Source organism: Amycolatopsis sp. NPDC051373 (assembly GCF_040689465.1).
GTDB lineage: Bacteria > Actinomycetota > Actinomycetes > Mycobacteriales > Pseudonocardiaceae > Amycolatopsis.
Genome location: NZ_JBFBAE010000029.1, coordinates 1 through 56,049, shown reverse-complemented (window position 1 = coordinate 56,049; position 56,049 = coordinate 1). Strand labels below are relative to the sequence as shown.

54 protein-coding genes and 1 tRNA gene (1 of these 55 only partly in view) are annotated in these 56,049 nt (G+C 70.4%); 33 read left to right on the top strand and 22 right to left on the bottom strand.

Annotated elements, in window-relative coordinates:
- Positions 1 to 336, top strand: the 3' portion of a protein-coding gene (locus AB0383_RS39685; RefSeq protein WP_364185642.1) for a DNA-binding protein. Its footprint begins 246 nt before the window's first position; 336 of the gene's 582 nt are visible here — the last part of the coding sequence; its start codon lies beyond the left edge, outside the window; it ends in the stop codon at positions 334 to 336.
- A 50-nt stretch (positions 337 to 386) separates the two neighbouring features.
- Positions 387 to 1,043, top strand: a complete 657-nt coding sequence (locus tag AB0383_RS39680; RefSeq protein WP_220242013.1) for an RES family NAD+ phosphorylase — start codon at positions 387 to 389, stop codon at positions 1,041 to 1,043.
- Positions 1,044 to 1,047: 4 nt separating this feature from the next.
- On the opposite strand, the gene AB0383_RS39675 is transcribed toward AB0383_RS39680, so the two are convergent.
- Together AB0383_RS39675 and AB0383_RS39670 are read right to left on the bottom strand one after the other, a co-directional pair.
- Positions 1,048 to 3,006, bottom strand: a complete 1,959-nt coding sequence (locus AB0383_RS39675) for a S9 family peptidase (RefSeq protein ID WP_366190032.1) — start codon at positions 3,004 to 3,006, stop codon at positions 1,048 to 1,050.
- Positions 3,007 to 3,044: 38 nt separating this feature from the next.
- On the bottom strand, positions 3,045 to 4,010 hold the full coding sequence (locus AB0383_RS39670; RefSeq protein WP_364185638.1) for a TerC family protein: 966 nt from the start codon (positions 4,008 to 4,010) through the stop codon (positions 3,045 to 3,047).
- 333 nt (positions 4,011 to 4,343) lie between these two features.
- On the opposite strand from AB0383_RS39670, the gene AB0383_RS39665 reads away from it, so the two are divergent.
- The 5 genes from AB0383_RS39665 to AB0383_RS39645 all read left to right on the top strand — a co-directional run bounded on the left by AB0383_RS39665 (position 4,344) and on the right by AB0383_RS39645 (position 10,999).
- The gene (locus tag AB0383_RS39665) at positions 4,344 to 7,235 is read left to right on the top strand and encodes an alpha/beta fold hydrolase (protein WP_366190031.1); all 2,892 of its coding nucleotides are present in this window, start codon (positions 4,344 to 4,346) and stop codon (positions 7,233 to 7,235) included.
- The gene (locus AB0383_RS39660) at positions 7,232 to 8,170 is read left to right on the top strand and encodes an ABC transporter permease subunit (RefSeq protein WP_364185634.1); all 939 of its coding nucleotides are present in this window, start codon (positions 7,232 to 7,234) and stop codon (positions 8,168 to 8,170) included. The genes AB0383_RS39665 and AB0383_RS39660 overlap by 4 nt, the downstream gene beginning before the upstream one ends.
- Before the next feature lie 56 nt (positions 8,171 to 8,226).
- Positions 8,227 to 8,979 (top strand): enoyl-CoA hydratase/isomerase family protein, encoded by a 753-nt coding sequence (locus tag AB0383_RS39655; protein ID WP_364185632.1) that lies wholly within the window; start codon positions 8,227 to 8,229, stop codon positions 8,977 to 8,979.
- A 108-nt stretch (positions 8,980 to 9,087) separates the two neighbouring features.
- Entirely contained in the window at positions 9,088 to 10,491 is a 1,404-nt protein-coding gene (locus AB0383_RS39650) for a S28 family serine protease (RefSeq protein WP_366190030.1), read from the top strand.
- A gap of 112 nt (positions 10,492 to 10,603) precedes the next feature.
- A complete protein-coding gene (locus AB0383_RS39645) occupies positions 10,604 to 10,999 on the top strand; it encodes a VOC family protein (RefSeq protein WP_220242020.1) in 396 nt (131 codons plus the stop codon).
- 145 nt (positions 11,000 to 11,144) lie between these two features.
- Here AB0383_RS39645 and AB0383_RS39640 read toward each other — a convergent pair whose 3' ends face one another.
- From AB0383_RS39640 to AB0383_RS39630, 3 genes are all read right to left on the bottom strand, one after another.
- On the bottom strand, positions 11,145 to 11,504 hold the full coding sequence (locus AB0383_RS39640; RefSeq protein WP_366190029.1) for an MmcQ/YjbR family DNA-binding protein: 360 nt from the start codon (positions 11,502 to 11,504) through the stop codon (positions 11,145 to 11,147).
- A 490-nt stretch (positions 11,505 to 11,994) separates the two neighbouring features.
- Complete coding sequence (uvrB, locus tag AB0383_RS39635; protein ID WP_364185626.1) at positions 11,995 to 14,154, bottom strand: excinuclease ABC subunit UvrB; 2,160 nt, start codon at positions 14,152 to 14,154, stop codon at positions 11,995 to 11,997.
- An 81-nt stretch (positions 14,155 to 14,235) separates the two neighbouring features.
- On the bottom strand, positions 14,236 to 15,492 hold the full coding sequence (locus AB0383_RS39630; RefSeq protein ID WP_366190028.1) for a DUF5685 family protein: 1,257 nt from the start codon (positions 15,490 to 15,492) through the stop codon (positions 14,236 to 14,238).
- A gap of 153 nt (positions 15,493 to 15,645) precedes the next feature.
- Here AB0383_RS39630 and AB0383_RS39625 point away from each other — a divergent pair, with 153 nt between their 5' ends.
- The 8 genes from AB0383_RS39625 to AB0383_RS39590 all read left to right on the top strand — a co-directional run bounded on the left by AB0383_RS39625 (position 15,646) and on the right by AB0383_RS39590 (position 23,661).
- Positions 15,646 to 16,164, top strand: coding sequence for a DUF402 domain-containing protein (locus tag AB0383_RS39625; protein ID WP_364185624.1), 519 nt, complete (start codon positions 15,646 to 15,648; stop codon positions 16,162 to 16,164).
- A gap of 141 nt (positions 16,165 to 16,305) precedes the next feature.
- Positions 16,306 to 17,211, top strand: a complete 906-nt coding sequence (locus AB0383_RS39620; protein ID WP_366190027.1) for an ABC transporter ATP-binding protein — start codon at positions 16,306 to 16,308, stop codon at positions 17,209 to 17,211.
- Positions 17,212 to 17,237: 26 nt separating this feature from the next.
- Positions 17,238 to 17,963: an ABC transporter permease gene (locus AB0383_RS39615; protein ID WP_366190026.1), complete on the top strand. Its 726-nt coding sequence runs from the start codon at positions 17,238 to 17,240 to the stop codon at positions 17,961 to 17,963.
- A gap of 2 nt (positions 17,964 to 17,965) precedes the next feature.
- Positions 17,966 to 19,477 (top strand): glycosyltransferase family 39 protein, encoded by a 1,512-nt coding sequence (locus tag AB0383_RS39610; protein ID WP_366190025.1) that lies wholly within the window; start codon positions 17,966 to 17,968, stop codon positions 19,475 to 19,477.
- Positions 19,478 to 19,571: 94 nt separating this feature from the next.
- Entirely contained in the window at positions 19,572 to 21,098 is a 1,527-nt protein-coding gene (locus AB0383_RS39605; RefSeq protein WP_366190024.1) for a glycosyltransferase family 39 protein, read from the top strand.
- Positions 21,095 to 22,441 (top strand): sensor histidine kinase, encoded by a 1,347-nt coding sequence (locus AB0383_RS39600; RefSeq protein WP_366190023.1) that lies wholly within the window; start codon positions 21,095 to 21,097, stop codon positions 22,439 to 22,441. The genes AB0383_RS39605 and AB0383_RS39600 overlap by 4 nt, the downstream gene beginning before the upstream one ends.
- A complete protein-coding gene (locus AB0383_RS39595) occupies positions 22,438 to 23,064 on the top strand; it encodes a response regulator transcription factor (protein ID WP_366190022.1) in 627 nt (208 codons plus the stop codon). The genes AB0383_RS39600 and AB0383_RS39595 overlap by 4 nt, the downstream gene beginning before the upstream one ends.
- A 21-nt stretch (positions 23,065 to 23,085) precedes the next feature.
- The gene (locus tag AB0383_RS39590) at positions 23,086 to 23,661 is read left to right on the top strand and encodes an HD domain-containing protein (protein WP_366190021.1); all 576 of its coding nucleotides are present in this window, start codon (positions 23,086 to 23,088) and stop codon (positions 23,659 to 23,661) included.
- 3 nt (positions 23,662 to 23,664) lie between these two features.
- Here AB0383_RS39590 and thrS read toward each other — a convergent pair whose 3' ends face one another.
- Positions 23,665 to 24,939 (bottom strand): threonine--tRNA ligase, encoded by a 1,275-nt coding sequence (gene thrS / locus AB0383_RS39585; RefSeq protein ID WP_366190020.1) that lies wholly within the window; start codon positions 24,937 to 24,939, stop codon positions 23,665 to 23,667.
- Positions 24,940 to 25,058: 119 nt separating this feature from the next.
- A complete protein-coding gene (gene coaE / locus AB0383_RS39580) occupies positions 25,059 to 26,246 on the bottom strand; it encodes a dephospho-CoA kinase (protein ID WP_366190019.1) in 1,188 nt (395 codons plus the stop codon).
- A 215-nt stretch (positions 26,247 to 26,461) separates the two neighbouring features.
- Between coaE and AB0383_RS39575 the strand changes: the two genes are divergently transcribed.
- Positions 26,462 to 26,677, top strand: a complete 216-nt coding sequence (locus AB0383_RS39575; RefSeq protein ID WP_285965965.1) for a hypothetical protein — start codon at positions 26,462 to 26,464, stop codon at positions 26,675 to 26,677.
- Positions 26,678 to 26,769: 92 nt separating this feature from the next.
- Complete coding sequence (locus AB0383_RS39570; protein ID WP_366190018.1) at positions 26,770 to 26,976, top strand: helix-turn-helix domain-containing protein; 207 nt, start codon at positions 26,770 to 26,772, stop codon at positions 26,974 to 26,976.
- Positions 26,977 to 27,081: 105 nt separating this feature from the next.
- On the opposite strand, the gene AB0383_RS39565 is transcribed toward AB0383_RS39570, so the two are convergent.
- Together AB0383_RS39565 and AB0383_RS39560 are read right to left on the bottom strand one after the other, a co-directional pair.
- A complete protein-coding gene (locus AB0383_RS39565; protein ID WP_220242034.1) occupies positions 27,082 to 28,071 on the bottom strand; it encodes a DJ-1/PfpI family protein in 990 nt (329 codons plus the stop codon).
- Between the two features lie 18 nt (positions 28,072 to 28,089).
- The gene (locus tag AB0383_RS39560; RefSeq protein ID WP_364185602.1) at positions 28,090 to 28,530 is read right to left on the bottom strand and encodes an OsmC family protein; all 441 of its coding nucleotides are present in this window, start codon (positions 28,528 to 28,530) and stop codon (positions 28,090 to 28,092) included.
- A 225-nt stretch (positions 28,531 to 28,755) separates the two neighbouring features.
- Here AB0383_RS39560 and AB0383_RS39555 point away from each other — a divergent pair, with 225 nt between their 5' ends.
- Positions 28,756 to 29,388 (top strand): TetR/AcrR family transcriptional regulator, encoded by a 633-nt coding sequence (locus tag AB0383_RS39555; protein WP_364185600.1) that lies wholly within the window; start codon positions 28,756 to 28,758, stop codon positions 29,386 to 29,388.
- 171 nt (positions 29,389 to 29,559) lie between these two features.
- Here AB0383_RS39555 and rpsA read toward each other — a convergent pair whose 3' ends face one another.
- Positions 29,560 to 31,065 carry a 30S ribosomal protein S1 gene (rpsA, locus tag AB0383_RS39550; RefSeq protein WP_364185598.1) on the bottom strand — a complete coding sequence of 502 codons (1,506 nt, stop codon included), beginning with the start codon at positions 31,063 to 31,065 and terminating at the stop codon, positions 29,560 to 29,562.
- Between the two features lie 302 nt (positions 31,066 to 31,367).
- Here rpsA and AB0383_RS39545 point away from each other — a divergent pair, with 302 nt between their 5' ends.
- From AB0383_RS39545 to AB0383_RS39520, 6 genes are all read left to right on the top strand, one after another.
- Positions 31,368 to 32,231 (top strand): class I SAM-dependent methyltransferase, encoded by an 864-nt coding sequence (locus AB0383_RS39545; protein ID WP_364185596.1) that lies wholly within the window; start codon positions 31,368 to 31,370, stop codon positions 32,229 to 32,231.
- A gap of 19 nt (positions 32,232 to 32,250) precedes the next feature.
- Positions 32,251 to 33,174 carry a GNAT family N-acetyltransferase gene (locus AB0383_RS39540; RefSeq protein ID WP_364185594.1) on the top strand — a complete coding sequence of 308 codons (924 nt, stop codon included), beginning with the start codon at positions 32,251 to 32,253 and terminating at the stop codon, positions 33,172 to 33,174.
- Between the two features lie 142 nt (positions 33,175 to 33,316).
- On the top strand, positions 33,317 to 34,048 hold the full coding sequence (locus AB0383_RS39535; protein ID WP_366190017.1) for an ABC transporter ATP-binding protein: 732 nt from the start codon (positions 33,317 to 33,319) through the stop codon (positions 34,046 to 34,048).
- A gap of 26 nt (positions 34,049 to 34,074) precedes the next feature.
- The gene (locus AB0383_RS39530; RefSeq protein WP_364185769.1) at positions 34,075 to 35,970 is read left to right on the top strand and encodes a YhgE/Pip domain-containing protein; all 1,896 of its coding nucleotides are present in this window, start codon (positions 34,075 to 34,077) and stop codon (positions 35,968 to 35,970) included.
- Positions 35,967 to 36,539 carry a TetR/AcrR family transcriptional regulator gene (locus tag AB0383_RS39525; RefSeq protein WP_220242041.1) on the top strand — a complete coding sequence of 191 codons (573 nt, stop codon included), beginning with the start codon at positions 35,967 to 35,969 and terminating at the stop codon, positions 36,537 to 36,539. Before AB0383_RS39530 ends, AB0383_RS39525 begins: the two co-directional genes overlap by 4 nt.
- Before the next feature lie 287 nt (positions 36,540 to 36,826).
- Complete coding sequence (locus tag AB0383_RS39520) at positions 36,827 to 37,654, top strand: DUF72 domain-containing protein (RefSeq protein WP_364185767.1); 828 nt, start codon at positions 36,827 to 36,829, stop codon at positions 37,652 to 37,654.
- A gap of 353 nt (positions 37,655 to 38,007) precedes the next feature.
- Here AB0383_RS39520 and AB0383_RS39515 read toward each other — a convergent pair whose 3' ends face one another.
- The 3 genes from AB0383_RS39515 to polA form a co-directional block, all read right to left on the bottom strand.
- Positions 38,008 to 38,460 carry a MarR family transcriptional regulator gene (locus tag AB0383_RS39515; protein WP_366190016.1) on the bottom strand — a complete coding sequence of 151 codons (453 nt, stop codon included), beginning with the start codon at positions 38,458 to 38,460 and terminating at the stop codon, positions 38,008 to 38,010.
- A 58-nt stretch (positions 38,461 to 38,518) separates the two neighbouring features.
- Positions 38,519 to 39,073, bottom strand: coding sequence for an EF-hand domain-containing protein (locus AB0383_RS39510; protein WP_364185588.1), 555 nt, complete (start codon positions 39,071 to 39,073; stop codon positions 38,519 to 38,521).
- A gap of 195 nt (positions 39,074 to 39,268) precedes the next feature.
- Positions 39,269 to 42,010, bottom strand: coding sequence for a DNA polymerase I (polA, locus tag AB0383_RS39505; RefSeq protein WP_364185586.1), 2,742 nt, complete (start codon positions 42,008 to 42,010; stop codon positions 39,269 to 39,271).
- Between the two features lie 62 nt (positions 42,011 to 42,072).
- Between polA and AB0383_RS39500 the strand changes: the two genes are divergently transcribed.
- Entirely contained in the window at positions 42,073 to 42,510 is a 438-nt protein-coding gene (locus AB0383_RS39500; RefSeq protein WP_364185584.1) for a hotdog fold thioesterase, read from the top strand.
- Positions 42,511 to 42,579: 69 nt separating this feature from the next.
- Here AB0383_RS39500 and AB0383_RS39495 read toward each other — a convergent pair whose 3' ends face one another.
- The 6 genes from AB0383_RS39495 to AB0383_RS39470 form a co-directional block, all read right to left on the bottom strand.
- Positions 42,580 to 43,293: an ABC transporter ATP-binding protein gene (locus AB0383_RS39495; protein ID WP_364185582.1), complete on the bottom strand. Its 714-nt coding sequence runs from the start codon at positions 43,291 to 43,293 to the stop codon at positions 42,580 to 42,582.
- Positions 43,280 to 44,209, bottom strand: coding sequence for an ABC transporter ATP-binding protein (locus AB0383_RS39490; protein WP_364185580.1), 930 nt, complete (start codon positions 44,207 to 44,209; stop codon positions 43,280 to 43,282). Before AB0383_RS39490 ends, AB0383_RS39495 begins: the two co-directional genes overlap by 14 nt.
- Positions 44,206 to 45,354 carry a branched-chain amino acid ABC transporter permease gene (locus AB0383_RS39485; RefSeq protein ID WP_366190014.1) on the bottom strand — a complete coding sequence of 383 codons (1,149 nt, stop codon included), beginning with the start codon at positions 45,352 to 45,354 and terminating at the stop codon, positions 44,206 to 44,208. The genes AB0383_RS39490 and AB0383_RS39485 overlap by 4 nt, the downstream gene beginning before the upstream one ends.
- Positions 45,351 to 46,361 carry a branched-chain amino acid ABC transporter permease gene (locus AB0383_RS39480; RefSeq protein ID WP_364185576.1) on the bottom strand — a complete coding sequence of 337 codons (1,011 nt, stop codon included), beginning with the start codon at positions 46,359 to 46,361 and terminating at the stop codon, positions 45,351 to 45,353. The genes AB0383_RS39485 and AB0383_RS39480 overlap by 4 nt, the downstream gene beginning before the upstream one ends.
- 93 nt (positions 46,362 to 46,454) lie before the next feature.
- Complete coding sequence (locus tag AB0383_RS39475) at positions 46,455 to 47,633, bottom strand: branched-chain amino acid ABC transporter substrate-binding protein (protein WP_364185765.1); 1,179 nt, start codon at positions 47,631 to 47,633, stop codon at positions 46,455 to 46,457.
- A gap of 449 nt (positions 47,634 to 48,082) precedes the next feature.
- On the bottom strand, positions 48,083 to 48,694 hold the full coding sequence (locus AB0383_RS39470; RefSeq protein ID WP_220242049.1) for a response regulator: 612 nt from the start codon (positions 48,692 to 48,694) through the stop codon (positions 48,083 to 48,085).
- Positions 48,695 to 48,866: 172 nt separating this feature from the next.
- On the opposite strand from AB0383_RS39470, the gene AB0383_RS39465 reads away from it, so the two are divergent.
- The 4 genes from AB0383_RS39465 to pip all read left to right on the top strand — a co-directional run bounded on the left by AB0383_RS39465 (position 48,867) and on the right by pip (position 51,092).
- A tRNA-Leu gene (locus tag AB0383_RS39465) sits at positions 48,867 to 48,943 on the top strand.
- 301 nt (positions 48,944 to 49,244) lie between these two features.
- Positions 49,245 to 49,415: a hypothetical protein gene (locus AB0383_RS39460; protein ID WP_364185574.1), complete on the top strand. Its 171-nt coding sequence runs from the start codon at positions 49,245 to 49,247 to the stop codon at positions 49,413 to 49,415.
- 7 nt (positions 49,416 to 49,422) lie between these two features.
- Positions 49,423 to 49,890, top strand: a complete 468-nt coding sequence (locus tag AB0383_RS39455; RefSeq protein WP_364185573.1) for a GNAT family N-acetyltransferase — start codon at positions 49,423 to 49,425, stop codon at positions 49,888 to 49,890.
- 221 nt (positions 49,891 to 50,111) lie between these two features.
- The gene (gene pip, locus AB0383_RS39450; RefSeq protein WP_364185571.1) at positions 50,112 to 51,092 is read left to right on the top strand and encodes a prolyl aminopeptidase; all 981 of its coding nucleotides are present in this window, start codon (positions 50,112 to 50,114) and stop codon (positions 51,090 to 51,092) included.
- A 204-nt stretch (positions 51,093 to 51,296) separates the two neighbouring features.
- Here the strand turns inward: pip and AB0383_RS39445 are convergent, their stop codons facing one another.
- Positions 51,297 to 52,739, bottom strand: coding sequence for an integrase (locus AB0383_RS39445; protein ID WP_364185763.1), 1,443 nt, complete (start codon positions 52,737 to 52,739; stop codon positions 51,297 to 51,299).
- Entirely contained in the window at positions 52,739 to 52,912 is a 174-nt protein-coding gene (locus AB0383_RS39440; RefSeq protein WP_364185761.1) for a helix-turn-helix domain-containing protein, read from the bottom strand. The genes AB0383_RS39445 and AB0383_RS39440 overlap by 1 nt, the downstream gene beginning before the upstream one ends.
- A 585-nt stretch (positions 52,913 to 53,497) precedes the next feature.
- Between AB0383_RS39440 and AB0383_RS39435 the strand changes: the two genes are divergently transcribed.
- Both AB0383_RS39435 and AB0383_RS39430 read left to right on the top strand, forming a co-directional pair.
- Positions 53,498 to 53,833: a helix-turn-helix domain-containing protein gene (locus tag AB0383_RS39435; protein ID WP_364185569.1), complete on the top strand. Its 336-nt coding sequence runs from the start codon at positions 53,498 to 53,500 to the stop codon at positions 53,831 to 53,833.
- 14 nt (positions 53,834 to 53,847) lie between these two features.
- Complete coding sequence (locus AB0383_RS39430; protein WP_364185567.1) at positions 53,848 to 54,678, top strand: hypothetical protein; 831 nt, start codon at positions 53,848 to 53,850, stop codon at positions 54,676 to 54,678.
- Between the two features lie 4 nt (positions 54,679 to 54,682).
- Here the strand turns inward: AB0383_RS39430 and AB0383_RS39425 are convergent, their stop codons facing one another.
- Positions 54,683 to 55,054: a hypothetical protein gene (locus tag AB0383_RS39425; protein WP_364185565.1), complete on the bottom strand. Its 372-nt coding sequence runs from the start codon at positions 55,052 to 55,054 to the stop codon at positions 54,683 to 54,685.
- Between the two features lie 37 nt (positions 55,055 to 55,091).
- On the opposite strand from AB0383_RS39425, the gene AB0383_RS39420 reads away from it, so the two are divergent.
- Both AB0383_RS39420 and AB0383_RS39415 read left to right on the top strand, forming a co-directional pair.
- The gene (locus AB0383_RS39420; RefSeq protein ID WP_364185563.1) at positions 55,092 to 55,637 is read left to right on the top strand and encodes a transposase; all 546 of its coding nucleotides are present in this window, start codon (positions 55,092 to 55,094) and stop codon (positions 55,635 to 55,637) included.
- A gap of 91 nt (positions 55,638 to 55,728) precedes the next feature.
- A complete protein-coding gene (locus tag AB0383_RS39415; RefSeq protein WP_364185561.1) occupies positions 55,729 to 55,959 on the top strand; it encodes a hypothetical protein in 231 nt (76 codons plus the stop codon).
- Positions 55,960 to 56,049 lie beyond the last annotated feature (90 nt).

Below are 56,049 nucleotides of genomic sequence, written 5' to 3'. Positions count from 1 at the left end.
GCGCTCACCGTCACCCAGGCCGCGAAGGCGCTGAAGATCGACGACAGCCGCATCCGCCACCGCCTCAAGGAAGGCCGGCTCACGGGCTGGAAGGACCAGGGCTGGCGGCTGCCGTCGTGGCAGTTCAACGGCTCCGGCGTGCTGCCCGGCCTCGAGGCGGTGCTGCGCGCGATCCCCGAGGACCAGCCCGCGCTCGTCGTCGCCGCGTTCATGAACACCCCGCAGGACGACCTGGTGATCAGCGACCGGCCCGCGACCCCGCGCCAGTGGCTCCTCTCGGGTGGTGATCCCGAGCAGGTCGCGCGCCTCGTCGCCACGCTCGGCTCGCCGTTCTAGGCTGACCCGACGCCCAAGATCACCGACACAGGACGGACGACCCCCGACGCATGGCCCGGCTCCCTCTGCCGCCCGCGCGATCCGTGCTGGTCAAGGAGCTGGACCGCGCCCACGACGTGGTGGCGGTGCAGCCCGAGACCAGGCTGGTCCGCATCTTCACCGCGCACGGCAACCACCCGCAGCAGTGGAACTCGTTCCGCTACACCGGCCCGCTCCCGCACGGCCGGTTCGACCAGCAGCCACCCGGCCGCGGCGGCCAGCCCGTGACCGACCCCGGCAACGGCGTGCTGTACTTCGGCCTGACCGTGCGCACGAGCGTCGCCGAGGTGTTCCAGACAAGCTCGACGGTCGACCGCAAGACGCGCGGGCCGCGGCTCGTGGTCGTGCGCCCGATGCGCCCGTTGCGACTGCTCGACCTCACCGGGCTGTGGCCCACGCGCGTGGGCGCGTCGCAGGAGATCTCCAGCGGGCCGAAGAAGATCACCCAGGCCTGGGCGCGCGCGATCCGCAGCGCGCTGCCCGACCTCGACGGTCTCTGGTACCGCTCGTCGATGGACTCCGGCGACCCGGCCGTGTGCCTGTGGGACCCGCCGGCGGGCGCCGCGCTGCCGATCGCCCCGGATGTCCTGCTGCCGCTGGACCACCCGGGGCTCGACGTCCCGCTCGGCCGGGTCTGCGAAGAGCTGAACTACACGCTCCTCAACTGAGCACTCAGCCCAGGTGGCGCGACCACCACTCCAGTACCGCGTCGAAGCGCTGCACGCGGTGGCGCGGGCGCCCCGCGCGCGACAGCTCGTGGCCTTCGCCCGGGAACAGCAGGAACTCCGCGTCGGCACCCGCGCGGCGCAGCGCCACGAACATGCGCTGCGCCTGCTCCAGCGGGCAACGCCAGTCCTGCTCGGAGTGCACGACCGCGAACGGGATGGTGATGTCGGCCGCGTAGGTCAGCGGGCTGCGGTCGCGCAGCACCTCCGGGTCGGTGCCGATGTAGGAGTCGACGAAGAAGTAGCCGATGTCGGAGCTGCCGACCATCGAGTCCCACGCGTTCACCGCGCGCTCGCTCCACGCCGCCTTGAACCGCTCCGGGTGGTGCGAGGCGACCCAGCTGGTCATGAACCCGCCGTACGAACCGCCCATGATGCCGACGCGTGAGGAGTCGAGGTCGGGCCGCTCCAGCGCCTTGTCCAGCAGCGCGAGCACGTCGTCGACGTCGACCGTGCCGAACCCGAAGGTGATCGCGCGGCCGTGGCCCTGCCCGTAGCCCGCCGAACCGCGCGGGTTGCCGAGCACCACGGCGTAGCCGGCCGCGGCATAGACCTGGGCCTCGTCGAACACGGCCCAGTCCTGCTGCGCGAACGGCCCGCCGTGCACGACCCGCAGCACCGGGTGCGGGCCCTCGCCCTCGGGCAGCACGAGCCAGCCGTGCACGGGGTGGCCGTCGGGCGAGGTCGTGGTGAGCTCCTCGACGGGGCGCAACCCCTTGTCCCGCAACGGCTTTGAGTAGTCGGTGAGTACGCGCGGGCCGCCGGCGTCGAGCACGACCACATCGCCCGAGGTCTCCGGTGTGGCGACCACGGCGACGATCGTGTCTCCGTCGGCCGCGAACCCGCGGACCACCACGTGGCCGTCGTGCAGCACGCGCAGGTCGGCCAGCACGGCCGCCTCGGCGGAAGCCGGGACCGCGCGCAGCTCCACGGCGCCGCGGTTGCGCACGGCCACGAGCACCTCGCCGTTCACGGGAATGGCGGGCCCGGAGCCGCTCTCCACGTCGACGGTCTCGATGTCGGTCAGCCGCCGCGCCTTCGCGGGACCGCCGGTGCCGATCGTGGCGGCGTACAGGCCGGTGTTGCAGGCCTCGCGGTGGCCGTCCTCGTAGGACAGACCGTAGAAGTACAGCGTGCCGTCGGACGCGAACACGGGCTGGTCCGCGGAACCGTGGCACGACACGACGATCTCGGGCTCGCCGCCGGCGGCCGGGAACGCCACCAGGTCGCTGTAGTGCGTCTCCACGCGGTCCCAGTCCTGCGGCACCACCACGACCACGCGCTCGCCGTCGGGCGTCCACGCGGGGCCGTCGACGTCGTAGGTGACCGGCGAGATCGGCTCGAGCTCGGGCGGCGCGGTCGAGTCCAGAGCGGCGACGGCGTCGAACACGAACAGCCGCTTCGCGCGGTCGCGCAGGAACCCGATGTCGTCGATGCGGTAGTCGAACCGCGTGATCCGGCGCGGCGCCTCGGCGGGCGGCTCCGACTTCTCGCCGTCGGCGTCCTCGGTGCCGTAGCGGCCCGCCTCCGGCACGCGCGCGGTGAACGCGAGCCGCCGCGAGTTCGGCGCCCACACCGGCGCGTCGGCGCCCAGGTGCAGCGACGTCAGCCGCTTGGCCTCGCCGCCCGCGGCCGGCATCACGTGCACCTGCGCGCTGCCGTCCGCGCCTTCGCCGTCGCCGGCCCGCAGGAACGCGACCCAGCGCCCGTCGGGCGAGATCGCCGGGGCCGCGTCGTGCGGGCCTTGGGTCCAAGCGGTATCCCCTCCCCCGAGTCCCACCCGCCGCAGCGCGCTGTGGTTGGCGTTGGACTCGAGGTCGGGGTGCTTGACCGCGGTCAGAAGCAGGTCACCCCGGAGTACGGGGCGGCCGGGGACGACGAGGGCTTCGATGTCGGCTGGTCGCATGCCGACGACCGTACCGGATCATTAGCAAAGCGAAAGACTTATTCCGTCGGTACGCGCGCCCGTTCGTCCTTCTTCGCCTTGGCGAGGCTCGCCACGGTGGTGATCGCCAGCACGACCACGATCACGCCGAGGGACATCCAGTTGTTGATGTCCAGCCAGTCGGGCGCCACGTGGTACTCGTGCAGCGCGTGCACCACGAGCTTCGCGCCGATGAAAGCGAGGATCACTGCGAGGCCGTAGGACAGGTACACCAGCTTCTCGACGAGCCCGCCGAGCAGGAAGTACAGCTGACGCAGGCCCATCAGCGCGAACGCGTTGGCGGTGAACACCAGGAACGCCTCCTGGGTGATCCCGAAGATGGCCGGGATCGAGTCCACCGCGAACAGCAGGTCGGCCGAGCCGATGGCGACGATCACCACGAGCATCGGCGTGATCATCCGCTTGCCGTCGACCTTGACCGTGTACTTGTGGCCGTGGAAGTCGTCGGTGACCGGGAAGATCTTGCGGACCCAGCGGGTCACGGCGTTCTCGTGGTACTCCTCTTCCTCGTCCTTCTTGCGCAGCATGCTGATCGCGGTCCAGATCAGCACCGCGCCGAAGAGGAAGAACACCCACACGAACTGCGCGATCAGCGCCGCGCCCACCGCGATGAACACACTGCGCATCGCGAGCGCGAGCAGGATGCCCACGAGCAGCACGCGGTGCTGGTGGATGGCCGGCACCTTGAACGACGCCATGATGATCATGAAGATGAACAGGTTGTCGACGCTCAGCGAGTACTCGGTGATGTACCCGGTGAAGAATTCGACGCCCGGGTCGTGCCCGGCGAAGACCCAGACCCCGATGCCGAACACGACGGCACAGGCGATGTAGAAGATCACCCAGCGCGCGGCCTCGGCCGGTTTGATCGCGTGGGGCTTGTGGTCGACGATCACCAGATCGAGTGCGATCAGGGCCAGCAGGCCACCGACCGTCGCGATCCACAACCACAAGGGAACAGTCATCACAACACATACCTCCGGATAGCGCGTAGCAGCAACTAACCGGAGGTCTCTTCCGCCGGTTCCTTTCTACCGGCCGACGGTGCCGGGGGCCACGCCACTGTGTATGACGAGGCGACCGTGCTGACGACACCGCCGCGAAGGAATACTCCCCTCACAGTCCGTCCAGTTTGCCGGTTACGGCGCGCGAACGCCAGCGGAGGTTGCCCTCGTCACCGAACCGGCGGTGTTACCTCCGTCACCGAACCGAAGATCACCTGTGCTCGCGTGAAAAAGATGTCTGATCCGTGTGAGCCCCGCGCGCGGCTCTCAGCGAAGCTCAAATAACGTCAGCACGTGCCCCGAATCCCGTTGCCGCGCACGCGCGGTGCCCGGCTGACCGCGCTGGCCGCGGTCGTGGTGGTCGTCGCCGCCGTCGTGGCCGTCTGGACCACGAGCGGCTCGCAGCCCTCGCCCGTCCGGACCCAGGACGCCTTCCTGCAGATGCCGGCCGCGCCCGGCTCGGCCGAGCAGGTCCGCATCGACACCACCACCTACTACCCCGAGAAGACGCCCGCCCCCGCCGTGCTCCTGGCCCACGGTTTCGGCGGCGACAAGTCCAGCGTGGACCCCCAGGCCCGCGAGCTGGCCGAGCGCGGGTTCGTCGTGCTGACCTGGTCGGCGCGCGGTTTCGGCCGCAGCACGGGCAAGATCGGCCTCAACGACCCCGACGCGGAGGTCGCCGACGCGAGCCGGCTCATCGACCACCTCGTCGCGACCCACGACGTCGCCACCCGCGCGGGCGGCGCGCCGGAGATCGCCGTCACCGGCGCGTCCTACGGCGGCGCGCTGTCGCTGTTGCTCGCCGGCACCGACAAGCGCGTGGCCGCCGTCGCCCCGGTGATCACCTACAACGACCTGGCCCAGGGCCTGATCCCCAACGCCGGCGCCACCGCGCCGCCCGCGGCGAAGACCCCGGCGGCGGGCGAGTTCGCGCCCGACGGCGTGTTCAAGAAGAGCTGGGCGGGCATCTTCTTCTCCTCCGGTTCGGGCGCGCCGAGTGCGGGTGCGTCCTCCTCGGCCGAGGCTCCCGAGGCCGGGCAGGAGACCGACGACAACGGCGGCTCGGTCGGCGGCACCGGAGGCACCGGCGGCGGCACCGATCCGCAGGCGGCCACCGCCCCGGTCGCCGGACAGGCCCAGCCGCGTCAGGCGCCGGCCGCGGACCCGTGCGGCCGGTTCACCGCCCAGGTCTGCCAGGCGTACACGGAGCTGGCGACCACCGGGAAGGTGAGCGCGCAGACCGTCGCGCTGCTGCACCGCGTCTCGCCCGTGTCCGTGACGGACAAGATCACCGTGCCGACGCTGCTCGTGCAGGGTGAGAGCGACACGCTGTTCGGTCTGGACCAGTCCGACGCCACCGCGCGGCAGATCGCCGCGGCGGGCGGCAAGGTCCGCACCATCTGGTACACCGGCGGCCACGACGGCGGCGTCCCCGGCCCGCAGCTGCGGGCGAAGATCGGCGACTTCCTGTGGTCGGCGCTGACGGGCGACGGCGACCCGGGCACCGGCTTCAGCTACGACGTGCAGGGCACGCTGCGGGCCAACGGCGCGCCGTCCGTGCGGACGGTCAGCGCCGACGCGTACCCGGGCCTCGCCGGCACGGGCACCGAACGCCGCCAGGTCGCGCTCGCCGGTCCGCCGCAGCCCGCCGTGCGGCCCGCGGGCGCCAACCCCGCTGCCGTGAGCGGCATCCCCGGTCTCAACGGGCTGGCGGCGGGTTCGTCGCGGCTCGCACCGTTGTTCAGCACCGACCCGCCGGGTCAGGCCGCGCAGTTCCGCAGCGCGCCGTTCGACAGCCAGGTCCTGATCGCGGGTTCCAGCACCGTGCGGCTGCGGGTCGCGACCGACCCGGCACACCCGCTGCCGGAGGCGGTGCTGTTCGCCAAGCTCTACGACGTCGGCCCCGACGGCACCCGCGTGCTGCCGGCCAACGCCGTCGCGCCGTTCCGCGTGGCGAATCTGCCCGCGAACGGCACCCCGGTGGACGTGACGGTGACGCTGCCGGGCATCGTGCGCCCGATCGAGGCCGCGCACTCGCTGCGTCTCGTGGTCGGCACCACGGACCAGTCGTTCTCGACGCCGACCGCGCCGGGCGTGTTCCGCATCGCGCTGGCGTCGGGTTCGTCGCTCGCCGTGCCGGTCGTGCCCGGGACGTCGGTGGGCACGCCGGCGCCGAAGGGCCAGCTGATCGGCATCGGCGTGACTCTGCTCGTGGGCATCGTCGCGATGGTGTTCGCCGCGATCCGCCGCCGGCGCGCGCACGACGTCGACCCCGACCTGGCCGGCACGCCGCTCGTGATCACGGGGCTGCGCAAGCAGTACGCGGGCGGGTTCGTGGCCGTGAAGGACCTGTCCTTCCGCGTGGAACCGGGCCAGGTGCTCGGTCTGCTCGGCCCGAACGGCGCCGGCAAGACGACGACGCTGCGCATGCTGATGGGCCTGATCACGCCGACCGCGGGCGAGATCCGCGTCTTCGGCCACAAGATCTCGCCCGGCGCGCCCGTGCTGTCGCGCATCGGATCCTTCGTGGAGGGATCCGGGTTCCTGCCGCACCTGTCGGGCAAGGCGAACCTCGAGCTGTACTGGGCGGCGACTGGCCGGCCCGCCGAGAAGGCCCACTTCTCGCAAGCGCTCGAGATCGCAGGCCTGGGCGACGCGGTGAACCGCCGCGTGAAGAACTACAGCCAGGGCATGCGCCAGCGCCTCGCCATCGCGCAGGCGATGCTCGGCCTGCCGGAACTCATGGTGCTCGACGAACCCACCAACGGGCTCGACCCGCCCCAGATCCACCAGATGCGCGAGGTCCTGCAGCGCTACGCCGCCACCGGGCGCACGGTCGTCGTCTCGAGCCATCTGCTGGCCGAGGTCGAGCAGACGTGTTCGCACGTGGTCGTGATGCACCGCGGGACGCTCGTGGCCTCGGGCGAGGTCGGCGAGCTGGCGGCCGCGAGCGGCGAGGCGACGTTCCGCGTCGGCGACCCGGCGGCGGCCGCGGCGGCGCTCAAGGGCATCGGCGGCGTCACCGACATCGACGTCGAGGGTGACCTCGTGCACGTGAACCTCGACGGGATGCCGCGCGCCGAGGCCGTGGCGGCACTCGTGCGCGCGGGTGTCGCGGTGGAGCAGGCCGGGCCTCGGCGCCGGCTGGAAGACGCGTTCCTGCAGCTGGTCGGAGACAACTCATGAGCAACACCAACGGTTCGGGCGGGGTCCACACCGACCCCGCCGCCCTGCGGGAGCTGAGCGAGCTGGCGACGGCCGAGCAGACGGAGGTCGGCCCGGACGGTGCCGTCGCCGGCTACCGCGCCGAGCGCACGCTGCGCCTGCGCGTGGAGCTGAAGCGGCAGTTCAAGCGGCGGCGCACCCAGCTGGTGCTGGGGTTCGTGGCGATCCTGCCGTTCATCCTCGTGATCGCGTTCGAGGTCGGGCAGTCGAACCCGAACCGCCGCTCGGGCGGGTTCGTGGACCTCGCGACGGCGAGCGCCCCGAACTTCGTGGTGCTCGCGCTGTTCGTGTCCGGCACGTTCCTGCTGCCGATGATCGTGGCGCTGTTCTTCGGCGACACGATCGCGAGCGAGTCGTCGTGGTCGAGCCTGAAGTACCTGCTGGCGATCCCGGTGCCGCGGCACCGCCTGCTGCGGCAGAAGGCGATCGTGTCGGGCCTGCTGTCCGCCGCGGCGCTGGTGCTGCTGCCGCTGGTGTCGCTGCTGGTGGGCGTGATCTGGTACGGCGCGGGTGACGCGATCAGCCCTACGGGCGACGCGGTCACCTTCGGCGACAGCATGATCGCGCTCGTGCTGTCCACTGTGTACATCATCGTGCAGCTGGCGTGGGTGGCCGGGCTGGCGCTGCTGCTGAGCGTCTCCACCGACGCCCCGCTGGGCGCGGTGGGCGGCACGGTGCTGGTGGCGATCCTGTCGCAGATCCTCGACCAGATCACCGCGCTCGAGGGGCTGCGCAACTACCTGCCCACGCACTTCTCGTTCGCCTGGATCGACCTGATCTCGACCGACATCGACTGGTCGGACATGGCGAGCGGCGTGCTGTCGTCGCTCATCTACACCACGATCTTCCTGCTGCTGGCCGGTCGCCGGTTCGCGACGAGGGATATCACGAGCTGACGGCCGGCGTCCGGCCGCCCCGCGCGGGCGGCCGGACGCCGGTAACGTCTCCTCGCGTGACCATCCACCTCGCAGTCGAAGACGGCGTCGCCGTGCTCACGCTCGAGCACGGCCGCGGCAACACCCTCGACACCGCCACCTGCCGGGAGCTCGTGCTCCAACTCGAGGAGGCGGCCGACGGCGCGAAGGCCGCGGTGCTGACCGGATCGGGCGACATCTTCTCCGCGGGCGTCGACTTGCTCAGCATCGACGCCGGCGGCGCGAGCTACGTCGGCGAGTTCCTGCCCGAGCTCTCCGACGCGCTGCTGGCGGTCTTCGGCTTCCCGCACCCGCTCGTGGCCGCGGTCAACGGCCACGCGATCGCGGGCGGGATGGTGCTGGCCGCGGGGTGCGACCACCGCGTGGCCGCCGCCGGCCCCGGGCGCATCGGCGTGACCGAACTGCTCGTGGGCGTGCCTTTCCCGCTGGCCGCGACGGAGATCCTGCGCTGCGCGTACGGCACGAACCCGCTCGCCGCGCTCATGTACAGCGGCGCCACGCTGACCATCGACGACGCCCTCGCCCGCGGCCTGGTCGACGAGGTGGCGGCCCCGGAAGAGGTGCTCGGCCGCGCGCGTGAGCTCGCCGCCCGCCTCGGCGAACTGCCGGCCGAGGCGTTCGCTCACACCAAGGCGCAGCTGCGCCAGCCCTACCACGAGCGGATCGCCGAGAACCGCGCCGCCGACGACGTGCACGTGGACCGGATGTGGCGGTCGGAGCGGTCGCTGGCGAACGTCAAGTCCTATGTGGACCGTGTGCTGAAGCGCTAGTTCCGACCCTACGGAAGTCGGCGCCCGACCGGATGGCGCGCCTTGCCGGGCGCGGCCGGGTCTGTGAGGATCCGGAAGTTGATCTCGGGGCCGTCGAGGGGGAACCACGTGCGCAGGCTGCTCACCGTCTTGTCCACCGCTGTGCTGGCTGCCGTGGGGCTCACGCCGGTCGCGAGCGCGGCCGGCGACGACGACATCACGGCCGCGCTGGCCACGATTCCGGGCCTCACGGTCGTGAAGGAGGACCCAGCGCCGACGGGCTACCGGTTCTTCGAGCTGACGTTCACACAGCCGGCCGACCACCGCCACCCGGACGGGCCGAAGTTCGACCAGCGGTACACGCTCCTGCACCGCGACTTCTCCGCGCCGACGGTCGCGTTCACCAGCGGGTACAACGTGTCCCTGGCCCCGAACCGCTCGGAGCCGACGCGGATCGTCGACGGCAACCAGCTTTCGATGGAGTACCGCTATTTCACGCCTTCCCGGCCGCAGCCGGCGAATTGGTCGCGCGACCTCACGATCTGGCAGGCCGCGGCCGACGAGCACGCCGCCGTGCAGGCGTTCAAGAAGATCTACCCGGGCAAGTGGCTCGCGACGGGCGGGAGCAAGGGCGGGATGACCGCCACGTACTTCCGGCGGTTCTTCCCGGACGACGTGAACGGCACGATCCCCTACGTCGCGCCCAACGACGTGATCGACCCGATCGACAAGTACAACCGCTTCCTCGCGAATGTCGGCGACCCCGCGTGCCGCGCTTCGCTCAAGGCGATCCAGCGAGACGCGCTGAAGCGGCGCGACCAGCTCGGCGAGCTGGCGAAGGCCGACGCCGCGCACAAGGCGTACACGTTCACCACGGTGGGCTCGATCGACGAGTCGCTGGAGATCTCGGTGATCGACTCGTATTTCGCGTTCTGGCAGTACCAGCCGGCCTCGGCCTGCGCATCGATCCCGAAGCCGGGCGCACCGGGGGCCGACGTGTGGGCGTGGTTCGAGCAGGTGGAGAGCCTCAACACGTATTCCGACCAGGAGCTCGAGCCGTTCGTGCCGTACTACTACCAAGCCGCGGTGCAGCTCGGCTCGCCCGAGGCGTACGACAGCTACCTGCGCGACCTGCTGCGCTACCCGGGCACCGACGTGCCGTCGACGTTCGTGCCCGCGTCGGTGAAGCTGCCGCGCTTCGATTACCTGGCGATGCCGGACGTCGACTTCTGGGTGAAGGCGCACGGCCGGCAGCTGCTGTTCGTGTACGGCTCGAACGACCCGTGGGGCGCCGAACCGTTCGAGCTCGGGTACGGCTCGCGCGATTCCTACCGCTACTTCGTGCCGGGCGGCAACCACGGCTCGACGATCGCGCAGCTGCCGGCCGCGCAGGCCGCGGAGGCGACCGCGACGATCCGCCGCTGGGCCGGTCTGCCGGCTGCTTCTTCGCGGTCACTGGCTTCGGTTGCGGCTCCGGCCGGGTTCCCGGACTTCGACGCGAACCAGGTCATGGCGGACCGCCCGCGCTTGTGAGGCGGGTGCGGTGAGTCCTTTGTGGATCTTGGCCGAATGGCTGTCCGGGTGACGGCGGGCGCGAGGGCGTAGTCTCGGGCGCGCCCTGTCGGCCCGGTCTGAGGAGGCAGCCATGCCCCGGCCCGTCCACTTCGAAATCCACGCCGGCGACCCGCAGCGCGCGGTCGCCTTCTACACCGCCGTGTTCGGCTGGAAGATCGAACAGTGGGGCGAGGTCCCGTACTGGGTCGTCTCCACCGGCGACGGCGAAGGCATCGACGGCGGCCTCCTCCCCCGCCGCGGCCCCGCCCCCGCCGAGGACGCCCCGGTTTCCGGCTTCATCAACACGATCGAGGTCACCGACGTCGACGCCACCATCGACGCCGTGGCCAAAGCCGGCGGCACCATGGCGCTGGCGAAGGACCCCGTCCCGGGCGTCGGCTGGCTCGCGTACTGCAAGGACACCGAGGGCAACATCTTCGGCGTGCTCCAGCCGGACGAGAACGCACCCGCTCCGTCCCGCCCCTGACCGGTGCCGTCGCCGCTTCACCGGCCCTGATCGCGCCGGCGTGACTGCTCCGTGGTGGCTGCTCCGTCGCGCGTGCGCAGTGGTGACTACGCGGTGGTGACTACTCTGTCGCGTGTGCGCCGGTAACCGCTCCGCCCCAGCCAGGTCAGGGCCGTCGCGCTGGGGGCAGCTTCGCTCGCACGGCCGCGTAGGACGCGTCGATCAACTCCCGCAGCTCGTCACCCGGCACCGCGGCGGCCGGGCTCGCGCCCAGATCCACGCGGTTCCACCCGTAGCGCCCGAGGTAGTCCAGCACACCCACCGACTCCGGATACCGCTCCCGCAGCTCGGCCGCCTCCTCACGGCTCGCGCCGCACTTGAGCCCCACCGACCCGGGCCGCTCCAGCCCGATGAACGCGAACGCCTTGCCCGCGACCTTCACCACGAGCACGTGCTCCCCGAACGGGTAAGTCTCCACGGCCCCGGGCTTGCCCAGGCAGTGCTCGATCACCTCGTCGAGCCGCACCGCCGCTCACCTCCACTCGCCTGCCGCACGCCGACGCTGCCACCGCTGCCGCCGCTTCACGGCAAGATCGCGGCGGCTGCCCACTGCCCCGGCGCCGCGCCACCAGGGTCGCCCGCGCCGCCACCGGCAACGCCGACGCGCGCTGGCGGTTTTGCCGTCGCAGCTTGCGCCGGCCGCAGGCCAGGCAGTGCGCGACCGGGCCGCCGGTCAGCTCCGCTCGCCGCATCCGCCGGCGACCAAACCGCAGCGGCGCAGCGGCCAACCCTCGCCTCATGCCGTCGTCGTCACCCACCGGCCAAGCCCTCACGGCCGCACCGCCGCTCACTCCACTCGCCTGTCGTTCCTCGGCTGCGCTCGGGCGCCAAACCGCCGGAGCTCCCGAGCGCACCTGAACCGGCTCGACCACAACCGACGGGTTACGTCCCGCCGACCGGAGGTCTGGCGGCCCCCAGCCCGCCGCACCCAGAGGGCAGCGGGCCGTGGGAGGGCATCAGCGGATGCCGGCCGCGTCCATGCCGCGCAGTTCCTTCTTCAGGTCCGACACCTCGTCGCGCAGGCGGGCGGCGAGCTCGAACTGCAGGTCGCGGGCGGCTTGCATCATCTGGTCGGTCATCTGCTGGATGAGGTCGGCCAGCTCGGCGCGCGGCATGCCCGCCACGTCCTTGTCCACGAGCATGCCGGAGCTGCGCACGCGGTCGCCCTGTTCGGGTTTCTTGCCGCGCGAGGTGTTGCGGCCCGAGCCGCCGACGGCGACCGCCTGGTCGGAGTCGTCGGCTTCGCTGTAGACGCGGTCGAGGATGTCGGCGATCTTCTTGCGCAGCGGCTGCGGGTCGACGCCGCGTTCCTCGTTGTAGGCAACCTGCTTCGCGCGGCGGCGGTCCGTCTCGTCGATGGCGTGCTGCATCGAGTCGGTGATCTTGTCCGCGTACATGTGGACCTCACCGGACACGTTTCGCGCCGCGCGGCCGATCGTCTGGATCAGCGACGTGCCGCTGCGCAGGAAGCCTTCCTTGTCCGCGTCGAGGATCGCCACCAACGACACCTCCGGCAGGTCGAGGCCCTCGCGCAGCAGGTTGATGCCGACCAGCACGTCGAAATCGCCCGAGCGCAGCTGGCGCAGCAGCTCGACGCGGCGCAGCGTGTCGACCTCCGAGTGCAGGTAGCGCACGCGGATGCCGAGCTCCAGCAGGTAGTCGGTGAGGTCCTCGGCCATCTTCTTGGTGAGCGTGGTGACCAGCACCCGCTCGTCCTTCTCGGCGCGCTCGCGGATCTCGTGCACCAGGTCGTCGATCTGACCCTCGGTGGGCTTCACGACCACCTTCGGGTCGACCAGGCCGGTCGGCCGGATGACCTGCTCGACGAACTCGCCGCCCGTCTGACCCATCTCGTACGGACCCGGCGTGGCCGACAGGTACACCGTCTGCCCGATGCGGTCGGAGAACTCCTCCCACGTCAGCGGCCGGTTGTCGACCGCGCTCGGCAGCCGGAACCCGTAGTCGACGAGGTTGCGCTTGCGCGACATGTCGCCCTCGAACATGCCGCCGATCTGCGGCACGGTCTGGTGCGACTCGTCGATCACGAGCAGGAAGTCGTCCGGGAAGTAGTCGATCAGCGTGGCGGGCGCGGACCCGGCCTCGCGGCCGTCGATGTGGCGCGAGTAGTTCTCGATGCCGGAGCAGAACCCGACCTGGCGCATCATCTCGATGTCGTACGCCGTGCGCATGCGCAGCCGCTGCGCCTCCAGCAGCTTGCCCTGCTTCTCCAGCTCCGCCAGGCGCTGCTCGAGCTCCGCCTCGATGCCCTTGATCGCCTTCTCCATGCGCTCCGGCCCCGCGACGTAGTGCGTGGCCGGGAAGATCCGCACCTCGTCGACCTCACGCACGATGTCGCCGGTCAGCGGGTGCAGGTAGTACAGCTTTTCGATCTCGTCACCGAAGAACTCGACGCGGATCGCCAGCTCCTCGTACGCCGGGATGATCTCCACCGTGTCGCCGCGAGCGCGGAACGTGCCGCGGGCGAACGCGATGTCGTTGCGCGTGTACTGGACGTCGACCAGCGCGCGCAGGAACACGTCACGGTCGAGCCGCTCGCCGACCTTCAGCATCGAAGACCGGTCGAGGTAGGACTGCGGGGTGCCGAGGCCGTAGATGCAGGACACACTGGCCACCACGATCACGTCGCGGCGCGAGAGCAGGTTCATCGTGGCCGAGTGGCGCAGCCGCTCGACGTCGTCGTTGATCGACGAGTCCTTCTCGATGTAGGTGTCCGTCTGCGCGATGTACGCCTCGGGCTGGTAGTAGTCGTAGTAGCTGACGAAGTACTCGACCGCGTTGTTCGGGAAGAGTTCCCGCAGCTCGTTGGCCAGCTGCGCGGCCAGGGTCTTGTTCGGCGCCATGACCAGCGTGGGCCGCTGCACGCGCTCGATCAGCCACGCGGTGGTGGCCGACTTGCCCGTGCCCGTGGCGCCCAGCAGCACGACGTCCTTCTCGCCCGCCTTGACCCGGCGTTCGAGCTCGTCGATGGCCGCCGGCTGGTCGCCGGCGGGCTTGTACTCGCTGATCACTTCGAACCGGCCGCCGGAACGGGGGACGTCGGAAACCGGCCGGAAGTCGGACTGCGCGAGGACGGGGTGTTCGGTTGCGAAAGCCACGTCCACCAGAGTAGGCCGACCCCCCGACAGTTTTCAGCCGAGGCGCCGCCACAGGCCTGCTGACCTGCGCCGGGTCCCTGTTCAGCAGCCGTCACAGCAGGCGCAGAGCAGTGCACACGGGTCGCAATCGCAGTGGTTCTGCCGCACCTTCCCGCTCCACGGGCCCGGGAACGGGTCGCGGCAGCAGAACTGGCAGCTGCAGCACATGTACGTCGCCACCGCGCACCCCGCGAAGAACCCGCGCGGTCGTGGCGGCACGGCGAACTTCGGCACCCAGCACCCACCGCCGTCGCCGTCCTCGGGCCCGTCCCCGGGGTTTCGCTTCTTCTTCGGCGGCTTCGGCGGAGGCGGAGGCGGAGGTGGGGGCGACGGCTGAGACGGCGAAGCGGGCGGCCCCCACCCGGGCCGACCATCGGCCCAGGCACCTCCCGGCGCAGGCGGCACCCCGGGCGGCAGCGGTCCCGGCCCGAGCCACCCGGGCGGCGGCTCCTGCCGGTGCCCGAACGCCCGGGTCACGGCGTGGCGCAGCTCGTGCACCAGGAGCGCGTGGACCAGCGCCGGCTGCGCGAACGACGCCTCCCTCACCGCGAGCTCGACCCCGAGCACCGCGTCCTCGGCGAGCCGCCGCGCCTCGGCGAGCCCGGTGCCGGTGACCGTCATCGGGTTCCAGCTGCCCGCCGCGTCGTCCGCGGGCTGGTCCTCCACCGCGTCGAGCAGGTGCGCGACCCGCCCGAACAGCCGCCCGGCCTCGGCGAGCGGCGCGACGTTGCCGGGTCGTCCCGCCAGCACGGCCGTCTGCGCGAACGCCGCCGACGCGGCCACCTCGGCCGGCTCGGTCACCAGCAGCAGCGAGTCCCCCGCGGTCACCTCGTGCTCCAGCGTGCCCTGCCGCGCCACCGCGTCCACCAGCACCGCGGTGTCGAAGCCGATGCGCGCGCCGGTGCGCGCGCCCTGCGCGGACCACCGGGCCGCGAGCTTCTTCGCCGGTGTTCGCAGCGCCGCCCGGCCGAGCGCACCATCGCCGTCGGCGACGTGGTCACCGACCTTGGCCGACGCGAGCACCAGCGACACGGCCGCGGCGAGCTGCGCCCCTTCTCCTCGCGCGACGGACGCCGAACGCATCCCGCGCAACGCGCACGGCCCCGCGTTCCGGCGCCGGCCCGCGGCCTGGGCCTCCACGAGAGCGGAGATCACCAGAGAGTCGTAGTTCGTCACGACCCGCGCGAGGTGCCCGTGCTCGTCGCGCAACGCGAGGCACAGCCCGCACAGGTGCGCGAGCCAGTCGGCGTGCAGCCGCGCGGACAGCCGGTGCCGGCACGGCCGGATGATCCCGAACATGATCCCTCCCCAGGTCCGGGCCAACCTAACCGGCGAACAGGACATCCGATGCGAAAGTGGCCGAGCCGTGACCACCCCGGCAACCGGGTGGATTTCGCGGGCACCCGGCCGCACGGACCGCTCCGGACGCCCCGCGCCCGGCAGGATGGGCGGATGACCGACGTGCACCCGCCGAAGGCGGAGAGCTTCGACCCGGCCGCCGGCGTCAACGTGGACCCCAAGGGCATCGAACGGGAGGTCGAGGAGTTCCGGACCGAGCCGTTCGGGCTGTACCTCGCGCGCCCGACGCCGGGGCGCGAGCAGTTCCGCTACCTCGAGTCGTGGCTGCTCCCGGGCCTCGGCCTGCGCATCACCGACTTCTGGTTCAACCCCGGCCACGAACGCGACCAGACCTTCTATCTCGACGTGGTGCGCGTGCGCCGCGAAGGCACCCGGTGGTTCTCCACCGACCTCTACCTCGACCTCGTGCTCAAGGACAAGGTCTCCGTGCGGGTGATCGACTCCGACGAGCTGCTCGCCGCCGTCTCGGCGGGCCTGCTTCCTCAGGCCGAAGGCGAGTACGCGCTCGAAACCGCCTACGCCACCGTGGAAGGGCTGGCCGCGCACGGCTACGACCTCGCGGCCTGGCTGTCCACAAAGGACATCACCGCGACCTGGCGCCGGCACCCCTAGGGGACCTCGGGTCCACCGATCGGTGGATGCCCACCGCCTGGCGGTGGATGCCGGCTCTGGCCGTTCCGGCGATCCGCCGCACCCGTTCCCCACGGGACTCTTCTTCAGGACAGACGAAGAGCTCGAGAGGGGACGGCGAACATGCCGGTGATCGAGGTCCAGCACCTCCACAAGACCTACGGGGCCAAGGTGGCGGTGGACGACGTGTCGTTCACCGCCGAGCGGGGCGAGATCTTCGGGATCCTCGGCCCGAACGGCGCGGGCAAGACCACCACGGTCGAGTGCCTGGAAGGCCTGCGCACGCCCGACGGCGGCACGTTGTCGGTGCTCGGGCTCGACCCGCGGCGCGACCGGCACGAGCTGCGCCAACGCGTCGGCGTGCAGCTGCAGGAGAGCCGGCTGCCCGACCGGTTGCGGGTGGGTGAGGCGCTGGAGCTGTACTCGTCCCTCTACCGCAAGCCGGCGGACACCGAGCGCCTGCTCGGTCTGCTCGGGCTCACGCACCAGCGCGACACCGCCTACAAGAAGCTCTCGGGCGGGCAGCAGCAGCGCCTGTCGATCGCGCTCGCGCTCGTCGGCAGCCCCGAGATCGCGGTGCTCGACGAGCTCACCGCGGGCCTCGACCCGCAGGCCCGCCGCGACACGTGGGACCTGGTCGAGGCGGTGCGCGACGAGGGGGTGACGGTCGTGCTCGTCACCCACTTCATGGAGGAGGCCGAGCGCCTCTGCGACCGCATCGCCGTGATCGACTCGGGCCGCGTCGTCGCCATCGACACGCCCGCCGGGCTGGTCCGTCAGGTCGGTGACGAGCAGCGCATCCGGTTCCGCCCGTCGGCACCGGTCGACCTCGCACAGCTCGAAGCGCTGCCCGACGTGCTCGAGGTCGAACGCCACGGCTCGCAGCTCGTGGTCACGGGGCGCGCCACCGCACTGCAGACCGTGACGTCGTTCCTTGCCCGCAACCAGGTGCTCGCGGGCGACCTGCGCGTGGACCAGGCGAACCTCGACGACGCCTTCGTCGCGCTGACCGGCCGGAAACTGGCCTGAGGGGACTCAACGAAATGCTCACGAGAATGACCGCCGTCGAGGCGAAGCTGTTCCTGCGCGACCCGGGGGCACCCGTCACCGTGGTCGGCATCCCGCTGGCGCTGCTGCTCGTGTTCGGCCTGATGCCGGGTTCGAGCAAGCCCAGCGCCGAGTTCGGCGGCCACGCGCCGCTGCCGACCCTGATCGCGCCGATGGCCGTGGCGATCCTCCTCGCGATGCTCGCGGTGATGATGTTCCCGGCCGCCGTGGCCACCTACCGCGAGAAGGGCGTGCTCAAGCGCCTTTCGGCCAGCCCCGTGCCACCCGGACGGCTGCTCGCCGCTCAGCTGCTTGTGAACCTCGCCGCCGCCGCGGTCGCGATCCTGCTCGTCCTGGGGGTGGGCAGGATCGCGCTCGGCATGGCGCTGCCGGAGAACCTCGGCGGGTTCCTCCTGGTGATGGTGCTCGGCGCGCTGGCGCTGTTCTCCGTCGGCACGCTGATCGCGGCGCTCGCGCCCACCAACCGCGCGGCCAGCGGTATCGGCGCCGCGGCGTTCTTCCCGATGCTCGCGCTCGGCGGCGTCTGGGTGCCCAAGGAGCAGCTCCCGCCGGTGCTGCAGCACGTGGCCGACGTCCTGCCGCTGGGCGCGACCATCAACGGCCTGCGCGAAGCGGCCGCCGGGAACTCGCCCGAGCTGCTGCAGCTCGGTTCGCTCGTCGCCTTCGCCGTGGTCTGCTCGGCGATCGCGGCCCGCACCTTCCGGTGGGAGTGAGCATGTCCGTGACGACGCTGCCGGCCGCCCGGCGCGTGGCCGCCCCGTTCGCCCGCGTCCCGGTGTTCGTGCTGGCCGGCCTGCTCGGCGTGGCGCTGCTGCTCACCGCCGGCCGCTACGGCTACATGGGCGACGAGCTCTATTTCCTCGCCGCCGGCAAGCACCTGGCGTGGGGCTACGTGGACCAGCCGCCGATGCTGCCCCTGCTGGCGCGGGCCATGGACACGATCGCACCCGGCTCGGTCTTCGCGCTGCGGCTCCCGGCGATGCTCGCGATGGTCGCGTCGGTGGTGTTCGCCGCCCTGATCGCCCGCGAGCTCGGCGGTCGCGCGAAGGCCCAGGCGCTGACCGCGGCCACGTGCGCGGTCAGCACGCAGTTCATCGCCTCCGGTCACTATCTGGCCACCTCGACGCTGGACCCGTTCCTGTGGACCGTGGTGATCTGGCTGCTGGTCCGCTGGATCCGCACCCGCGGCGACAACCTGCTGCTGTGGGCCGGGGTGGTCACCGCCGTCGCGCTGTACGTGAAGTTCCTGATCGGCGGCCTCTGGGCCGTCGCGATCATCGCGCTGCTGGTCTTCGGGCCGCGGGAGCTGCTGCGGCGGCCGAAGCTGTGGGTCGGCGCGGCCATCGCGGTGGCCGCGCTCGTCCCGACGCTTATCTGGCAGGCGACGCACGGCTGGCCGCAGCTCGGCATGGGCGAGGCGATCTCGGCCGAGGTGGACCAGACGTGGGGCGGGCGCCTGCTGTGGCTGCCTTCGGCGCTGCTCACCGCCGGGTTCCCGATCGGGATCGTGCTCCTGTGCTACGGCCTGTGGCGCCTGCTGCGCTCGCGGCAGCTGCGGCCATACCGCTTCCTGGCGTGGACCACGCTCGGCCTGGCCCTGGTGTTCGTGGTGGTCAACGGCCGGTCGTACTACATCGCCGGCATGTTCGCGCCGTGCTGGGCGGCGGCCGCCGTGGCGCTGGAGACCGGCCGGGCCTCGCGCTGGTGGCGCTGGCTCGCGACCTGGCCGGTGTACGTCGTCGCGGTGCTGCTGGCTCTGCCGATCTCGCTGCCGGTGTGGCCGCAGCCGTGGCTCGCCGCGAACCCCGCGCTGCCGTCACCGACGTTCGCGTTCGTCGAGATCGGCTGGCCGCAGGCCGCGCGCTCGGTGGCGGACCAGTTCGCGAAGCTGCCCGACCCGGCGCACACGGCCCTGGTCGGCGAGTCCTACTGGTCGGCGAGCGCGCTCGAGGAGTACGGCCGCCCGCTGGGCCTGCCCGAGCCCGCGAGCCCGAACCGCGGCTACGCGACGCTGGTCGTGCCGCCGGACTCAGACACCAGCGTGCTCTACGTCGGCGCCGACCCGCGGCCGCTGCTCGGCCACTTCACCGACCTGCGCCAGGTCGGAAAGGTCGACACCGGTGGGGCCCTGCCGAGCGTCGCCGACGACACGCCGCTGTGGCTCGCCACCGGGCGACGGCAGCCGTGGCAGGAGATCTGGCGGGAACTGGTGAACACGCACAGCTGACCCGGGTGTGCCCGGCGCCACACACCAGCCGGTGGTGCCGGGCCCCGGCCCGTAGGGTGCCGCGCAGCGGGCCCGGACAGCAGCAGGGAGCACGATGGACGCCGTGACCACGGCCACCACACCGACCAGGCACGGCGCGGCCGTCACCGAGTTCGCCCGGCGTCCGGTGGCGCTGCTCGCGGCCGGGACCGCGGCGGTCCTGCTGGCCACGGCCGGCCGGTACGGCTACTTCGGCGACGAGCTGTACTTCCTCGCCGCCGGCAAGCACCTGTCGTTCGGATACGCCGACCAGCCGCCGGTGCTGCCGCTGCTCGCCGCGCTGATGGACGCGATCGCGCCGGGCTCGCTGGTGGTCTTCCGGCTGCCGGCGATCCTCGCCACCGCCGCCGGGGTCGTGGTGACCGCGCTGATCGCGCGTGAGCTCGGCGGCGGCCGGAAGGCCCAGACGCGAGCAGCCGCCGCGTACGCGATCTGCGGCCAGTTCGTCGGCAGCGGCCACTACCTCGCCACCTCGACCGTGGACCCGCTGCTGTGGACGCTGGTTCTCTGGCTGCTCGTGCGCTGGCTGCGCACCCGCGACGACAATCTCCTGCTGTGGCTGGGCCTGGTCACCGCCGTGGCACTCAACGTGAAGTTCCTGATCGGCGCGTTCTGGGCCATCACCGCTGTGACGGTGCTCGTCTTCGGCCCGCGCGAGTTGCTGCGCCGGCCCAAGCTCTGGGCCGGCGCGGGAATCGCCGCGCTCGCGTGCGTGCCGACGCTGCTGTGGCAGTCGCTCAACGGCTGGCCGCAGCTGGGCATGGGCGACGCGGTTTCGCACGAGGTCGCCGAAGCAGGCGGACGCGCGGAGTTCCTGCCGGGCCTGCTTGCCGGCGCCGGACTCGTGATCGGCGCGCTCGGCGTCTGCTACGGCCTCGGTGTGCTGCTCGCCGCGCGAAGCCTACGGCCGTACCGGTTTCTCGGCTGGACGGCGATCGGCGTGGTCGCGGTGTTCCTCGTCGCGGGCGGCCGCTTCTACTACGCCGCCGGCATGTTCGGAATCCTGTGGGCCGCGGCGGCCGTGCACCTGCAGGACCGCCGGCCCGCGCTGTGGTGGCGGTGGGTGCCGACATGGCCGGTCTTCGTGCTGTCCGCGCTCTACAGCCTCCCGTACGCGCTGCCGGTGTGGCCGGCGCAGTGGCTCGTGGAGCACCCCGACGCGCCGCATCCCGCGTACGCGACCGAAGAGGTCGGCTGGCTGGACCTGGCCGCCTCCGTCGCGGACGTCTACCGGGCGCTGCCACCCGAGCAGCGCTCGCACACCGCACTCGTCACCGCGGGCTACTGGCAGGCGGGCGCACTCGACCGGTACGGCCCGGAGGCCGGTCTCCCCGAGGCCTACAGCGGCAGCCGCGGCTTCTGGTACTTCGGCAGGCCGACCGACGACGTCGACACCGTGCTGTTCGTGGGCGCCGACCCCGCGAAGCTCGCGCCGCACTTCCGCGACGCGCGGGTCGTCGGCTCGGTCCAGAACCGCCTGGGTGTGCTCAACGCCAGCGAGCACCTGCCGATCTGGCTGCTCACCGGTTGCACCGAAAGCTGGCCGGTGGTCTGGCCCCAAGTGAAAGATCTGAAGGCATGAAGTCCGAAGACGCGCGGGACGTGAAGCTCGACTGGCGCGGCTCGCTTCTCGCACCGCTGTCGCCGCGCGAAGGGGAACCCCCGCTGCGCTGGCACTCGTGGTTCAACCGCGCCGAGACGAACGCCCCGTTCGTGCTGCTGGCGATCCCGACCGTGCTCAGCCTGGCGCGGGCCGACCAGACGAGCGCCCACCGGCTCACCACGCTCGCGATCGCCGTCGGCGCCGCGGTCTGGCTTCTGCTGACCCAAAACCTGCCCAGTGCCCGGGTGCGCGAGAACGCCGCCTTCGCGGCGCTGAGCTTCGTGGGCGTCGTGAGTTTCGGCTCCGCGCTCGAAGCGCGCGAGACCTACTTCCTGATCTTCATGGTCCACGGCTTCTTCGCCGCCATGCGGATGCGGCCGTTGGTGATGTCGATCCTCGGCGTGGCCGTCACGTCGCTGCTGATCAACACCGTCGCCAACGGGGGCCCGATCGAGGCGCTGGCCACGGCCCCGGCGATCTGGGTGACGCTGGTGATCGTGCAGACGGCCGCGATCGGCGGAGGCGGCGCGGTGTTCGCGGCTGTCGGCAGGCAGAGCGCCGAACGCAAACGGGCGCTCGACAAGCTTGCCGCCGCCGAAGCCGAAAACCGGGGCCTGCAACGGCAACTGCTCACCCAGGCTCGCGAAGCCGGCGTGCTCGACGAGCGGCAGCGGCTGAGCCAGGAGATCCACGACACGCTCGCCCAGGGCTTCACCGGGATCATCACACAGCTCGAAGCCGCCGCCCAGGCCCGGGAGAACCCCGCCGAGTGGCAGCGGCACCTCGACACCGCGAAGGCGCTCGCGCGCGAGAACCTGACCGCGGCGCGGCGGTCCGTGCACGCCTTGCGGCCGGAGCCCCTGGAGTCGGCGACGCTGCCCGACGCGCTCGCCGAGGTGGCGCGGTTGTGGAGCGAGCGCACCACCGTGCCCGCCGCGTTCTCGACCACGGGCACGGCCGAGGCGCTGCACCCGGAGATCGAGGCGACGCTGCTGCGGATCACGCAGGAAGCACTGTCCAATGTGGCCAAACATGCACAGGCCGGTCGGGTGGGGCTCACGCTGTCCTACATGGGCGACGAGGTCACGCTCGACGTGGTCGACGACGGCGTCGGCTTCGATCCCGAAAACCCGCCCCCGAGCGAAGGCGGCTTCGGGCTGCCCGGCATGCGAAGCCGCGTGCAACGGCTCGCGGGCACGCTGCACGTGGAGTCGGAACCCGGTGGCGGCACGGCGATCTCGGTGAACCTGCCCGCCGTGCCGGCTGCCACACTGGGCGGGCTGAAGGACGGCGGGATCGACCACGAGGGGGCGTCAGCATGACCGTCACGCTGCTCATCGCCGACGACCACCCGATCGTCCGCGACGGCCTGCGCGGCATCTTCACCGGCGAACACGGCTTCGAGGTGCTGGGCGAAGCCGCGAACGGCGCCGAGGCCGTGACCCTCGCGGTTTCGCTCAAGCCCGACGTGGTGCTGATGGATCTGCGCATGCCGGGCACCGACGGCGTCTCCGCCATCACCGAGCTCGCCCGCCTCGGCAACCCGGCGCGCGTACTGGTGCTGACCACGTACGACACCGACTCCGACGTCCTGCCCGCCATCGAGGCCGGCGCCACGGGCTACCTGCTCAAAGACGCGCCGCGCGAGGAGCTGTTCCGCGCCGTGCGCGCGACGGCCCGCGGCGAGGCTGTGCTCTCCCCCGCCGTCGCGAGCCGGCTCATGGGCCAGATGCGCGCGCCGGCGAAGGAACCGTTGTCGCAGCGCGAGATCGAGGTGCTCACGCTCGTCGCGCGCGGCTCCACGAACAAGGACGCGGCGAAGAAGCTCTTCATCAGCGAGGCCACGGTGAAGACGCACCTGATCCACGCGTACGCGAAGCTCGGCGTGAAAGATCGGGCCGCCGCGGTGGCCGTGGCGTTCGAACGAGGCCTGCTCGGCTCGTGATTCCTGTGCGAAGCTGAGCCGATGTTCCCGGAAACGCCCGCCGCCGCGGCCGCGCTGGCCGTGGCCACGCGGTTCTACTCGGCCGCGCTGTTGAACCACTCCGTCCGCTCGTATCTCTGGGGCACGCACTACGCGGCGGCCCACGGGATCGCGTTCGACGACGAGCTCTACTACGTGTCGGCGCTGCTGCACGACCTCGGCCTCACCGCCGAGTTCGACAACCACCGCCTCCCGTTCGAGGACGCGGGCGGGCACCTGGCGTGGGTGTTCGGGGCCGCAGCCGGCTGGCCGGCGGACCGCGCCGCCCATGTCGAAGAGATCATCGTCGCGCACATGCGCGAGGACGTCCCCGCGAGCACCGACCCCGAATCCCACCTGCTCCAGGTCGCCACGAGCTGGGACGTCTCCGGCCGGCGGCCGGAGGAGTTCCCGGCCGAGGTGCGGACGACGATCCTCACGCATTACCCGCGGCTGGACTTCGGCGCGGAATTCCTGGCGTGCTTCGAGGACCAGGCGGCGCGCAAGCCCGACAGCGCGGCGGGCGGCGCCGTCGCGAGCGGGATCGCGGACCGGCTCGCCGTGAACCCGCTCGGCTGACGTTCACTGCCACAACACCGCCCCGCGCGCCGCGACGCGTTCGGCGACCGCGGCCACGAAATCCGCCGCCGGCAACGGATCCAGGCGCTGTGCGTCGCGCAGCCGGGGTGCGACGAGGCCCGCCTCGGCCTCCCGGGCGCCGATCACCGCCTGGTACGGCACGAACCGGTGGTCTCGGATCCGCGCTCCCAGGCTCCCCTGGTCAGGCGAGGAGAGCTCCACCCGCAGACCGGCTTCCTGACCGCGGCGCACGAGCGCGCAAGCCCGCGGCAGCTCAGCTTCCGAGACCGGCAGCACCACCATCTGCACCGGCGCGAGCCACGGTGGCAAGGCCCCGCCGTGCTCTTCGAGAAGCTGCGCCATCGCGCGTTCCAGGCTGCCGAGCAGGCTGCGGTGCACCAGCACCGGCCGGTGCACGGCCCCGTCGGTGCCGACGTACCCGAGGTCGAACCGCTCGGGCTGGTGTAAGTCCACCTGGACGGTGGAGAGGGTGGCCGAGCGCCCGGCGCTGTCGGTGACCTGGACGTCGACCTTCGGGCCGTAGAACGCCGCTTCGCCTGGCGCCACGTCGTAGTCGAAGCCCTCCAGCGCCTCGACGAGCCGGGCTTCGGCGCGCGCCCAGTGCTCGGCGGAGCCCACGTAGTCCCCCGAGCCGCCGGCGAGCGAGAGCCGGTAGCGCGCCGGGCGCAGCCCGAGGTCGGCGTGGACGCGGCGGATGAGCTCCAGCGCACCGCGGGCCTCATCGGCGACCTGGTCGAGGCGGCAGAACAGGTGGGCGTCGTTGAGCTGGATCGCACGCACCCGGCCGAGCCCGCCGAGCACCCCGGACAGCTCCGCGCGGTACATCCCGCCCAGCTCGGCGATCCGCAGCGGCAGCTCGCGGTAGCTGCGCGCCCGGCAGCGGTAGATCAGCGCGTGGTGCGGGCACAGGCTGGGCCGCAGCACGAGCTGCTCGCCGCCGACGTCCAGCGGCGGGAACATGTCGTCTCGGTAGTGCGCCCAGTGCCCCGAAATCTCGTACAGCTCGCGTTTGCCGAGCACCGGCGAGTACACGTGGCGGTAGCCCGCGCGGCGCTCGACATCGCGGACGTACTCCTCCAGCTCGTGCCGGATTACGGCACCGTCGGGCAGCAGGTAGGGCAGGCCGGCGCCGAGCAGCGGGTCGGTGCCGAACAGGCCGAGCTCACGGCCGATCCTGCGGTGGTCGGGCATCGGGGTCTCCTCGTGGACGGCCGAGGCGGAAACCCTGGGGACACGACGAAGCCCCGGGGCGGCCACCCCGGGGCTTGGTTCGCTCAGGTTTCAGCGCGCCGGGACGGTGTCCGGCGTCGTCGTGCTGGCCGAGCGCTGCATGCCGGCGACGCTAACAGCGTCACCGCCGGTCGCGCACCCGGTTTTCACGGCTGCCACGACGTCTGCTCGGCCCAGATCTCGGCGCGGGTGAACGCGTCGTTGACCCAGCCCTGCTTGGCGTCGGCGTAGTCCGCGACGGTGCCGTCGGCCGAGTGCTCGCGCGCGAGCTGCTCCTTCACCGCCGCGTACGCGTCACGCTCGGCTGGGTTCGCGCGGATCCAGTCGCGGAACAGCAGCGCGAGGCGCCACGCCGGGGTCTCGGGGGTGCGGACGTGCAGGTTCACCGGGCGCTTCGGGTCGGCACCCACGTGAAGGCGCTTCGGCCACGGCGCGGCGGAGCCGTCCTGCGGGTCGTCCCACCAGTCGCCCTCCAGCCGGGGGAAACCGGCGTCGGCCAGCGGTTCGGCGAGCGCGTCGGCGTCGGCCGACGTGGGAACGGTGAGCTGCACGTCGAGGACGTCCTTGGCGGGCAGCCCGGGGACGGCGGTGGACCCGATGTGGTCGGCGCGCAGCAGCCGCTTCCCCGCGATCTGCCGCAGCCGCGCGAGCCGGCGTTCGGCCTGCAGCGGCCACGTCGGGTCGGAGGGCACGATCACCGGCGACATCGGCGGGCGCGGCTTGCGCAGCCGCAGGTTGGCCTCGAACGGCACGAGCCGGTCGGCCCACAGCGCGTCGACCTCGGCGAGCACCCCGTCCTGCGCGCCGCCGTTGTCGAGCCAGACGTCGGCGACCGCGCGGCGCTGCTCGTCGCTGGCCTGCGCGCGGATCCGCGCCCGCGCGTCGGCTTCCGCCATGCCGCGCGCCTCTACGAGCCGGCGCACGCGGACCTCCACGGGCGCGTCGACGATCACCACGAGGTGGTATGCCGGCGCCAGGTTGCCCTCAACGAGCAGCGGGATGTCGTGGACGATCACCGCGTCGTCGGCCGCCTCGGCCATCAGCTCGGCCGTGCGCGCCCCCACGAGCGGGTGCACGATCCCGTTGAGGCGCTTGCGCGACGCGTCGTCGGCGAACGCCTTAGCGGCCAGCGCCGGACGGTCGAGCGACCCGTCGGCGGACAGGATGTCCTCGCCGAACGCCTCGACCAAGGCCGCCAGCCCGGGTGTGCCCGGCTCCACGACCTCACGCGCGATCCGGTCGGAGTCCACGAGCACGGCGCCGTGCTCGGCGAACCGGTTTGCCACCGTCGATTTCCCCGCGCCGATCCCGCCCGTCAGGCCCACTCGCAGCATGACCTCACCCTAGCCAGACCCGTGCGCCACCCGATCAGGGGACGTCAGAGCCCTGCACGTGCACTCGCACGGGTAAAGGCATACCCCAAGTCGAAAATCAAGGACATTGTCCGGAACTGGCTGACTGATCCGGGTGACACGCCGGGCGGCTACCCGGATTTACCGCCGCGATTGCGTACCGTGCGCGGCGGAAGGGTCGCCCACACGGAGGAACGATGGCGGAAAAGCACGTCGGCAAGCACCGGCTCGGAACGCCGGGACTGGTGCACTGCGTCGGCTACCGCCCGGTGGCGGAAGCCCTCGCCGAATACCGGCGCACGTGGCTCAGCGCCCTCCTCGTGCCCGCCCAGCACAGCTTCGCCGGCCTCCGCCGCCGCGCCCGCGCCGCGGCGCTGGAGCGCATCTGGGTTCCGGTCGTCTCGCCTTCCTGAGCCGCTGCTTCCTGAACGACCGCGGCCTGCACGGGTAGGTCTAAAACTGACAGAGGTTGTTGACAGCCTGGGCTCCTGATCAAGGGAGGCCCATGGCTGAGCGAGTGTGGAGCGAGAAGGACCTGGTCAGGCGCTCGAACCGGCGCCTGGCCGTTCTTCGTCAAGCGGAAGAGGCAAGCGGCAATGTCGCGGCGACCTGCCGGTATTACGGCATCAGCCGCACGGTGTTCTACCGGTGGAGGCACCGCTACGAGGATGAGGGCATCGACGGTCTGAAAGACCGCTCAAGCGCCCCGTAACTCCCCCGCCCCCACGGCGGACTCGGTGGTCAGACCCCGTATGAGAGGCTCCCGCAGAAGACTTAATCCCGACCCCAGAGTGTCAACGACCAACGTCAGTAGCACCTAGCGGCCCGCACCGGCCAACGCGGGTGTGCCCGTGGTCCGGAAGCGCGCCCGGTAGGCGCTCGGCGGCACACCCAGCTCCCGCGTGAACACCCGGCGCAGCGTCTCCGCCGAGCCGAACCCCGTGCGGCGCGCGACCACGTCGAGCGGGTCCGTGCCCGTCTCCAGCAGCTGCCGCGCCGCCTCCAGGCGGGTGCTCTCCACGAACCGGGCGACCGAGGTGCCCATCTGGTCGCGGAACAGCCGCGTGAGGTGGCGGACGCTGACGCCTGCGTCGTCGGCGAGCAAAGACAGGCTGTGGTCGGCCGAGGGGTCGGCGGTGATGCGGTCCATGATCCCGCGCAGCAAGTCGTTGCGCGCCGGCTGAGCGGCCAGGCGCACGCTGAACTGCGACTGCCCGCCGGGCCGCTGCAGGAACACCACGAGGTGCTTCGCGACGAGCCGCGCGGCCTCGGAGCCGAGGTCCTCCTCCACGAGGGCCAGCGACAGGTCGATGCCGGAGGTGACGCCGGCCGAGGAGATCACCGAACCGTCGCGCACGAAGATCGCTTCGCAGTCCACCTCGACGCCCGGGTAGCGGCGCGCGAGCTGGTCGGCGAGCTCCCAGTGCGTGGCCGCTCGACGGCCCTCCAGCAGTCCGGCGGCCGCGAGCGTGAAGGCGCCCGCGCACACCGACGCCGTGCGTCGCGCCTGGCGGGAAAGGCGGCGGACCTCGTCGAGCAGGTGCTCGTCGGTCACGGTGATCTGCCAGTTCGGGCTGCCCGGCACCACGAGCGTGCCGCCCTCGACGTCGACGTCCTCCAGCGCCACATCCGCACCCAGGCGCGTACCAGTGGTGGTGCGCACGTCGGTGCCGCCCGGCGACGCGGTGAGCAGCTCGTAGTGCGCGCCGTGCTCGTTGGCCATCCCGAACACCTCGAGCGGCCCGGTCACGTCCAGGAGCCGCACCGCGTCGTAGACGACCACGACAACCCGCTCGCTCCGCTCCATGGCGCGCACCCCGTTTCCTCAGACCAGCTTCGTCCGGACGTCGATCTCGTGCTCCAGCGTGCGGTGCACGGGGCACTTCTCCGCGATCTCCAGCAGCCGCGCGCGCTGCTCGTCGTCGAGGTCGCCCTCGAGCTCGATCTCACGGGTGATGCGGCTGATCATGCCGACCTCGGTCTCGCAGCGCTCGCAGTCGCGCGCGTGGATGCGGTCGTGGCGCAGCCGGACGCTCACGTTCGCCAGCGGGATGTTCTTGCGGTCTGCGTACATCCGCAGCGTGATCGCCGTGCAGGAACCCAGCGCACCGAGCAGCAGGTCGTACGGAGTCGGGCCGCTGCCGTCGCCGCCGACCGACTTGGGCTCGTCCACGACGAGCTCGAAACTGCCCGCGGTCACGTGCTGGGTGAAGCGGCCTTCGCCTGTTTCACTGACGACAACAGTGCCCGGTTCCGGCTCAGTCATCCGGTTCGCCTCCTGGTCGGGGTACTCGACGGTGCCGCTGCACCGCTGCAGCTAACCCAACGTCGCTTGTGGACGAAGTGGTGCCACGCCGTGGCGAGGTCCACAGGACGAAGATCCCACAGATCCGGCCGCATGGCGAAGTTCCCAAGCGAGCGCGAATATCGTATCTTCGGCAGGCGAGACGCGGACCTGTCCTGCGCGGCACGGGCGAAGGGGGTAACGGTCGTGGCCACCCGCCATCTGTCGACGCAGCCCGCCGACCAGCACAACCGGAGCCGGTTCCTCGACGCCGCCCTCAACGTGCTCACCGACCGCGGCGTCGCCGGCCTCACCGTGCGTGGCGTGGCTGAGGCGGCCGGGGCGTCGACCATCACCGTCTACACGCGCTTCGGCGGCCGCACCGGCCTGCTCGACGCGCTGTACGAGCGCGCATTCGACCTCCTGCGCGACGAACTGCTCGACGTGCCACCGGAGACCGACGACGGCGTCGCGGACCTGCTCGAGGTCGCACTGGCCTACCGCCGCTTCGCGCTGGAAAGCCCGGCTCGCTACGCGATGATGTTCGAACGATCGGTCCACGGCTACGACCCGGACCCGGAGCTGCGCACGGCGGTGCTGCGCACGACGTTCGCGATGTTCGTCGGCAAGATCCGCCGCATCGGCGATCCCGGCAGGGACTCGCGCGACTACGGCTATCTGCTGTGGACGTCGATGCACGGCCTGGTCAGTGTGGAGCTCACGATCCGCTCGCAGACGCCGCTGAGCGACTGGTTCATCGAGCCGACCGACGAAGCCAACGAGGTCATGTACCGCACCGGCGTGCTGTCGATGATCACCGGGCTCGGCCTCCGCAACTGACACCGGCCCACGCCACCGCGCAGGCCGGGTTCGGCCGACCTTCCTCCACCCCGGCCTCGGCGTCGTCCACTTCGAACACCTTGAGCACAGACGAAAAACACCGCGGCCCCGGTCCGAACTGGACCGGGGCCGCGGTGTCAGAGCTCAGTGGTGCTCAGCGTCAGGCGTGACTCAGCCCTGGCCGCCCGACAGCTTCTCGCGCAGAGCCGCGAGCTGCTCGTCGCTGGCCAGTGTGCCGCCGCTCTTGGCCTCGGCCGGAGCGGAGGTGTAGGTCTGGTCGCCGCCCCCGCTGCCACCCTCGATGCCGGTGGCGGCGTCGGCAGCGGCTTCGGCGTCGGCCTCGGCAGCCTTCTTGACCTGCGCCATGTGGGCCTCGTAGCGCGTGAGGGCCTCGGCGTACTGCCGCTCCCACTCCTCGCGCTGCTTGTCGAAGCCGTCCTGCCACTCCTGGGTGTCCGGGTCGAAGCCTTCGGGGTAGATGTAGTTGCCCTCGGCGTCGTACTCGGCGGCCATGCCGTACTGGGTCGGGTCGAACTCGGTGTCCGGCGTGACGCCCTCGTTGGCCTGCTTCAGCGACAGTGAGATGCGACGACGCTCGAGGTCGATGTCGATGACCTTGACCATGACGTCGCCGTTGACCTGGACGACCTGCTCCGGGATCTCCACGTGGCGCTCGGCCAGCTCGGAGATGTGCACCAGGCCCTCGATGCCCTCCTCGACGCGCACGAACGCACCGAACGGGACGAGCTTGGTGACCTTGCCCGGCACGATCTGGCCGATCGCGTGGGTGCGGGCGAACTGGCGCCACGGGTCTTCCTGGGTCGCCTTCAGCGACAGCGAGACGCGCTCGCGGTCCATGTCGACGTCCAGAACCTCGACCGTGACCTCCTGGCCGACCTCGACAACCTCGGACGGGTGGTCGATGTGCTTCCAGGACAGCTCGGAGACGTGCACCAGGCCGTCGACGCCACCCAGGTCCACGAAGGCACCGAAGTTGACGATGGAGGACACGACGCCCTTGCGGACCTGGCCCTTGGCGAGGTTGTTGAGGAACTCGCTGCGGACCTCGGACTGCGTCTGCTCGAGGTAGGCGCGGCGGGACAGGACCACGTTGTTGCGGTTCTTGTCGAGCTCGATGATCTTCGCCTCGAGCTCACGGCCGACGTACGGCTGCAAGTCGCGCACGCGGCGCATCTCGACCAGCGAGGCGGGAAGGAAGCCGCGGAGGCCGATGTCCAGGATGAGACCACCCTTGACGACCTCGATGACGGTGCCCTTGACGGGCTCGTCCTTCTCCTTGAGCTCTTCGATCGTGCCCCAGGCGCGCTCGTACTGAGCGCGCTTCTTGGACAGGATCAGGCGGCCTTCCTTGTCCTCCTTCTGGAGAACGAGAGCTTCGACCTCATCGCCGACGGAGACAACCTCAGCCGGGTCGACATCGTGCTTGATGGAAAGCTCGCGCGAGGGGATGACGCCCTCGGTCTTGTAGCCGATGTCGAGCAGGACCTCGTCGCGGTCGACCTTGACGATCGTGCCCTCGACGATGTCGCCATCGTTGAAGTACTTGATGGTCTTGTCGATAGCCGCGAGGAAGTCTTCCTCCGACCCGATGTCGTTGATGGCGACCTGCGGGGCCCCGATGGGGGCGGTCGGGGCGGTGGCGGTGTCGGTGGTCATTAGGCGGGTTGCTCCGGTGGATGGGATCGTAGGGTGTTTGGTTGGCAGCGCGTCCGGGCGTGAATACGGGACATGCGACGATCCCACGAGCAACGTCCACCAGTGAACGACCGCGGCATGACCCGCAAACGGTGCGCTCCCCCGGCAAGTGAAGACCCAGGCAGCGCGAACCTACTGCGCTAACACGTATCGTACGCGGGCCCCGGTAGGGCACACAATCAGGGTCCCCACAGCTCCCGGTACCCTTCCGGCAACGTTTCGGCCGGCGCCGGCATTCCCCGTCATTCCCGGAAGGACCCAGCATGTCCGACCACTCGGCAGCCCCCGCAGCGGACACAGCCGACCGCCACGCCCACGCCGAGCTGCAGCTCGGCACGGCCGGCGTCGCGTACCGCGCGGTCAGCGGCGGCGAGGCGGCCGCGGCGAACCTCGCCTGGTGGGACGCCGACGCCGACGACTACCAGGCCACCCACGGCGAGTTCCTGGGCGACACCGACTTCGTCTGGTGCCCGGAGGGCGTGCGCGAGGAGGACGTGCGGCTGCTCGGCGAAGTCCGCGGCCGACGGGTGCTGGAGGTCGGCTGCGGCCAGGCGGCGTGCTCGCGCTGGCTCTCCTCGGCGGGCGCCGACGCCGTGGCGACCGACCTGTCCGGCGGGATGCTGCGCCACGCGCGCGAGGGCAACGAGCGCACCGGCGTCACCGTGCCCCTGGTCCAGGCCAACGCCGAGTACCTGCCGTTCGCCTCGGGCAGCTTCGACGCCGCGTGCTCCGCGTTCGGCGCGCTGCCGTTCGTTCCCTCGCTCGCGAGGGTTTTCGTCGAGGTGCACCGCGTGCTGCGCCCAGGTGCGCCGTGGGTGTTCTCGGTGACCCACCCGATGCGGTGGATCTTCCCCGACGACCCGGGCCCGCTGGGGCTCACCGTCACGCAGCCGTACTTCGACCGCACGCCGTACGTGGAGGTCGACGACGACGGCGAGGCCACCTACGTCGAGTACCACCGCACGCTCGGCGACTACGTGCGCGCGCTGGCCGCCGGCGGCTTCGCGCTCGAGGACCTGCTGGAGCCCGAGTGGCCCGAGGGCCACACGCGCACGTGGGGTCAGTGGAGCCCGCTGCGCGGCAAGCTCTTCCCCGGCACGGCGATCTTCCGCACGCGCCGCTCCTGAGCGGCTACGCTGCGCCTTCGTGGCCACCACCGAACCCGCCGCGCGGTTCGCCGCGCTCGACCCGCTGCTGCCGCCGCCCGCGCCGTCGATCAGCGACGCTGCCGGCGAGCGGGTCGGCGCGGTGACGGGCGCGGGCGCGCGCGTGTCCGGGGTCGTGCAGCGCCACCGCCACGGCCCCGGCGACACTCCCCTGCTGTGGTCGGCCGCGCAGGTGTGGCAGCTGTTCCCCGACGCGGACACCGCCGGCACCGAGGGGTTCGATCTCCTGCTGGGCGAGCTGCGGTCCCTCGTGGACACCGAGCCGGCCGAAGCCGACTCCGCGTGCGTGGTGAACTGGCCGAGCCGCGACGCGGAGGCGATCCGGGCGTTCCTCGACCACGGGCTCGCCCCGATGTCCGCGCTCGCCGTGCGGACGGACCCGCCACCGCCTGAACCGGGTGCCGCCGACGCCGACGGGATCGCCGTGCGTCTGGCCGGGCCGGGCGACTTCGACACCGTGCTCCGGCTGTGCGCGGCCACGTTCGACTACACCGGACTGGTGGCGCATCGCCGTCGGGACCAGACGGCGGAGTTGCTGGCGCCCGCGTTGCGCCGCTCACTCGACGAACCGGCCACCTGGCTCGCGGAAGCCGGCGGCCGTCCGGTGGCGCTGGCCCAGTGCGCGTGGGTGGACTCGGCTCCGGGCACCGAGGCGGCCGAGCTCCTGCCGCCCGGGCTGTGGGCGTACGTGAACAACGTCGTGACCGCGCCCGGCCACCGCGGCGGCGGGATCGGACGTGTCCTCATGGACCGAGTGCACCGTGAGCTGCTGCGTCCCGGCACGGTCGGCGCGTACCTCTACTACAACCCGATGAACCCGCTGTCCTCGGTGTTCTGGCACCGGCAGGGCTATCGTCCACTGTGGACGTCGTGGGAAGCCCACCCGGCGACCGCGCTGCGCTGACCAGGACCGCTCACCGGACACCGCCACCCCGGTCGTGTGACGTGCGACCACCCGCCTTGCCGCTCGTTGATCATGTGCGCTAAGTTTTTGCACTGACCGGTCAGTTCAAAAGTCCGGTCAGTGGAGAAATTGGAGTGTCCCCGTGCAGGTACGAGCCGACCGGGTGTCCCTGGAGGGCCCCCACGGCACACTGTTGCCACCCACCTCGCTGACCGTCGAGGACGGCTGCGTGACGCTGGTCCACGGCGAGCCCGGCGTCGGGATCACCGCGCTCGGCCTCGCGCTGGCCGGCCGCGTCAAGCCGAGCACCGGCACGGTCACCGCCGACGTCCCCGGCCTGCTGCGCGACCTCGTCGCCGTGGTCGACGCCCCGGGCGTGAGCGAGCCCGACGAGGCGCTGCCGCTGCGTGTGGTCGCGGGCGAGGAGCTCGCCCTGGCGCACCGGCCCGCGGGCAAGGAGGACGTGGCGCGCTGGCTCACCGAGCACGCCGCCGCCCCCTTCGCCGGCACCCGCTTCGAGAACCTCGAGCCCGCGCTGCGCACGCGGCTGCTCGCCGAGCTGGCCGCGGAACGCACCGGCGTGCGTGTGCTCGTGCTCGACACCCCCGACCGGCACACGAGTCTCGTCGAGACGTGGACCGCGGTCGCCGAGGAGCACGCCAGGCGCGGCCTCGCCGTCGCCGTGCTCACCGCGACGACACCCGCGTCCGCCCTCCCGTATCCCCCGGCCCGCATCGGGTCGACCGACCAGCCCGGGCCGGTGCGCCTGCTCCCCCGCATCGAGGAGCCCACCGTCGAAAAGCCCAATGCCGAAGAGCCTGTCGCCGAAGAGCCCGTCGCTGAAAACGTCAGCGCTGAAGGAGAACCGGCATGACCGCCCCCGACAAGCGGGCCGGCGGCCTGAACGCCTTCCGCATCGCCCTCAACGAACTGCGCCGGCTCTCGGCCGGCACGCTGCCGAAGCTGGCGATGGCCGCGCTCGTGCTGGTGCCGCTGCTCTACGCGTCCTTCTACCTGTACGCGAACTACGACCCGTACGGCCGTCTCGACAAGCTGCCCGCCGCCGTGTTCACCAGCGACGCCGGCGCGAAGGACTCGACGGGTGCCACCCGCAACGTCGGACGTGAGGTGACCGACGAACTCGTGAAGTCCGGCACCTTCCAGTGGCACGACGTGTCCGAAAAGGACGCCCGTGACGGCGTGCGCGACGACAAGTACTCCTTCGCCATCGGCATCCCGCGCGACTTCTCCACCGCACTGCTGTCGTCGGGCAACTTCACGCCGCAGCAGGCCACGATCACACTCACCACCAACGACGCCAACAACTACCTCGCGGGCACCATCGCGAAGCAGGTGGCCGACCAGGTGCGCAAGACCATCGCCGAGAAGGTGGGCGGCGAGGCGGCCGACCGGTTCCTCGTGGGCTTCTCCACGATCTACGGCAAGATCTCCGACGCCGCCAACGGCGCCAAGCAGCTCGCCGACGGCGCCGCGCAGCTGCAGACCGGCCAGCACCAGCTCGCCGACGGGGCGAGTCAGCTCGCCACCGGCTCCGGCACGCTCGCGACCGGGCTGAACACGCTGAAGACGAGCACCGCGCAGCTGCCGAGCCAGACCCAGCAGCTCGCGACCGGTGCCGGCCAGGTCGCCGACGGCAACCAGCAAGTGGCCGACGCCGCCTCGCTCGCCGCGTCCGCGTCGGCCGACATCCAGGGCAAGCTCGACGGCTACCGCGCCCAGCTCGACTCCGACCTGCACAATGCGGGCCTGTCCGACACCCAGGTCAACGGCATCCTGGCGCAGCTCGACCAGCTGCGCTCGCCCGTCGATCAAGCGAACACCAAGATCCAGTCGGCCAACGGCGACCTCGCCAAGCTGGCGAGCGGCGCCCGTCAGGTGTCGGACGGTGCCCACCAGCTCGCTTCGGCCACGCCGCAGCTGACCAGCGGGATCGCGCAGGCGTCCGATGGCGCCAACCAGCTGCGCGACGGCGCGGCGAAGCTCGACGACGGGGAGAAGACCGCCGTCACGGGCACCGACCAGCTCGCGAGCGGCGCGAACCAGCTGCGCGACGGGCTGTCCTCGGGCCTATCGCAGATCCCGAACCCGGACGACCCGACGCGCACCGCCACGGCGAACACCATCGCCGACCCGGTCGCGGTCACGGCCAACGGCGTCGCCTCGGCGGGCACGTACGGCGCGGGCTTGGCCCCGTTCTTCATCTCGCTGGCCACGTGGATCGGCGCCTTCGTGCTGTTCCTGCTCATCCGCCCGCTGTCCACGCGGGCGCTGACCGGGGGCGCCGCGCCGCTGCGGGTGGCGCTGGGCGGCTGGCTGTCGTCGGCCGTGCTCGGCATCGCGCAGGTGATCGTGCTGTTCGCCGCGGTGACGTGGCTGGTCGGCATCCACATCGCGCACCCGTTGGGCGCGATCGGGTTCGCGATCCTCGTCTCGCTGGCGTTCACGTCGGTGGTGCACGCGCTCAACGCGTTCTTCGGCGCCGTCGGCAAGTTCCTCGGCCTGGTGCTGCTGGTGCTGCAGCTGGTGAGCGCGGGCGGCACGTTCCCGTGGCAGACGATCCCCGACGCGCTCTACCCGCTGCACGTCGTGCTGCCGATGGGCTACGCCATCGACGGCTTCCGGCACCTGCTCTACTCCGGCGCGTCGCTGCAGATCCTCGGTGACGTCGGGGTGCTGCTGGCCTACCTCGTCGGCGGGATCGTGCTGTCGACGCTGGCGGCCCGCAAGCACCGCGTCTGGACGGTGTCCGCGCTGAAGCCCGAGCTGAGCCTATGAGGGAGACGACCAAGCGGAAGCTCTTCGAGGCGACCCTGCGGCTTTCGGCCAGCAGGGGCCTCGTGGGGCTGACGGTGGACGAGATCGCGACCGAGGCCGGCGTCGCCAAGGGCACGGTGTACTACAACTTCGGGTCCAAGGACGGGCTGGTCGACAGCCTGCTCCGCTTCGGCGTCGACCTGCTGGCCGGGCGCCTGCGCGCGGCCGTGACCGACGGCGAGCCGCTCGACGTCATCGAGGCGCAGGTCGACACGACGCTGCAGTTCATCGCCGAGTACCCGGGGTTCTCGCAGATCGTGGTGAGCGAGCTGTGGCGCACGCCGGGCCAGTGGCACGACACGCTGGCGCTGCTGCGCGAAGAGATCATCTCGATCGTGAAGGGGCAGCTGCACCGCCTCGACGAGGCCGGCCGGCTGCCCGCGGGCGTCGCCATCGAGACCGCGGCGGCGGGCCTGTTCGGGACGATGCTGGTCGTCGCGCTCGACTGGCAGGTCTTCCAGCCCGCCCGCACCCGGGCCGACGTGCGCGACTCGGTGATGGTGCTGATCCGGGGCCTCGGCCGAGGCTGAGACCCCGGACTGTTCTTTCGCGCGCCGGGTCAGCCGCAGTTGGCGCAGCAGCCGCAGCCCTTGCCGGTGCACGCGGCGCAGCAACCGTGGCGCATGACGAACTTGAAGAGCCGCTTGATCATCTCTCGGTCCTCCGCTATCGATCGACACCTGCGCATGTCACGCTAAGTGAGGCGGCCGTGACGCGGGTACCGCTGACCGGGCGGGTGACCCGGGTGAATCACCTCACGGACGCCGCCGGCGCGCCCGCTAAGCTCGCCCGCGTGAAACTCCACGTCGGCTGCGCGATGTGGACGCACGCGCCCTGGCAGGGCCGGCTCCTGCCGCACCCCCTGGCACCCCGAGAGCGCCTCCGCGCGTACTCGACGTGGTGCAACGCGGTCGAGGGCAACACGACGTTCTACGCCACACCGTCCCGCGCCACGGTCGAGACCTGGGCCGAGCAGACCTCGCCCGATTTCCGCTACGTGCTCAAGCTGCCGAAGCCGATCACGCACGAACGCGGTCTCGGCGACGTCGACGCAGTGCTGGGCCCGTTCCTCGCGGCGATCGAGCCGCTGGGCGAGCGCGCCCACACCCTGTGGATCCAGCTCCCGCCGTCGTTCTCACCGGAGGCCCTCGGCGCCCTCGCGGGTTTCCTGCGGCGTTTGCCGCGCGAGTACCGCTACGCCGTCGAGGTCCGCGACCGCGCGTTCTTCGAAGACGCGCGCGCCGCCCAGGCCCTGGAACGCGTCCTCGCCGGCGCCGGCGCCGAATGGATCACCTTCGACACCACGGTGTTGTTCTCTCAGCGGCCGACATCGGAAGCCGAACAGGAAGCGTGGCTCAAGAAGCCCCGCATGCCCCGGCGGATCCGCGCCCTGACCGCCGACCCCGTCGTCCGCTACATCGGCCGCGACGACCCCGACCAGACGGCCGCCGGCTGGCGCGCCTGGGCCGACGCCGTGGTGCACTGGCTGCGCGAAGGCCGCTCTCCCACGGTCTTCCTCCACACCCCGGACAACGCCGACGCGCTGCTTCTGGCCCGCCGCTTCCACGACGACGTGCGGGCGCGCGTACCCGAACTGGAGCCCCTCGCCGAGCCGATGCCGGTGGGACCGCCGACGCTATTCTGAGCTGGGACAGTCCACATCGGACCCTCGGTGGCACGCCACGCGGTCACCGTCGCGGCGCCAGTCGAGCTTGCTCTCGACGCCGGTCTTGGCGATCAGCGCGTCCTGCCCCGGACCTGGCGCTCTGGTCGCGCAGCCGCACCCGCCGAGGTCTTCGCGCGGCTTGGAAATCCACCCGGGCGACCCTCCTCGCAGGGCGTGTTGCGTTGGGGGTGCACCCCGAAGCTGGATTGTGTTGACGGAGGCTTCGGATCGGGGTGCCGGGGAGGGGGTGCGGGGTTGCGTCGCGTGGGAATCCCGGACCAGTGCACTTACCCGTTCGGCGCCGTCGGCGATGCTTCCTCCGCCGTCAGTGGTCAGGACCTTCCGCGGCTTTCCGCGACGGACCGGAGCTCGCGGGCGAGGCGTTCCGCGGCGGGGCCGAAGAAAGCGCTGTCGAACTCGGTGGCGATGGCCGCGGCTTCGGCGGCCAGGTCGCGGCCCGCGCGGGTGAGGGAGACGCGGACGGCGCGGGCGTCGCGTTCGTGGGCGGTGCGGGTGAGCAGGCCGCGGACTTCCAGCGCCCGCAGGACTTTCGACGTCATCATGCGGTCGGCACCGGCGTGTTCGGCCACCTCCTGCTGGGTGGCGGGGCCGGCGGTGCGCTCGAGGCGGGCGGCCGCGGACAGCAGGAGGAACTGCGTGGGCGTGAGGCCCAGCGGGCGCAGCCGGACGTCGAGCGCGGCGCGCCAGACCAGCGCCGCCTGGTGGAGCCAGAAGCCGGCACCCGAAGTGGCGCCGTTCTCCGTGAGATCGGAGATCTCGTACATCATGTCTCCCCGTGCGCGTGCCGCGGCCGCCGGAGGTGCGGCCGCGGCACGCGGGTCGTCAGCGGGCGCCCAGGGGCACGTCGAACCGGCCGAACACCCAGGTGCCCGGGGCGTCGGCGTTGTCGCCGGCCCAGAACTCGAGCCAGTGCTCGGTGAACTCGTCGGCCGTGAGGTAGCCGTCGCCGTTGAGGTCCAGCACCGGGAAGACCGCGTCGGTATCGGTGGCCGTGCCGTTCCACGTCTCGATGAGCCGGCGGTACTCCTCGCGCGAGATGCGCTCGTCGCCGTTCTCGTCGATGGCCTCGAACATCGCGGCCGCCGTGCCGCGCACCGAGTCGGGCATGTCCCCCAGCTGGTCCACCACGAGCAGGACCTCGTCGAGCGTCACCTTCTCGTCGCGGTCGATGTCGGACGCGGCGAGCAGCGTGGTCCACCAGCCCATCATGATCTCGCTCAGCCGCGCCGCCTGGGGCGAGTCGGGAGCGAGGCCGCGCGCCTTCGTCCAACGGTCGGTGAGCGCCTGGAAGTCGGCCTCGGTGAGGAATCCGTCGCCGTCGACGTCCATCGCCCCGAACACCGTGGAGATCTTGCGTCTCTGCAGTTCACTCGCCATCGTTCGCGGTCCTTTCTCCGATCCCCCTTGGCCGGGGACCCCGTGGGCGAAGCTCAGCGTTGTCGCGACTCAAGATCACCTGCACCGGCACCCGGGTTCTCCCCCGGCCCGACCCGGTGATTTCGTTAGTGACGCGAAGTAACCGAAGAGGCTCCTTCCCCGCGGGGAAGGAGCCTTTCTGGTCCGTTCGGAGTTCTAGTGCGCGGCTTCGTTCCACGAACGGCCGTAGCCGACCGAAACCTCCAGCGGCACGGCCAGGTGGTAGGCCGACCCCATGCCCTCGCGCACGAGCTTCTCGACCTCGGCCCGCTCGCCCTCGGCGACCTCCAGCACGAGCTCGTCGTGCACCTGCAACAACACGCGGCTGCGCAGCTTCGCCTTGACCAGCTCGCGGTGCACGTTGAGCATCGCGACCTTGATGATGTCGGCCGCGCTGCCCTGGATCGGCGCGTTGAGCGCCATGCGCTCCGCCATTTCGCGGCGCTGGCGGTTGTCGCTGGTGAGGTCGGGCAGGTAGCGGCGGCGGCCGAAGATCGTCTCGGTGTAGCCGGTCTTCCCGGCTTCGCCGACCACGGACTGCAGGTAGTCGCGCACGCCGCCGAAGCGGTTGAAGTATGCCTCCATCTGCGACTTCGCGTCCTCGGTCGAAATGCGCAGCTGCTGCGAAAGCCCGTAGGCCGACAACCCGTAGGCCAGGCCGTAGGACATCGCCTTGACGCGGTAGCGCTGCTCCGCCGTGATCTCCTCGGCGGGCACGGAGAACGCGCGCGAAGCGACGAACGTGTGCAGGTCCTCGCCGCTGTTGAAGGCCTCGATCAGGCCCTCGTCCGTCGACAGGTGCGCCATGATCCGCATCTCGATCTGGCTGTAGTCCGCGGTCATCAGCTCGACGTAACCTTCGCCGACCACGAACGCGTCGCGGATGCGCCGGCCTTCTTCCGTGCGCACCGGGATGTTCTGCAGGTTCGGGTCGACCGACGACAGCCGCCCGGTCGCGGCGATGGTCTGCTGCAGCGTGGTGTGGATGCGCCCGTCGTCGGCGACCGACTTGATCAGCCCCTCGACGGTGGTGCGCAGCCGCGTGGCGTCGCGGTGTTCGAGCATGTGCTGCAGGAACGGGTGCTCGGTCTTCTCGAACAGGCTCTGCAGCGCCTCGGCGTCGGTGGTATAGCCGGTCTTGGTGCGCTTGGTCTTCGGCATGCCGAGCTCTTCGAACAGCACGACCTGCAGCTGCTTCGGCGAACCGAGGTTGATCTGCTTGCCGATCACCTTGTACGCCTCTTCGGCGGCCTGCGTGACGCGGGTGAGGTAGTGGGCCTCCAGCTCGGTGAGCTGCTCCACGTCCACCGCGATGCCCGCAGCCTCCAGCTCGGTGATGACCTCGAGCAGCGGCAGCTCCAGCTCGGCGAGCAGCTTGGCCCCGCCGAGGTCCTCCAGCTCCTTGCCGAGCGCGCCGGCGAGCTCGAAGATCGCGCGGGCTTTCACCAGCTCGTCGGAGATCTCCTTCTGCTCCAGGCTTTCGGCGCCGCCGTCGAGCAACGACAGCTGGCCGTCGCCCTCGGCGGCCTCCGAGCGCAGCTCGCGGTGCAGGTAGCGCAGCGCCAGGTCGTCGAGCTCGAAGGTCCGCTGGCCGGGCCGCACGAGGTAGGCCGCGAGCGCGGTGTCGAGCACCAGCCCCGCGAGCGTCCAGCCGCGGGCGCGCACCGCGTGCAGCGCCACCTTGAGGTCGTGGCCGATCTTGCGGATCTTCTCGTCGGCCAGCCACGCGGCCAGCGCGGTGTCGTCGGCCTCGTCCATCGCCGTGACGTCGACGTACGCGCCTTCGCCGTCGGCGCACGCGAACGCCAGCGCCCGCAGGTCGGAGCGGATCGACGTGCCCGTGGCACGGAACGCGAGCGCCACCGGCTCGCCCTCGCCGGTGTGCGCGGCGAGCCAGGCTCCGAGCGCGCCGGGCGCGAGCGCCTCGCCCGAGACGTCGAAGCCCTCCTCGGCCTCCGGCTCGGCGCTGCTGAGCGTGGCGAAGAGCCGGTCGCGCAGCACGCGGAACTCCAGCTCGTCGAACAGGCGGTGCACCGCGTCGCGGTCCCACGGCCGCAGCTCCAGCTGGTCGGGGACCATGTCCAGCGGCACGTCGCGCACCAGCTCCGTGAGCTGGCGATTGAGGGTGACCGCCGTCAGGTTCTCGCGCAGCGCGTCGCCGACCTTGCCCTTGACCTCGTCGACGCGGTCGATCAGGTCGGCCAGCGTGCCGAACTGCCGGATCCACTTCGCCGCCGTCTTCTCCCCCACCCCGGGGATGCCCGGCAGGTTGTCCGACGGGTCGCCCCGCAGCGCCGCGAAGTCGGGGTACTGGGTCGGCGTGAGGCCGTACTTCTCCTCCACCGCGTCAGGCGTGAAGCGGACCAGGTCGGACACGCCGCGCTTCGGGTAGAGCACGGTGACGTGCTCGTTGACCAGCTGCAGCGCATCGCGGTCGCCGGTACAGATCAGCACGTCGAAGTTCTCGGCGCCGGCCTGCGTGGTGAGGGTGGCGATGATGTCGTCGGCCTCGAAGTTCTCCTTGACCAGCGACGGGATGCCCAGCACGTCGAGCACCTCTTTGACCAGGTCGACCTGGCCGCGGAACTCGTCGGGCGTGGTGCTGCGGTTGGCCTTGTAGTCGGCGAACGTCTCCGACCGGAACGTCTTGCGCGACAGGTCGAACGCCACCGCGAGGTGCGTGGGCGCCTCGTCGCGCAGCAGGTTGATGAGCATCGAGGTGAAGCCGAACACCGCGTTGGTGACCTGACCGGTCTTCGTCTTGAAGTTCTCCGCGGGCAGTGCGAAGAAGGCGCGGTAGGCCATCGAATGACCGTCGATGAGCAGCAGGCGGGGCCGCTCGGCCGTGGTCGTGGCTGCTGTGGCGTTCGCTACGGTTCGGTTCTCACTCGGGCTCACGGGAGCGAGTCTAAGGTGAGGGCCCGACACTCTTACGTGTCGCATAGGTTGAGGAGCATTGCGTGACCGAGCAGGCCGGCGATTTGGCGCTGGAAACCCGCGCGGGGATCGACCCCGCCGCCGACCAGCAGCTGAACGACAAGATCGGGCTGAAGATTCTCGAGGCCACCCCCGAGCGCGTGGTCGGCACGATCCCCGTCGAGGGCAACCTCCAGCCGTACGGCCTGCTGCACGGCGGAGCCAACGCCACCGTTGCCGAAGCGCTCGGCTCGTACGTCGCCGCGCTAAACGCGGGCACCGACCGCGCCGCGATGGGCCTCGAGCTGTCCTGCACACACCACCGCGCCGTCCGCTCCGGCACGGTCACCGGCGTCGCGACCCCGCTGCACGTCGGGCGCGGCACGATCACCGCGGAGATCGTGCTCACGGACGACCAGGGCCGGCGCACCTGCACGGCTCGTCTCACGTGCGTCGTCCGGGACAAGCCGCCAGGTGCCTGACGCACCCGCTGCCGTGACAACGGCCCCTCACCCACCAGGGCGAGGGGCCGTCGCACAGGGTCTCCGACCTCAGCCGACGCCGAGGTAGGCCTCCTTGATGCTGGTGTCGGCCAGCAATTCCTTACCGGTGCCGGACTTCGTGATCCGCCCGGTCTCCAGCACGTACGCGCGGTGCGCCCGCGAAAGGGCTTGCTGCGCGTTCTGCTCCACCAGCAGCACCGTGGTGCCCTGGCGGTTGATCTCTGTGATGATCCGGAAGATCTGCTGGATGAACTGCGGCGCGAGCCCCATCGACGGCTCGTCGAGCAGCAGCAGCCGCGGCTTCGCCATCAGGGCACGCCCGATGGCCAGCATCTGCTGCTCGCCGCCGGACATCGTGCCGCCCATCTGGGTCTTGCGTTCCGCGAGCCGCGGGAACAGCTCGAAGACGCGGTCGAAGTCCGGCTGCAGGTTTTTCCGGTCCTTGCGCGCATACGCGCCCATGTCGAGGTTCTCGAGCACCGTCATGCCGGGGAAGATGCCCCGGCCTTCGGGTGACTGCGAGATCCCGCGGACCACGCGCAGGTCACCGCGCAGCCGCGAGATGTCCTCGCCGTCGAAGCGGATCGTGCCGGCCGAGATCGGCCGGATCCCGGAGATGGCCCGCATCGTGGTGGACTTGCCCGCGCCGTTGGCCCCGATCAGCGTGACGATCTCGCCCTCGTCGACCGTGATGGACAGGTCCGACACGGCCTGGATCCGGCCGTAGTGGACGGAGACCTCGGACAGCTCAAGCAACGTCATCGTCGGGCACCCCCAGGTAGGCGGCGATCACGGCGGGGTTCGCCCGGATCTCGGCAGGCACCCCTTCGGCGATCTTCTTGCCGAACTCCAGCACCACGATCCGGTCGGTCACGCCCATGACCAGCTTCATGTCGTGTTCGATCAGCAGGACGGTGAAGCCGTCATCGCGGATCGTCCGGATCAGCCCCATGAGCTCTTCCTTCTCCGCCGGGTTGAACCCGGCGGCCGGCTCGTCGAGGCACAGCAGCTTCGGCTCGGTCGCGAGCGCCCGCGCGATCTCCAGGCGCCGCTGGTAACCGTAGGGCAGGTTCTTCGCGCGGTCGGCCGCCCGGTCGGCGATGCCGACGAACTCCAGCAGCGCCATGCCCTTCTCGATCGCCTGCTTCTCCTCGCGGTGGTGGCGAGGCGTGCGCAGCAGGGCGCCGACGAGGCTGGTCTTGTGGCGGGCGTCGGTGCCGACCACCACGTTCTCCAGCGCCGTCATCTCGGAGAAGAGCCGAATGTTCTGAAACGTGCGCGCGATGCCGAGCTGCGTGATGGCGTGGCGCGAGGCCTTGCCGAGCGGCTTGTCCTCCAGCAGCACCTGGCCCGAGGTCGGGCGGTACACGCCGGTCATCGCGTTGAAGCACGTGGTCTTGCCCGCGCCGTTGGGCCCGATCAGGCCCAGGATCTCGCCGCGGCGGATGTCGAACGACACGCCGTCGAGCGCCACGAGACCGCCGAAGCGCACGGTGACGTCGTCGACCTTCAGCAGCGTCTGCCCGACCGCGACGTCGATCTCACGGTCCGGTGCGACGACCTCGGCGACCGCCGCCTCGTGCTCGGCGAGCTGCTCCGCGCTCATCTGGGCGACCTCCGCCACGAGGCCGCCCTCGGCCGGGACCTCGGGGCCCATGCCGTTGCCAGGGGCCGTCATACCTTCTCTCCCGGGGTGTCGGAGGCCAATGAGCCGTCACTGCTGACCTGCTCGCCACGGCCGAGCAGCCGCTGATACGCCTGCCTGCCGTACGTGAGCAGCCGCTGCCGCGCACCGAGCAGGCCCTGCGGGCGAAAGATCATCAGGATGATCAGCGCCAGGCCGAAGATCAGGTACTTGTACTCGGCGATCGCCTGGAACCGCAGCGGGATGTACGCCACCACGATCGCGCCCAGCAGCACCCCGACCTTGTTGCCCGCGCCACCGAGGATCACCGCGGCGAGGAACAGCATGGAGGTGACCACGTCGAACTTCTGGTTGTTCACGAAGCCCAGCTGGCCGGCGTAGAGCGCGCCGGACAGGCCGCCGACCGCCGCGCCGGACACGAACGCCCAGATTTTGAACTTGTACGTCGGCAGGCCCATGATCTCGGCGGCGTCCTCGTCGTCGCGGATCGCGACCCAGGCCCGGCCGACGCGGCTGCGCTCCAGGTTCCCGACGAGGAACAGCACCAGGATGATGAGCGTGACGCACAGCCAGTACCACGGCGTGCCGTCGGAGTTGTTGAACAGCGCGCTTCCGTCGGCGTTGGTGCCCGGCGGGTGCCCCACCGACTGGAACCCACGGTTTCCGCGCAGCGGGTCGACGTTGTCCGCCAGCAGGCGCACGATCTCACCGAACCCGAGCGTGACGATGGCGAGGTAGTCCCCGCGTAGTCGCAGCGTCGGTGTCCCGAGGATCACGCCGAAGATCATCGTGACCACCATGGCAATCGGGAGCACGACGAGGAACGGCAGCTTGTGCAGCGTCGAGTCGGGACTCGTGAACAGCGCCATCACGTACGCGCCGACCGCGAAGAAGCCCACGTAGCCGAGATCCAGCAGACCGGCCTGGCCGACCACGATGTTGAGCCCGATGGCGACCAGCGCGTAGCGGGACACCTCGAACATCGCGATGGGGAAGTCGTAACCCGGCTGCGTGGTGATGATCGGCGGGTTGAGCACGGGCAGCAGGTAGATCACGGCCACGAGGGGCACGAGCACGAGCCACTGCTGAACGCGCGGAAGGTTGTTCCACCAGTCCAAAATCGGCCGCTTGCGCTTCGCCGGCGCGGCCGCGGTGGGCGGCGTCGAAGTCACCGTCATACCCGTGCCTTTCCGAGCGATTCGCCGAGGATGCCGGTCGGGCGGACCATCAGGATCAGCACGAGGAGCACGAACGCGACGACGTCGCGCCACTCCCCGCCGAACAGCGTCTGGCCGTAGTTCTCGACGACACCCAGCAGCAGGCCGCCGAGCAGTGCGCCGCGCAGGTTGCCGATACCACCCAGCACCGCGGCGGTGAACGCCTTGATGCCGAGGATGAACCCGCCCTGGTACGAAGCACCCTGCGGGATCTTCATCATGTAGAACAGGGCCGCTGCACCGGCGAGCAGGCCGCCGATGAGGAACGTGAGCGTGATGACGCGTTCCTTGTTCACGCCCATGAGCGTGGCGGTGTCCGGGTCCTGCGCCACCGCGCGGATGCCGCGGCCGAACTTGGTGCGGTTCACGAACATGTTGGCGGCGAGCATCAGCACGACCGACGCGACGATCGTGATGATCGTGACGTTGGTGACGTCGGCGCCGAAGATCTGGAACACCGGCTCGTTGCGCAACAGGCGGATGCCCTGCTCGGCGTTGCCGCCGCGCCAGATGAAGAGGATCTGCTGCAGCACGAAGGAAGCGCCGATCGCGGTGATCAGGAAGACCAGCTTCGGCGCTCCGCGTTTCCTCAGTGGACGGTAGGCCACGCGTTCGAGGAGCACCGCGGTGCCTCCCGAGACGGCCATCGCCGCCAGCAAGGCCAGCAGCAGGAACCCGATCAGCTCGGCGACCGACAGCTCAGGAGTGTCGCCGGGCCGGAAGCCGAGGCCGAACAAGGTGAACCACACCGCGTAGGCACCGTAGATGAACACCTCGGAGTGGGCGAAGTTGATCAGCTTCAGGACGCCGTAGACGAGGGTGTAGCCCAGCGCCACGAGCGCGTAGATGCTGCCGTAGGCAAGACCGTCGATCGTGTTGGCCCAGAACTGGTCAACAAAGCCTTTCACGTCGAAGGTGATCCAGCTGTCGCCCTGCGCGAGGACGAGCGAGCTCAGGTCATGGGTCATCGACACACTAGTTCTCCATGTGGGTCCGGGGTGCGGGTCCGGCGGGATCGAGCCGCCGGACACGCACCCCGGTAACTGGAACGGAAGCCGGGATTACTTGATCTCGGTGTTGCGGACGATCTTCCCGTTCTCGACCTTGTAGGTCCACACGGTGGTCGCCGACAGCTCACCCTTGTCGTTCCACTTGAAGTGCTTCGTGAGGCCCTGGCCGTCGTAGGTCTTGACGAAGTCGAGCAGGGCCGGGCGCGTGGTCTTGCCCGAGTCGATGCCCTTCAGCAGGATCGTGGCGAGGTCGTAGGCCTCGGGCGAGTAGGTGCCCGGGTCCTTGCCGGTCGCGGCCTTGTAGGCGTCGGTGAACTTGGTGAACTGGTCCGCCGGCACGCACGGGCAGGTGAAGTACGCGTTCTTGGCGGCGTCGCCGGCGCCCTTCACGAACTCGTCGTCCTTCACGCCGTCCGGACCCACGAACTTCGCCGTGACACCGGCGTCGTTCAGCTGCTGCGCGAACGGAGCGGCTTCCTGGTAGTAGCCGGAGTAGAACACCGCGTCCGGGGCGGCGGCCTTGACCTTGTTGACCACGGCCGAGAAGTCGGTCTGCTTGCTCTTGACCTTGTCCTCGCACGCCAGGGCGCTGCCGAGGCCCTGCTTGGTCGTCGCGGCGAGACCGGTGCCGTACTCGGAGTCGTCCTCGATGACACAGACCTTCTTGGCGCCGAGCTCACCGGTCATGAACTTCGCGGCGGCCGGGCCCTGGCTGTTGTCGTTGCCGAGGCCGCGGAAGAAGGTCTTCCAGCCGTTGTCGGCCAGCGTGGGGGCGGTGGCCGACGGGGTGACCGTGACCAGGCCGGCGGTGTTGAAGATGTTGCCCGCGGCCTTGGACTCACCCGAGAACGGGAGGCCGACGACGCCGATGATCGCCGGGGTGTTCACGATCTGGGTCACGATGCCGGGCGCCTTGTCGGGCGTGCCCTCCGTGTCGTACTGCTCCAGCTTGACCTGGCAGCCCGGGTTCGCCTTGTTGTGCTGGTCGACGGCGAGCTTGGCACCGTTCAGGATGTTGATGCCGAGGGCCGCGTTGTTGCCGTTGATGGTGCCGGCGTAGGCGATGGAGGTCGGCGAACACTGCGCCTTGCCGTCGCCCGCGGGGTCGGCGGCGTCCGCGGCGGCCGAAGGCGCTGCCGCCTGCGGGGCTCCGCTGTCGTTTCCGCCAGAACCGCTGTCGGTACGCGCCGCGCACGCGCTCAGGGAGATGGCCCCCGCAGCCGCCAGCACGATGATCTTCGTGAGTCGTGCTCTCTGCACTCTTCCTCCAAATGCCAACCAACCGTTCGAAGCGAACGGCTCGTCCCTATGTGGGAACTGACTGGCCGCTGAAAGTAGCCGCCCCGTGAGGTGTTGCACAGAGTTACCCACTGTCTTGTATCCACATCGTGACGGTCGTCACCGGCAGTAATGGACGTTCTCCACCCGATTGTCGCAATCTGACAACCGGGTAGTGACACTGAGTACTCGGATGGCACCTCAATCGGACCACTTGACGTACGGCCAGATCGATGTTGGCAGTCTAGAGACTCCGCTCAGCAGGTGAAGAAGCAACGGGCCATGAGCAGACTCGAAGGTAGCAAACTTGCCCTCTTGCACCGCGCAGAGCGACGGAAGACCACACCAAAACGGGCGCGACCCCCTGGTCACGCCCGTCTTGCCACTCGGATGGGTGAGGCCTAGCCGATGCTCTCCACCACGGCCTCGGCCACGGCCTTCATCGTCGTGCGGCGGTCCATCGCCGTGCGCTGTATCCACCGGAACGCGTCCGGCTCCGTGAGGCCCTGGCGGCTCATCAGCAGGCCCTTCGCGCGGTCGATGACCTTCCGGGTCTCGAGCCGGTCGGTGAGGCCCGCGACTTCCGCTTCCAGCGCCTGCAGCTCGGAGAAGCGGCTCACGGCCAGCTCGATGGCCGGCACGAGGTCACGCTTCGCGAACGGCTTGACCAGGTACGCCATCGTGCCCGCGTCGCGGGCCCGCTCGACGAGGTCGCGCTGGCTGAACGCGGTGAGGATGACGACCGGCGCGATGCGGTCGCTCGTGATCTTGGCAGCCGCCTCGATGCCGTCGAGTTTCGGCATCTTGACGTCGAGGATGACGAGGTCGGGCTTGAGGTCGGTGGCCAGGTTGATGGCTTCTTCACCATCGCCGGCCTCGCCGACCACCTCGTAGCCCTCCTCACGCAGCATCTCGACCAGGTCGAGCCTGATGAGCGCCTCGTCCTCGGCGACGAGCACACGACGCTGCGGCACGGTGGCGGCACCGTTGGCCTCGGTAGCCTGTTCGGTCACCGGGGTCCTCCTGAAGGCTCGGCGGGACGGTTGACTCGCGGTGACCCGCGAAAGGTCAGCCTACCGGGAACGATCCAGTTCCCAAGATGGCGTTCACCACGAAGTGGCGGGCGCGACACCCCGCCCCCGCCACACGCGCGTCACCGGTGATCGCGTAAAGTCCCTCGCGCTCGCCCCCGTAGCCCAACTGGCAGAGGCAACGGATTCAAAACCCGTCCAGTGAGAGTTCGAATCTCTCCGGGGGCACCACGGCCCACCAGCACAAATCGGCCCCTGACTAGGCGCAATCTGGTCCGGGGCCGATCTTGTGTCAACCGGTGGCGCGCGACGGGAACCGGCAAAGTACGGCTACGCGCGGTCTATTCGCGGTCTACATCCTCCTCGGCCGGCAGGCCCAGGAAGCGCGGTCCGCGCCCGGGCCCCTGCTGGAAGGCGCTGACAGGCGCTCTCGGGGTACCTCACCGTCCCCGCACTCGTCAGTATCGCCGCGCTCGCCTGCTGGCACCTCGACGGCGACACGGCCATTCTGGTCATCACCATCGGCTCGGCCGTGCTCGCCACCGCCACCATCGCCGCCACCATCGCCATCGCCGTCGCCGTCGCCGTCGCCGTCGGCAGCGCGAAGACGAACGACCTCGATGTGCAACCGATACGTCGTACGTTCACCCTTCCTCGCATGGGGAATGTCGGGTGGCAGGACTGGCGGGCCCCGGGCCGATAATGGCCAGGTGACCGGACATGTCGAACTGCGTGAGATCACCGACGACAACCGCGACGCGGTATGCGCCGTGCGTGTCCGGCCGGACCAGAAGAAGTTCGTCGCATCGGTGAAGAAATCGCTGAAGGAAGCGCGCAAGAAACCACAGTTGTCGCCCTGGTATCGCGCTGTGTACGCGGACGACGTGCCTGTCGGTTTCGTCATGCTGAACTGGGCAGTGCCGCCAGGTACGCGCGGCGTGCTCGGCTCATACGTCCTGTGGCGGCTGCTCGTCGGAGCGCAGTTCCAACGCCGCGGCTACGGGCGCGCCGCGCTGGCCCAGGTCATCAAACTGGTCAGGGCGGACGGCGGCACCGAACTGTTCACCAGTTACCAACCGGGAAAGGGCGAACCGTGGCCGTTCTACCGGGGCTTCGGCTTCCAGCCGACCGGCGAGATCGACGACGGCGAGATCGTCCTGCGGTGCGCGCTGACCTAATCCGCCAACCGCGACGACCGGAGGGGCGGTCCGTAGTCCCGTCGCCGCTGGTGGAAGACGGCCTCACGATCCGCCAGCACAGGCAACGAAGTGGGCGGCGCGGTTCGACCCGTACGAACTGTGAACCAGCCGCCGACGGGACGCCGCGCGTGCGGGGGTAGCCCGTGCGTGACGACGAACGGTGCTTCACGCTTCGGGCACCGGCGCGCGATCATGCCTGTATGGCGAGTACATCCGACGACGGGCGATATCCATCGATCGAGCCGCACGAGTCAGGCATGCTGGAGGTCGGCGGCGGCCATTCGCTGTATTGGGAGGTGTCGGGCAGCCCCGACGGCAAGCCGGCCGTCGCGCTGCACGGTGGTCCCGGCTCGGGGAGCTCTCCGGGAACGCGGAGCCTGTTCGACCCGAACCGCTACCGCGTGGTCCTGTTCGACCAGCGCAACTCCGGGCGCAGCACCCCTTCGGCGACCGACCCGGTCGTCGACCTGTCGGCGAACACCACCCAGCACCTCATCGCCGACATCGAGGCGCTACGAGTCCACCTGGGAATCGAGCGCTGGCTGGTGTGGGGTGGCTCGTGGGGCGTCACCCTCGCCCTCGCCTACGCGCAGGCCCAGCCGGAGCGGGTGACCGAAATGGTGCTTAAAGCCGTGACCAACGGCGCTCGGCGCGACTGGATCACTCGTGACGTGGGCCGCGTTTTCCCGCGCGAGTGGGAACGGTTCCGCGACGGCGTGCCGGCCGCCGAACGCGACGGCGACCTGTCCGCCGCCTACAGCCGACTGCTCCACGATCCCGACCCCGAGCTCCGCGCCAAGGCCGCACACGGGTGGTGCGAGTGGGAGGACGCGCACATGTCGCTGGCCCCCGACGCCGCACCGTCCTTGTCCGTCGCCCACCCGGCATTTCAGCTGGCCTTCGCCCGCATCGTGACCCACTACTGGTCCCACGGCTGCTTTCTCGACGAAGGGCAGCTCCTACGCGACATCGAACGGCTCCACGGCATTCCGGCCGTCCTGATCCACGGGCGTTACGACGTCAGCAGCCCGCTCGACACAGCCTGGGCACTGCACCGGGCCTGGCCCGAAAGCGAACTCGTCGTTCTCGACGACACCGGTCACCGCGGCGGCAGCATGACCGCTGCGATTATCGCCGCCACCGACCGCTTCGCCCGAGCGGCCGCGGACCAGATCCACTGACCGCTGACACCCGAAACCCGTCCGGTGAGATTGCGAATCTCACCGGGGTACCAGGCGTCACCAACAGAAGACGGCCCCTGACCAGGCGGTACCCGGTCAGGGGCCAGATCTTGTGTCGTCCAGTAGCGCGGACCGATCGGCAAAGTGCGACTGTGCGCGGTGTATTCAAGGTCCACGTTTATCACGGCGGAAACGAATGGTGCCCTACTCGTCCTCGGCCAGACCGAGCATTGTGGCGATCTTCGCCAGCGAAACCTCTTCCAACCCTGACAGCACCTTGGCGTACACCTCGTGCAGTACAGCAACTGAGTGCCCGGCCCAGGCAGCCACCTGCGCGGACTGTACGCCGGCCGCCAGCCATGTCGACACACACGCGTGCCGCAGGTCGTACGGCCGACGCGCCAGCGGCGATCGGTACTCCTCCTCGGATAGCGCCGCCTTGCGGGCCTTGTCCCAGACCCGAGCCAGCGTCGACTCCGCGATGTCACCGCCGCCGAGGCCCCGGAACAGGCGACCGTCCTCCGCGACGCCGTACTGCTCGACGTGGCGGTGCAACATCGCAGTCAGCGGCGGTGGACACGGCACTGGTCGCACCTCACCCTTCGCGCGCTGCTTGAGCTGACGGCGGTCGCGGCGCTCGCCGTTGTCCGTCCACGCCGCACCCGCGATCGGCGCAGTCTCGGATAGCAGCAGCTCGCCCCGGCCCTTCCGCGGCAGTTTGAGGTCGACGTCTCGCAGCATGGCCGCCTCCTCTGGGCGGAGCGCCGAGTAGTACATCGTCCCGAAGCACGCAACCAGTCGCGGCCCCGACGATTGCCGCGCCACGATCACCGGCTCGGAGGACCCAGCCGGCACCCGCATCACCGTCTGCTCGGCAACCGCCGCCAGCAGCTGCGGCCCTTGCCGCGTGTTGACGACCACGCGCGTATCGATCGCCCGCACTCGTTTGGGTGCGGTCCACTTCACCTCGGGCAACCGGTTCTTCAGGAGCAGCCTCTTCTCCACAGCGAACTCCAGTGCGTTGAACAGGACAGCGCGCTTCCGGTAGACGGTTTTCGCCGCTGCGGCCTTGCCGTCCATCTTCAGCGCGAGCTGATCGAGCACTCTCCGAAGCATCGTGAGGTCGTCGAGCCGTGACACCTTGACGGTGTTCGAACCCAGCCACATGAGCGCGGCCTCAATGTCGGCAGGGTTGCTCGTATCCCGTCTGTGGGAGTTGTAGGCCCAGCCGGTCATCGCCCGGCGCAGCACCTTGTCCTCCGGCTTGCCGCGTGAGCTCGCGAGGAGGGCCAACGTCGCCGTCGCGAGCGCATCAGCATTGCCCGCACGGGACTTCGCGGCGGCGCGAGACCACTTCATGTCCACGTACTCTTGCGCGAACGTGAACCACGGCTGGTCGTTCTCAGCTCGTGCCATCGACACAGGAAGTCCATCGACAACCCGGAACGCCTCTCCGTTGCGCTGAGCCACAACCAGCTTGGAGCGGAAGCTCTCCGCCAGCGCTGAAGTCGCGTACGTCTTCGGGAACTCCTGGCCGGCGACAACCCAGCGCACGACATAGGACTTCTTTCCCGGCTTCCCGTCCTTGTGCGCGCGACCGGTTTTCACGCGCACGTCCCAGATACGGACATCGAACGTTGTTTCCATCACGCAGTCACCTCCGCGCGTGAGTGCAGCCAGCGATCCAGCTCGGATCGCCGGAACCGCAACTTCCCGTTGGGCAGTTTCAGGCATGGCGGTGCGCACTTCTTCGCACGCCAGTCGTTGAATGTTGATCGGTTGATTCGCAGCTCGGCGCACACTTCTTCAAGCGTCAGCATCACGCTGGACCGGTCATTCGTAGGCATAGAAAAGAGACCTTTCGAATCATTTTTTGGTCAGCAAAGTTCCCTGGACGTTTTCGGTTTCGTCCGCAGCAAATTCGGAGTCAGCGTGAAGCTCGGCTACTCTCGCTCAATTTCATCAGCGCCGAGCGTGGTTTATGACCACCTACAAGTGGGGGCCTCTTCGTCCATCCCGTCGACCTGGCGCCAGCCCGATCAGGTCTGTCAAGGGGGCACCTTCCTGCTGTGGTGAGCGTGCCTGCGGTCTGCCCCCTTGACAGGCCTGATAGCCCTTGTGGAGGTCGGCGGGATGGACGACAGGCACACACGAACGCAACCGTTCTGCTCTTCTCGACCATCCTGGAGACCTGCCCGTCCGGCGAGGACATATCTTTTTCTTTTCGCCTCTCCGGCCCGCAGGGCATCACCCTTTCGGTCCACATCTCCCCTGCTCGGTGGCAGTTCTTGTCGGTGCTGGGTGTCACCATCGGCGGTATGGAGTTGACGGGAAGCGATTTCGACAAGATCCCGCCGGGGAACGTGCGCGGGGTATCGAAGGTGGAGTTCGCGCGGTAGCCGGAGGTGTTCGCGCGGTCGCTGGAGCCGGAGGAGGCCCAGCGGCTGGTCAAGATCACGAGGTCCGCCCGGGATCGGGTGCGGCTGCGACGATCCGGGATTGTGCTGGCCTCGTCGCAAGGCCGGTCCGCGAAGGAGATCGCGGCGATGTTCGCCGCGACCGAAGGCTATGTGCGGGAGGTGATCCACGCGTTCAACGAGTCCGGGTTCGCGGCGTTGTCCCCAAACGCCAGCGCCGCGACACCCTCGAACTCGCCGGCTGGCTCGCCCTCCTCGTCGGCTGTCTTGAGTACGACCTCGGCGACCGTCGAGCCGCTGAGGCGACTCGACAGGCCGCACTGAGCCTAGGCAAGGAGGTGGGCAGCGCCGGCATCATGGGCTGGGCGCACGAGATGACGGCGTGGTTCGCCCTCACTGCCGGCGACTATCGCGGCGTGCTGGCGGCTGGGCAAGCTGGCGAGCTAGTGCCTCATCAGGCCGCCGAATCCCGACGCCGCGATGCCGCAATGCGCCGCGCCGAGGCCGAGACCGCCGCGGACGAGCCGAAAAGGACCCAGCTACTCCAGGAAGCGGCCGAGGCTGACGCGCTCGCGACCGTGCTCGACCGGCGTGCGGCCGAACTGGAGACTGCGGACGAGACGCGGGCGATGCGGTACGCCCACACCGCGGAGACTCGCGCTGCCGCCGACCGGGCACAGTCGGAGCTGAACTCTCGCAACGTCGCCGCCGACGAAGTACCGCGGGTCACGACGGTTGAATGGCTCGCCGCCCACAACGAGCACATGGCCATCGAGGACGCCCACCGAGAAGCCACCGACGAGCACGACCTCGCCGACGTCGCCGAGCAGCGCGCCGCCGACCTGGCTGAAGTGGAGGCGAGCGGCCCGGAGGCGACCGCCAGCGCGGCCGAGGAGCACTCGACGGAGACCGACGCACCGGACCTGCGGGACGTCGCGGCAAGCGAAGACAAGGCGACGCACTCGGAGGAGGTGCGGGTGCCGCCAGCGGCCGAGGCCGCCGACACGATCGACCGTGCACAGCGAGCCCTGCGCGAGGTTCAGGCGCGCGAAGCCGCTGACGCTCAGCGCGCTGCCGAGGAAGCACAGGCCGCGGAGATGTACCGCCGCCACACCGTGGACACCGCCGAGGCAGCGGCGGTCGACGCCGATGCGGCGGTGGCGTCGTGACCGGTCAGCTCGCGATGCTTGGCCATGGTGGGGCGGGGACCTTGATCGGAGGGTTCCCGTTGCCCCACCACGCCCACTCGAACGTCCAGTACACCTGCTCCAGCCAGCCCGGGCGCATCGTCAGCCAGTACGGCACCGGCCGACGACCGAGCAGCTTCGCCGCCGCCAGCGACTCCTCCAGGATCGTTTCCTCGATCGCCGACCCGAACCGCTGCGTCACCGGGGCGTCCGCCATGTGCCACTTACCGTTGGCCGGCCGCACCGTCGCCGTAGCCAACCACCGGCACGTCTGCACCACACCGAAGCGCGCCCACGACAGCGGCTCACGCTCGTACAGCTGCTCCGCGGCGAGCCACAAGGCCAAGAAGAACCGCATCCTCGACCTCTACGATCACCCACCCGCCGACGGGCGAGTGATCTGTGTCGATGAGTTCGGGCCGCTGAACCTGCAACCCCGCCCCGGCCGCGGCTGGTTTCCCCGCAGCCGCCCGGCCCGGCTGCGCGCGACCTACACCCGCACCAAGGGTGTCCGGCAGATGTTCGCTGCGCTCGACCTGGCCTCCGGGCAGATGTTCTACCGGTTCCGCGACCGCAAACGCTGGCAGCAGTTCCTCGACTTCTGCAAGCAACTGCGCCGCCGCTTCCCGACCGGGAAGCTCTACCTGGTCAGCGACAACTACGGACCACACGGCAAGGCCGAGGTCCGGGACTGGTGCGCGGCCAACGACATCGAACTGATCTACACACCCACCAACGCGTCCTGGCTGAACTGGATCGAGTGCGAGTTCACCGCGGTCCGCTACTTCACCCTCGACGGCAGCGACTACCCCAGCCACGCCGCCCAAGAAGCCGCCATCGCGGGCTACCTCCGCTGGCGCAACCGCCACAGCCACCCCAAACGCCACTTCGCCATCAACTCCAAAATCCGCCGCCCCGATTACCTACCCAACGTTGCTTGATACGGCACTAGTCTCCGGGACACACAGCGTCTCGGTCCCGCTGATCGCGCAGCAGGCGAAGGCGTACGCCCGAATGGGTATGCCCGCCGAGATGAACTCAACGCTTGAGCGCGGGCGCGTCGCCCTTGACAAGCTCGAATACCCGGCGAACATCGACAACCACTTCGTCGTCGACCCGTCCAAGTACGATTTCTACGCGATGGACTGCTACCGCCACATCGGCGAGGACCGGCTCGCACGCGAACTGTCCGAGGAAGTCATCCGAGTCAGCTCCGGCTTTCAGGACCAGAACCGGTGGCCTATGCGCATCGCGGAAGCTTGATGCGCCCCGGGTTCTGTGCAGGCTCTGATCTCAGGGAGGATGCAGAGCATGCCGGCACCGAAGAAGTACAGCGACGAGCTGCGTGAGCGG

Excerpts from the sequence above, each read along its gene's own strand:
- AB0383_RS39515 (WP_366190016.1), bottom strand. The coding sequence starts at position 38,460 with ATGTACGAGATCTCCGATCTCACGGAGAACGGCGCCACTTCGGGTGCC.
- AB0383_RS39595 (WP_366190022.1), top strand. The coding sequence starts at position 22,438 with ATGACCGTCACGCTGCTCATCGCCGACGACCACCCGATCGTCCGCGAC.
- AB0383_RS39440 (WP_364185761.1), bottom strand. The coding sequence starts at position 52,912 with ATGCTGACGCTTGAAGAAGTGTGCGCCGAGCTGCGAATCAACCGATCA.
- AB0383_RS39645 (WP_220242020.1), top strand. The coding sequence starts at position 10,604 with ATGCCCCGGCCCGTCCACTTCGAAATCCACGCCGGCGACCCGCAGCGC.
- AB0383_RS39680 (WP_220242013.1), top strand. The coding sequence starts at position 387 with ATGGCCCGGCTCCCTCTGCCGCCCGCGCGATCCGTGCTGGTCAAGGAG.
- AB0383_RS39545 (WP_364185596.1), top strand. The coding sequence starts at position 31,368 with ATGTCCGACCACTCGGCAGCCCCCGCAGCGGACACAGCCGACCGCCAC.
- coaE (WP_366190019.1), bottom strand. The coding sequence starts at position 26,246 with ATGCTGCGAGTGGGCCTGACGGGCGGGATCGGCGCGGGGAAATCGACG.
- AB0383_RS39610 (WP_366190025.1), top strand. The coding sequence starts at position 17,966 with ATGTCCGTGACGACGCTGCCGGCCGCCCGGCGCGTGGCCGCCCCGTTC.
- AB0383_RS39510 (WP_364185588.1), bottom strand. The coding sequence starts at position 39,073 with ATGGCGAGTGAACTGCAGAGACGCAAGATCTCCACGGTGTTCGGGGCG.
- AB0383_RS39495 (WP_364185582.1), bottom strand. The coding sequence starts at position 43,293 with ATGACGTTGCTTGAGCTGTCCGAGGTCTCCGTCCACTACGGCCGGATC.
- rpsA (WP_364185598.1), bottom strand. The coding sequence starts at position 31,065 with ATGACCACCGACACCGCCACCGCCCCGACCGCCCCCATCGGGGCCCCG.
- AB0383_RS39575 (WP_285965965.1), top strand. The coding sequence starts at position 26,462 with ATGGCGGAAAAGCACGTCGGCAAGCACCGGCTCGGAACGCCGGGACTG.
- AB0383_RS39490 (WP_364185580.1), bottom strand. The coding sequence starts at position 44,209 with ATGACGGCCCCTGGCAACGGCATGGGCCCCGAGGTCCCGGCCGAGGGC.
- AB0383_RS39425 (WP_364185565.1), bottom strand. The coding sequence starts at position 55,054 with ATGCGGTTCTTCTTGGCCTTGTGGCTCGCCGCGGAGCAGCTGTACGAG.
- AB0383_RS39565 (WP_220242034.1), bottom strand. The coding sequence starts at position 28,071 with ATGGAGCGGAGCGAGCGGGTTGTCGTGGTCGTCTACGACGCGGTGCGG.
- AB0383_RS39660 (WP_364185634.1), top strand. The coding sequence starts at position 7,232 with ATGAGCAACACCAACGGTTCGGGCGGGGTCCACACCGACCCCGCCGCC.
- AB0383_RS39520 (WP_364185767.1), top strand. The coding sequence starts at position 36,827 with ATGTGGACGCACGCGCCCTGGCAGGGCCGGCTCCTGCCGCACCCCCTG.
- AB0383_RS39620 (WP_366190027.1), top strand. The coding sequence starts at position 16,306 with ATGCCGGTGATCGAGGTCCAGCACCTCCACAAGACCTACGGGGCCAAG.
- AB0383_RS39525 (WP_220242041.1), top strand. The coding sequence starts at position 35,967 with ATGAGGGAGACGACCAAGCGGAAGCTCTTCGAGGCGACCCTGCGGCTT.
- AB0383_RS39445 (WP_364185763.1), bottom strand. The coding sequence starts at position 52,739 with ATGGAAACAACGTTCGATGTCCGTATCTGGGACGTGCGCGTGAAAACC.
- AB0383_RS39570 (WP_366190018.1), top strand. The coding sequence starts at position 26,770 with ATGGCTGAGCGAGTGTGGAGCGAGAAGGACCTGGTCAGGCGCTCGAAC.
- AB0383_RS39560 (WP_364185602.1), bottom strand. The coding sequence starts at position 28,530 with ATGACTGAGCCGGAACCGGGCACTGTTGTCGTCAGTGAAACAGGCGAA.
- AB0383_RS39480 (WP_364185576.1), bottom strand. The coding sequence starts at position 46,361 with ATGACCCATGACCTGAGCTCGCTCGTCCTCGCGCAGGGCGACAGCTGG.
- AB0383_RS39590 (WP_366190021.1), top strand. The coding sequence starts at position 23,086 with ATGTTCCCGGAAACGCCCGCCGCCGCGGCCGCGCTGGCCGTGGCCACG.
- AB0383_RS39630 (WP_366190028.1), bottom strand. The coding sequence starts at position 15,492 with ATGTTCGGGATCATCCGGCCGTGCCGGCACCGGCTGTCCGCGCGGCTG.
- AB0383_RS39670 (WP_364185638.1), bottom strand. The coding sequence starts at position 4,010 with ATGACTGTTCCCTTGTGGTTGTGGATCGCGACGGTCGGTGGCCTGCTG.
- AB0383_RS39675 (WP_366190032.1), bottom strand. The coding sequence starts at position 3,006 with ATGCGACCAGCCGACATCGAAGCCCTCGTCGTCCCCGGCCGCCCCGTA.
- AB0383_RS39485 (WP_366190014.1), bottom strand. The coding sequence starts at position 45,354 with ATGACGGTGACTTCGACGCCGCCCACCGCGGCCGCGCCGGCGAAGCGC.
- AB0383_RS39600 (WP_366190023.1), top strand. The coding sequence starts at position 21,095 with ATGAAGTCCGAAGACGCGCGGGACGTGAAGCTCGACTGGCGCGGCTCG.
- AB0383_RS39615 (WP_366190026.1), top strand. The coding sequence starts at position 17,238 with ATGACCGCCGTCGAGGCGAAGCTGTTCCTGCGCGACCCGGGGGCACCC.
- AB0383_RS39415 (WP_364185561.1), top strand. The coding sequence starts at position 55,729 with ATGAACTCAACGCTTGAGCGCGGGCGCGTCGCCCTTGACAAGCTCGAA.
- AB0383_RS39625 (WP_364185624.1), top strand. The coding sequence starts at position 15,646 with ATGACCGACGTGCACCCGCCGAAGGCGGAGAGCTTCGACCCGGCCGCC.
- AB0383_RS39605 (WP_366190024.1), top strand. The coding sequence starts at position 19,572 with ATGGACGCCGTGACCACGGCCACCACACCGACCAGGCACGGCGCGGCC.
- pip (WP_364185571.1), top strand. The coding sequence starts at position 50,112 with ATGGCGAGTACATCCGACGACGGGCGATATCCATCGATCGAGCCGCAC.